The organism is Rhodococcus sp. NPDC019050 (assembly GCF_055664235.1).
Genome location: NZ_JBVOON010000016.1, coordinates 56,994 through 112,341 on the forward strand (window position 1 = coordinate 56,994; position 55,348 = coordinate 112,341).

The following is a 55,348-nucleotide window of genomic DNA, read 5'->3' on the forward strand; positions in this document are numbered from 1 at the left end:
GGTGCGCGCCCACCATCGGAGTCCGTAACCCGCGCACCCGCGCCGGACCAGGCAACCCGGTGTGTCAGTCCTTCGGGTCCTCTGCTATTTCGGGCGCGTTCTCCCTGGTCGCCATGCCGCCGCTGCGCCCTTCGTCGGCGGGTCCGGGGCGACCGCCCTTCGGCTCACGCGCGTGCGATCCGCCGTCGTCGTTCGTCTCGCCGGAGTTGTCCGGGCGACTCTTCTTCTCTGCCATCACTTCGTCTCCTTCTCGGCCGGGACGCCCCCGGCAAATCTGTGCCGCCTCGTTCGCCGACCTCACGCGTCGAGGGAGGATCCACGGCCTGCCCGGCTGCCGCGATACGCGTCCCTGCGCACCTCGGCGACGACCGCGGGCCACATGCGCAACGTCGGGGGGCAGTGCACCACGGGATCGAACGAGGTCATCGCGGAGTCGTCCATGTCGAGTCGCGTCGTGAGGGTGACGTCACCGAAGTGCAGCGAGGGCCCGCGCGGGGGTGCCCAGCCGAGCGAGAAATGCAACGGCAGCACGTCGGGACGGAAGTCGTCCGTCGACGTCGTGTCCGGTTGTCGCCCGACGGGGGTCGCGAGCACCCAGCGCACGCGCTCGTCGCCGTATCGGCGGTAGGCGGTGAGGCTGCTGTAGCGGGCGCTCCCCCAGCCCCGCGCGGGGATGAGGACCGCCCGGGCCGGTGTCCAGGCGGTTGCGAGCAGCAGATCCCACGGGCCCGCTTGCAGCGAGACGCGCAGTGCGACGCCGAGGACGTCGGGAACCCCGATGGGCAGGCCGATACCGCGCGAGAGCCTGGCGGTGACCGCGTATCGCCCCGGCGGAACGGGTCCGCCTTCCTCGCGCGCCTCCAGGGCGCCGCGGAACAGGGCACCTTCGGGGTGGAACGCCCGTGCCCCCCGGAACGCGGAGGCGGCCCGGAACGCTCCGGACACTGCCGACCGCAGGGGCGCTGCGGGGCGGGGCAAGGTCGCGAGGTCGAGTGGCGGCACGGTGCGCGGATACCCGTTGCCACGTCGTTCAATCGGAGCGACAGTGTCGCCGCGGGCGGAGTGGAGCACCGGCCGCGGCGACATGAGCCTTACGGACGGAGCGGTCGCCCTTGCGGATCGCGAGTCTTGCTCCCGGTGAGCATCAGGATGCCGTCGACGAGGGGCCAGATTCCGCCGATACCGCAGGTCAGCCAGGTGACGGCGATCTGGGCGACCGCGGTGCCGGGATCACCGACGTAGAAGCGTCCGGCGCCGAATGCGCCGAGCACGATCTGGAGAACACCCGCGGTGACTTTCGACTTGTCCGAGTACGCCTCCCCGGTATAGGGGTTGCGTCCGAACGGCGCCGAGAGGTCGGTTCCGTAACCCTGCGGGCCATATCCCGGAGGCGGGCCGTACGACGACGGCGACGCCCCGTACGGGGCCGGCGAGGTGTCGGGGGTGGGAGTTCCCGGCACGGAGGTGGGATACCGGGGATCAGGAGTGCCGTAGACGGGACCCGACGTCCCGGTGCCACTTGCGGAGTTCGCGTCGGGATACGGATAGCCGCCCGGCGGCGGGTAGTCGGACTGGTGCTCGGCCGGCGGTGGATAACTCGGCGTGGTGCCCCAGCCCGGGCCGTTGCCGACTCCCGAGTAGGTGTCCCATCCCGGGCCCGGGGTGCCGGTATGGCCACCGAAGGATTCCGAGGGGGACTGTTGCTCGGACAACGAGGCGTGTGCCGTGGCGTCGTAGTCGAAGGTACGACCGAAGTCGCGGCGCGGTTCTCCGGTCTGCGGGGCGTCCCGGCCGGGGTCCTTGGGGTCGGAATGTTTGCGCAAATCCGGCTTGGCGGGCTCGGAGTCGTTCGAGTCGGACGCGCCCGGGTCCGGTGTGGTCACGAGTTGTCCCCCTTGCTCTCGCCCGGCGGTGCAGTATCGAGCCTAGCGGCGGTGTCGACACCGGCCTCGCTCTTGGCGGCATCGGCTCCTGCCGGCTGCTCCGCGACTGCGGGCTGCTCGATCGGCGCTGCTGCGCCCTCCGGCGCGGGAGCGTGCGGGTCGGCCCGCGTCCCGCCGAGCGTCGCCGGGTCTTCCCGCCCCTTGCGAGCGAAGATCACGTAGGCGACGGCGAGGAGGAACACGATGCCGGAGGTGAAGGTGTTGATCCGGATTCCGGCGATCTCGGTGGCCGGATCCGTGCGCATCAGTTCGATCCAGAAGCGCCCGGCGCAGTACCCGGCGACGTACAACGCGAAGAGACGCCCGTGCCCGATGGCGAATCGGCGGTCGATCAGGACCAGCAGCACGACCACGGCGACGTTCCACAGCAACTCGTACAGGAACGTCGGGTGGACGACAGCGGCCACTTCACCGGTGGAGACACCGTCGATCAGCGAGGGCGACACGCGACCGGCGTCGTCGGCGCGCTGGTAGATCTCGAGGCCCCACGGAACGGTGGTTTCCCGGCCGTAGAGCTCCTGGTTGAACCAGTTACCGAGGCGTCCGATCGCCTGGGCGAGCAGGATGGCCGGGGCCAGCGCGTCACCGAACGCGGGCAGTGGGATGCCGCGACGGCGGCAGCCGATCCAGGCACCCACCGCACCGAGTGCGACGGCTCCCCAGATTCCGAGTCCGCCCTCCCAGATCTTGAGGGCGTCGGCGGGGTTCGCGCCCTCTCCGAAGTACTTCTGCCAGTCGGTGGCGACGTGGTAGAGCCGGCCGCCGACGAGGCCGAACGGGACGGCCCACACGGCGATGTCGAGGACCGTGCCGGGCTTGCCGCCGCGGGCTACCCAGCGGCGATCGCCCCACCAGATCGCGACGACGATGCCGACGATGATGCACAGGGCGTAGGCGCGCAGGGCCAGGGGGCCGACGTACCAGACGCCCTGCGACGGACTGGGCAGATAAGCCAGAACAGACGCTGTGGTTGTCACGACGCCACGCTAGCCGAGCGGACGCCCCGCGCGAGATCTTGTGTCAGGGCGAGCAGAGCGTCGCGGCCCTGGGCCGCCGCCGTCACGAGCGCCGAGCCGACGATCACACCGTCCGCGTAACCGGCGATCTCTGCGGCCTGCTCGCCGTTGCGGACGCCGAGACCGACGCCGACCGGGATGTCGCTGTGGGTGCGCACGCGGGCCACGATCTCGGGTGCGCGGTTGTCGACCTGGTCGCGGGCGCCGGTGACACCCATCGTCGAGGTCGCGTAGACGAAACCGACGCACTGCTCGAGCGTCTTGGCCAGCCGCTCATTGGTGGACGACGGCGCGACGAGGAACGTCCGGCCGAGGCCGTACTTCTCCGCCGCGGCGATCCACTCTCCGGCCTCGTCCGGGATGAGGTCCGGGGTGATCATCCCGAGGCCGCCGGCTGCCGCGAGGTCGCGGGCGAAGTTGTCGACGCCGTAGCGCATCACCAGGTTCCAGTAGGTCATCACCACTGCGGCTCCGCCCGCGGCGTTCACCGCTTCGACCGCCCGGAACACGTCGCGCACCTTCACGCCGTTGGCGATGGCCTCGAACGCGGCTTCCTGGATGGTGGTGCCGTCCATCACCGGATCGCTGTAGGGGATGCCGACCTCGATGAGATCGCACCCACCTTCGACGAGGGTGGCCATGGCGTCGAGCGATCCATCGACGGTGGGATAGCCGACGGGGAGATACCCGATCAGCGCGGCTCGGTTCTCCGCGCGGCAGGTGGCGAAGATCTGGGTGAGGCGTTCGTGCGGGGCGCTCACTGCGCGGCTCCTTGGGTGCTGTCGCTGTCGTTTGCCGGAAGGTAGCCGAACCACCGGGCGGCGGTGTCGACGTCCTTGTCGCCCCGGCCGGACAGGCTCACGAGGATGATCGCGCCCTCCCCCAGCTCGGATCCGAGTTGGAGCGCACCGGCAACGGCGTGGGCCGATTCGATCGCGGGAATGATGCCTTCGGTGCGGCACAGCAACCCGAAGGCGTCCATGGCCTCGGTGTCGGTGACCGCGCGGTACTGCGCACGGCCGATGTCGGCGAGCCAGGAGTGCTCGGGCCCGACGCCCGGGTAGTCGAGACCTGCCGAGATGGAATGCGATTCGATGGTCTGGCCGTCTTCGTCCTGGAGCAGGTACGAGAACGCGCCGTGCAGCGCGCCGTGGGTGCCACCGCCGATGGTCGCGGCGTGCCGGCCCGTCTCCACGCCGTCACCGCCGGCTTCGCAGCCGATCAGCTTGACCGCCGGGTCGTCGATGAAGGGGTGGAAGATGCCGATGGCATTCGATCCGCCGCCGACGCACGCGACCACGGCGTCGGGCAGGCGGCCGGTCATCGCCCGCACCTGTGCCCGTGCCTCGAGCCCGATGATGCGCTGGAAGTCGCGCACCATCGCCGGGAAGGGATGCGGTCCGGCCGCGGTGCCGAAGCAGTAGTACGTGTCGTCGGCGTTGGTCACCCAGTCGCGCATGGCTTCGTTGATCGCGTCCTTGAGAGTGCGCGACCCGGTCTTGGCGGCGATGACCTCGCCTCCGAGCAGTCGCATGCGCGCCACGTTCAGGGCCTGGCGTTCGGTGTCGACCTCGCCCATGTAGACGCGGCACTCGAGGCCGAGCAGGGCACACGCGGTGGCGGTCGCGACGCCGTGCTGGCCGGCGCCGGTCTCGGCGATGATCCGGGTCTTGCCCATGCGCTTGGCGAGCAGCACCTGGCCCAGCACGTTGTTGATCTTGTGCGAGCCGGTGTGGTTGAGATCTTCGCGCTTGAGGAGGATGCGCGCCCCGCCGGCGTGTTCGCTCAGCCGGGTCGCTTCGAACACCGGGGACGGACGGCCGGTGTAGTCACGCTGCAACCGGTCGAGTTCGGCGAGGAACCCGGGGTCGGTCCGCTCCTTCTCGTACGCGGCGGTGACCTCTTCGATGACCGCCATGAGCGCCTCGGGAACGTAGCGTCCACCGAAGACCCCGTAGTGGCCGCGTGCATCCGGTTCGTGGGCGGTGGGAGTGGACACGGCGTCACTCATCGAGGGAAGACCGTGTCCCTTGGCGAAAAGTGCGGAATCGTCTGCAGTCACGTGTCCAGTCTGCCCCACGTGACGGTGTCGATCATGCCCGGGTCCGACCCCGGGGTACCGCTCAGCGCGCAGGCTTGGGGCACGACGGATGCGTACCGACCGTCACGAGTTCCGCGACGGCCTGCCGCGGGTCGCCGCTGGTCACCAGACCCTCGCCCACCAGGACCGCGTCGGCTCCGGCGCCGGCGTAGGCGAGCAGGTCGGCCGGTCCCCGGACGCCCGACTCCGCGATCTTGATGACGTGGCTGGGCAGTCCGGGCGCGATCCGCCCGAAGGTGTTCTTGTCGACTTCGAGAGTCTTGAGGTTGCGCGCGTTGATGCCGATCACCGTCGCGCCGGCTTCCAGCGCGCGGTCGGCCTCTTCTTCGGTGTGCGCTTCCACCAGCGCGGTCATTCCGAGCGATTCGGTCCGATCGATCAGCGCCGTCAGGACGGTCTGCTCCAGGGCGGCCACGATGAGCAATACGATGTCTGCCCCGTGCGCACGCGCCTCGTGGATCTGGTACGGACCGACGACGAAATCCTTGCGGAGTACCGGGATACGAACTGCGCGCCGCACCGCGTCGAGATCGGCGAGGCTGCCGTGGAAGCGGCGTTCCTCGGTGAGAACACTGATCGCGCGCGCCCCACCGGCCTCGTAGGCCTTGGCCAGTTCGGCGGGATCGGCGATGTCGGCGAGCGCACCCTTGGACGGGCTGGCGCGCTTGACCTCCGCGATCACTGCGATGCCGGGCTCACGGAGAGCGGCCTTCGCATCGATGGGCGCGGGCGCGGCAGCACCGGCGGCCTTGACGGAAGCGAAGTCGACAACCGCCTCACGGGCGGCGACGTCGGCTCGCACACCTTCGAGAATCGAGTCGAGAACAGTCATCGTGGCTCGAGTCCTTTCCCACCCTTGTCAATCCCGATGTGATTAAGCTCATCGGATTTCCTCAGAGCCTAGTGGGCGCGCCCGGGGCACTCATCGCCGGGTACCCGAATCGGATACGTCCCCGTCGTCGGGCCCGTCGTCACCCCGGTCGACGGTGGGATCCTCGCCCGCATCCATTGCGTCCCACAGGGTCCGTTCGGTCATCGGCTCGTCGCTCTCGGCACGTCGCACGGCCGCGTCGCGGCGCGCTGCCGGGCTGTCGTACTTCGACGACAACCCCGCCTGTTCGCGCGGAGTCCGCCACAGCGCGACCGCGGCGGCGAGCGCCAGGCCCGCGCCCAGGAGTGCCAGAACCGCCGGCAGCGGGGACACGGTCACGGCCGTGACGGTGGCACGACCGGGGAGTTCGGCGATGCGGGCCGCGGTATCCGCGTCGCCCCCACCGACGAGCAACTGCACCGCCGGGATCGCCGCTGCTACCGCGACCAGTCCCACCGCGATCGACACGACGCGCAGCGCCCGTCCCCGGACCGCGAACGCCGCGGCGATCGCGGCGAGCAGCGCGAGCGCGAGAGGCGTGGTGGCGGCAGCCCACTTCGCGCCCTCGAGATCGATGACGCGGTCGGCGCCGAGTCCGTCGGACGACTCGGCACTCACCCACGTCATCCTGCTCGACCCCCACAGCGCCGCGGCGCCGAGCGCGAGCAGACCGGCCGCCACGACGGTCGGTCGACGGCCGACGCCGGTGCGGGGAGCGTCCGCGGGATCGGGCACCGGCGCGCTCACAGTGCGCCTCCGCCGTAGTTGGTAACCGTCGCCGCCGCAGCGACCGCTGCGAGAGCGGACATCGCCTTGTTGCGGGCTTCGGTGTCCTCGGCCTCGGGAACGGAGTCGGCGACGATGCCGGCGCCCGCCTGGACGTACGCGACCCCGTCCTTGATCAGCGCGGAGCGGATGGCGATCGCGGTGTCCGCATCGCCGGTGAAGTCGAGGTAGCCGACGATGCCGCCGTAGATGCCGCGCCGGGTGGGTTCGAGTTCTTCGATCAGTTCCATCGCCCGTACCTTCGGCGCCCCCGAGAGCGTTCCGGCCGGGAAACAGGCGGTGACGGCGTCGAGCGCGCGATTGCCGTCGGCGAGCCGTCCGGTGACCGTGGACACGAGATGCATCACGTGGCTGTAGCGCTCGATGTGGCGGTAGTCGTGCACCTTCACGGTGCCCGGCTCGCAGACCCGGCCGAGATCGTTGCGCCCGAGGTCGACGAGCATGAGGTGCTCGGCGTTCTCTTTCTCGTCGTGCAGCAGATCCTTCTCGAGCAGCGTGTCCTCCTCCTCGTCGGCGCCACGCCACCGGGTCCCCGCGATCGGGTGCGTGGTGGCGGTGCCGTCGGCGACGGTGACGAGCGCTTCCGGGCTCGAGCCGACGATGGAGAACGCGGTGTCGCCGTCCGGCCCGGGGATGTGCAACAGGAACATGTACGGGCTCGGGTTCGACGCCCGGAGCATGCGGTAGACGTCGATGGGCGCAGCGTCACAGTCGATTTCGAAGCGCTGCGAGAGCACGACCTGAAACGCTTCACCGGCTTCGACGTCTCCGATGAGTTTGCGGACGTCGCTGCTGAACGCCTCGGTGGTGCGCTGACGCCGGTACTGCGGTTCGGGCCGTGAGAAAGTCGCGACGGTGGCCGGTGCCGGTGCGGCGAGGGCGGCGGTCATCCGGTCCAGCCGGGCGACCGAGTCGTCGTACGCCTCGTCGACGCGCTGGTCGGAACCGTCCCAGTTGACCGCGTTGGCGATGAGCCAGATGGTGCCTTCGTGGTGGTCCACGGCGGCGAGATCGGTCGCGAGCATCATCACCAGTTCGGGGATCTGCAGATCGTCGTCGGCGATTTGCGGCAGCTTCTCGAGATACCGGACGGTGTCGTACCCGAGGTAGCCGACCATGCCGCTGGTGAGGGGCGGCAGGCCGTGGATGCGGTCGGTGTGGAGCAGTTCGAGGGTCTCGCGCAGTACGTCGAGGGGATTACCGCCGGTGGGCGTACCGGCGGGGACGTGCCCGTACCACGCGGCTTCGCCGTCGACGACGGTCAGCGCAGCGGGACTTCCCGCACCGATGAACGACCACCGCGACCACGACCGGCCGTTCTCCGCGGATTCGAGCAGGAACGTGCCGGGACGGTCGTCCGCGAGCTTGCGGTACGCCGAGAGCGGCGTCTCCGCGTCCGCGAGCACCTTGCGGGTCACGGGGACCACGCGATGCTCTCGCGCCAGTTCCCGGAACTGCTCGCGCGTCGTGGTCGAATCGGACCAGCCACCGGCGGGAACATCGGTGGTGGCTGCGGGAATGGTGGTGGGCTCGCCGGACATGTCGCCCATCATCCCAGGGATCATCCCGGGCGGCGCAGGCGCGGTCACCGCCGACGGCACCGGCGCCGCGCCGGGAGCGCCGCGGGTCTCAGGCGACCTGGATCGAACGCTTGGCCAGGCCCATCCAGAACCCGTCGACGACCTGTTCTGGCGGCCGGGCCGGATCCCGGGCCAGGCCCAGGGTGACGAACAGCGGCGCGAAGTGCTCGATGGTCGGGTGCGCGTACGGCATGCCGGGGGCGCGGTTGCGGAAATCCAGCAGCGCGTCGACGTCGCCGCGTGCGAGTTGCTCTCCTGCCCAGTGATCGAACTCGGCGGACCATCCCGGCGCGGGAGCCTCGGGTCGCGGGTCGCGCAGAAACGGGAGTCCGTGCGTCGTGAAACCGGAGCCGATGATGAGCACTCCTTCGTCCCGCAGCGGCCGCAGTCGCTCGCCGAGGTGCAGGAGACGCTGCGGATCCAGGGTCGGCAGCGATATCTGCAGGACCGGGATGTCGGCGTCCGGGTACATCACGGTCAGCGGCACGTAGGCACCGTGGTCGAGGCCTCGGTGCGGTTGCTGCACGACGGGTTCCCCGTCGGGCATCAGCATCGCCACCCGCCGGGCGAGATCCGGGGCTCCGGGCGAGGCGTAGGTGACCTCGTAGAAGCGGCGCGGGAAACCGCCGAAGTCGTAGACGAGCGGTGTCCCCGTGGTGGTGGACCCGATCGTGAGGGGCGCCGATTCCCAGTGCGCAGAGACGACGAGGATCGCGGTCGGCCGGGGCAGGTCGGCGGCCCACGTGCGGAGTTGGTTCACCCACAGTTCGCTATCGACCAGGGGCGGCGCCCCGTGACTGAGGTAGAGGGCGGGCATCTCGCTCATGAAACTCCTTAACTTGAAGCTTCAACTATCATAGCGCGAGACGGTAGTGTCGCCGAATCGCTCCCCCGGCGCCTGCGCCGCGGCCCGGTGCGACAGGCTGGACGCAGGACTACGGAAACGAGGACGCCCCGATGAACAGCGAGAACCCCCGGTGGCTCGACGCCGAGCAACAGGCGGCGTGGCGAGCCCTGGTTTCGGTGATCACACGGCTGCCCGCAGCGCTCGACACCCAGATGCAGCGCGACTCCGACATGACGCATTTCGAGTACTTCGTGCTCGCCGTGCTCTCGGAAGAACCCGAGCATCGCCTCCGGCTGAGCACCCTCGCAACCGAAGCCAATGCGTCGCTCTCGCGCCTCTCCCACGTCGTCACCCGACTCTCCAAGCGAGGGTGGGTGCGCCGCGAACCGATCCCCGGCAGCCGCGGGTCCTACGCCGTACTCACCGACGCCGGGCACGCGAAAGTCGTCGAGTCCGCCCCCGCGCACGTGGACACCGTCCAGCGCTTGGTGTTCGACGGACTCGACGAATCACAGGTGCGTGAACTCACGCGCCTCGGCACGGTGCTCGTCGAGCAGATCGACAAGGGAATCGCCGCCGGCACCGGAAAGGCCTGATCCCGCTATCCCGCGCCGCGGCCCTTCGGCACGTCGCGGAACGCGAGGTTGGGGTCGTGGCTGCGTTCGCGGGGCATGCCCAGCACTCGTTCACTGATGGCGTTGCGGGCCATCTCCGTGGTGCCGCCGGCGATACACCACACCTGCCGCATCAGATAGTCGACTCCCCGCTCGGCGACCGCGCCGTCGTCTTCGTCCCACGCGGCACCGTCCGCACCGGTGAACTCGTACCCGATGGTGACCAAACGGGATTCGATCACGCCGGACATCAGCCGGGCGATGCTCGCCGACTGATCGGAGATCGTCCGGCTCGCCATCCCCTGCGCGACGCGGCGACTCAGTGCCTGCTTGACCAGTTCGAGACCCCGAGCCTCGCCGAGCAGGTCGCGGGCGACCGGATCGTCGAGCCGTCCGGCGTCGCGGGCGACGTCGAAGAGTTCGGATATGCGGGATCCGCCACGGACCGAGCCCGACGGGATGGTGGTGTACGGCGAGTTCAGGTACATCCGCTCGTGGAACATCCACCGGGTCCCGACCGTCCAGCCGTCGTCGACCTCACCGATTCGGTCACTGTCGGGCACCCGCACGTCGGTCAGATACTCCTGACAGAATTCGCTGGACCCGCTGAGCATTTCGATCCGGTGTACCTCGATCGACGGCTGCTTCAGCGGCACCATGAAGACGGTCAGTCCGTGGTTCTTCGGCACGTCCCAGTTGGTGCGGACCAGGCACAGCGCCCAGTCCGACCACCAGGCGCCGGTGGTCCAGATCTTCGACCCGTTGAGGATCCAATCGTCGCCGTCGCGGATCGCGGTGGTCACCGCCCCCGCGACGTCCGATCCGCCGCTCGGCTCGGACAGCATCTGCATCCACAGTTCCTCGCCCTTGAGCATCGCGGGAATATGACGGCGTTTCTGCTCCTCGGTGCCGAATTCGAGCAGGACCGCTGTGCACGGCACGAAGGTGGGCACCTGTAGCCGCGACGGGTATTCGTAACCGCGGAGTTCCTCGTTGAGTACCTGCTGGTACGGCCGCGTGAGCCCCTGCCCGCCGTATTCGCGGGGCACGCAGATTCCTGCGAGACCGGCGTCGAAGAGTGCGCGCTGAAGGTCGCGTTCCCGTTGGACCGCGGCGAGTTCTTCCTCGTCGGAGCTTTCCTCGCGCAGCACCCCGATGTGGGACGCGAAGTCGGACCGTTGCAGATTGGCGCTGATCCATGGGCGGGCGCGGGCACGGAAATCGTCGAGCGATTCCACGTCCCGGTCGGTCGCCGAACTCTCGACGGTCATCGGTTGGCCTCCTGGTATTCGACGATGTCGGCGATGCGGGCGCGATGCTCGGCGGGCGTCCCGTAGTTCGACCGGTTGGCGGCGCCGCGCCGCGCGAACAGATGCAGATCGTGCTCGAACGTGATGCCGATACCGCCGTGGATCTGCATGCAGTCCTGGAACAGTTCTCCGCCGTAGTGACCGATGTACGCCTTTGCGGCCGAGACCAGTTCCGGCGCGTCCGCTGCCTGCGTCGCCACGGCGAACGCGGCGCTGTCGCTGATGCCGTGGCTGGCCTCGAGCCACATCTTCATGTCGGCGAACCGGTGCTTGAGTTCCTGGTAGGAGGCCAGGGGGCGACCGAACGAGTACCTGTCGAACGCCCATTCCACCGTGAGGTCGAAGGCGGCCTGAAGCGCGCCGACGGATTCTGCGCAGCCCAGCACGGCGCCGACGCGCAGCGCACGTTCGGTGTCGGCTGCGGCGCCGCCCGCGGCACCGACGAGCGCGGTGGCGGGTAGGCGTACCTCGGTGAACTCGACGGCGGCGTAGCGGCGGGTGATGTCGATGGACTTCAGGGGAACGATCCGCACACCGGGGGCCTCACGCGGCACGAGTACGTGTGAGAGGCCGTCACCGGTACGTCCGGTCACGAGCAGGAAGTCGGCCGAGACCGCCGCCTCGACGGGACGCTTCGTTCCGCGCACGACGACCTCGTCGCCGTCCACAGTGATCTCGACGCCGTCGGAGGCTACCTTGCCGCCCGCACGAGGCTCCTCGAAACACCATGCAGCGGTGGCAGTTCCTTCCACGAGTGAAGCCAGAACATCTCCGTGCGCCTCGGCGTGCCGGCTCAGGAGGTCGGCGACGACGTTGGTGGGGACCAGCGGGCCCGGAGCCGCATGCGTACCGAACTCGTATGCGACCAAGGTCAGATCGACGAGGCCGTGGTCGCCGATCGACCCACCACCTGTGGCGTCCCCCGCGAGCAGGCTGGTCCAGCCGAGCTCGGCACCGCTTCGCCAGTATTCCGCGCCGAACCCCGCCGGGTCGTGGCGGAGGCGACGGATCTCGGCCACGGGCACCCGGTCGGTGAGGAACCGAGATGTGGTGTCCCGGAAGAACTCTTGATCCGGACTCGGATCCAGCAACATGCACTCCCCTATCCACTTTCAGTTTACGTATATATGACTCTCAATACAGAGAACACTATTCTCTATCAATGCGAAAGGTCCGGGGTGACATTCGTCGGGACGCCGAGCAGCCCGGGCCGGGCGAGCACCGGCGGACCGGGTGCCGGGTATGGCAGAGTCGCCGCTGTGCCCTTGATTCAGATCAGCCAGACACCAGGTCTCACGCCGGAGCAGAAGCGCGCAGTAATCGCAGCGGTGACCTCGGCGTACGCCGAAGCAGCCGGAAAGAATCCGGACAAGGTGTGGGTGACGATCACCGAGGTTCCCGGCGAGAACTGGGGCGTGGGCGGCGTTCCGCTGAGCTGACACCTTCGGCGTCCCAGCGCTCCGCGGGCACCCGGGCATACACCACACCGAGCGGACCTCGGAATTGTGATCGGCCCACCGATGAGCCCCGAGTCTGTTTTTATTCGAAGGTATGTGCGAATATTGCGGACATGGGGTCGTGTGAGCGTACGCGTGGGCCGCCGCCGGCATCGATGTTCAGGCGGCCGCCACACCCCGCCGCTGCGCGCGCCGCCCAGGACGCCGGTGCGCGGCAGCCCCTCCCCCGTGGCGGACGGTTCTTCGGGTTTTCCACCCGTGAGCCCTTCGATTTCGGCCACGGACGCCGCGCAGCGGACCATTGCCCTTGGCGTTTCCAGCCGAGTTCGCATCGCATTCGCTCTTCGATCGAATCTCCAGGAGCCCTCATGCCGAGCGAAAACCGTTCGACCGCCTCAGGTCGAGGCGGCAATGTCATCCGCGCGGGCGCCGACGCCCTGCCGTGCGACGGTCAGGACCCCGACCTGTGGTTTGCCGAGGACCCGTCAGACGTGGAACTGGCCAAATCCCTGTGCACCGGATGTCCCGTGCGTGCGCGCTGCCTCGAGACAGCGCTCGCCCGCCGAGAGCCGTGGGGAGTGTGGGGTGGCGAAATCATCAACCAGGGTGCGATCGTCGCTCGCAAACGCCCCCGTGGACGTCCCGCACGAGGTCCGATCAGCCAGCCGCGAAAAGACTTGGTGTGCGCCTGATCGTGCCGTGGTATTCGGCGCTGCCGTCGCTGGACGCACTCCTGGGTCCTGCACCCCATGACCGAGTCGGTTGATCCTTCGGCAGATGTCCCGCCTCGTTCGTGCGCCCTTAACTGCGGGACATAGTTTTTTCACGTACCGGGTATTCGCTCCTGTGCGCCTCGACCCGGACGATCGCCGCCGTCCCGACCGTGGGATCCAGATCCGCGACGTTGCTGAACACCTCCGTGTTGTTCTGTCTGCCGGACCTGCCGATGGGCGCGACCGCACAGTTACCGGCATCAGCGACGATTCCCGAACGGTGCAGCCCGGCGATCTGTACGTGGCTCTTCCCGGACACCGATTCCACGGCCTCGACTTCGATGCCGATGCCGCGGCCCGCGGCGCCGTCGCCGTGCTCAGCGACCGGCCTTCTCGACTCCTGCCCACCTTGATCGTCGACCGGCCACGCGACCGGGTCGGCGGGCTGGCGTCCTGGATCTACGGCCATCCCTCGCACGAACTGCAGGTCCACGGCGTCACCGGCACCAACGGCAAGACGAGCGCGACCTATCTCCTCGACGCCGCCCTCGCTGCCACCGGTGTCGTCACAGGCTTGATCGGTGGTGTCGTCGTCCGGGGACCGGAGAGCACCCGGCCCGCCACACACACCACGCCGGAAGCCGCGGTGATCCAGCGGACCCTCGCGGAGTTCCGGGACCAGGCCGCGAGGGCGGTGACACTGGAAGTGTCGTCGCACGCCGTCAGCCACGGCCGCGTCGACGGCGTGCGGTTCCGTACGGTCGCCTTCACCAATCTCGGACCGGACCATCTCGACTTCCACCACACGATGGAGGAGTATTTCGCCGCCAAGGCAGCGCTGTTCACCTCCGACCGCGCGCAAGCGGCCGCGGTGAACATCGACGACGAGTACGGCAGACGGTTGGCCGCCACAACGGACGTACCGGTGTGGACGCATTCGACGCGCGACCCGGGCGCCGACGTGTACGCAGACTCGATCCGGTGCGACGTTCACGGCAGTACCTTCACCGTGCACACTCCGACCGGTCACGCCGGAGTCCGTCTGGCCCTTCTCGGCCCCCACCAGGTGGCCAATGCACTGACAGCGCTCACCTCGATAGCCGCAGCAGGGCACGACGTCCTGCAGGCCGCCGCGGGCTTGGAAACTCTCGCCTGCGTGCCCGGCCGACTCGAGCGCGTCGAGGCCGACCACGGCATCCTCGGCCTGGTCGATTTCATGCACAACACCTCCGGACAGCAGGAACTACTGCCGTTCCTGCGGTCGCTGGCAGCCGAGCGCCGACTGATTCTCGTGATCAGCGCGACCGGAGAGCGCGATCCCGGAAAGCGCTTTCCGATCGGCCACACCGCGGCGACCTACGCCGACATCGTGGTCGTCACCGACGACAGTCCGTACAACGACGACCCCAGGCTCCTCAGGGAAGCGGTCGCCGAAGGCGCGCATGCGGCGCAGAGCGCCCACGTGGTCGTCGAAGGCGACCGTCACCGCGCTTTCGAGATCGCTGCCTCCCACGCGAGGCCCGGGGATGTTCTCGTCGTGGCGGGACGGGGCAGTGAGCAGCGCCTGGTCTCGGGCGACTCGGTGCGGATGTTCGACGACAGGGAAGAACTGGAACGCGCGCTGCAGCGGATGCAGCGCAGTGTTCGAAGGACCCGAACCGGTCGTGAGACCCGCGGACGCTGATCGGGAGACACGGGCGACCGACCCTCCCCACTTTGGGTTCGTGCGCGTCGACACGGCCTCCGGCCGGATGCTTCCCGTGTATGTTCCGGTTATGCCCGACGACGTCACCGGGATCAGCACACTCGCCGAAGCCCAGCAGACGCTCGCGTCTCAACCGTTCAGTGTTCTGATCGGAGCACAACTCGTCGTGTACACGAGGGGCCGCGCCGAACTGGAGATTCCGCTCAGACCGGACCTGTTGCAACAGTTCGGTTTCGCACACGGCGGGGTCCTGGCCTACGCAGCCGACAACGCACTCACCTTCGCCGCCGGTACGGTCCTCGGTCCGTCGATCGTGACGACGGGGATGACGCTCGATTACCTACGTCCGGCGAAGGGCCCACTGGTGCGCGCGGTCGCTACCGTCGTCAACGGCGGCCGTACTCAGGCGCTGTGCCGATGTGAGATCTACTCCGTCGACGACGACGGCCAGCAGAAACTTTGCGCGGCTGCCCAGGGTGGTGCGCGCTTCATCGACCTGAATCGCTGACCGTCGAGGTGCGCCCCCGAAGCACATTTCGGCCGGATAGTCACTGGTTCTGTTCGGCCCGACCGTAAGCCGTGACGTTTTGCGCCGACGTTGCTTGGCTGCCTTCATGACAGACGAACCTCAGCGTGTGGATGCCGCGCGCGCCACGTTGCTCAACGAGGACTGGGCCGCAGTCGTCGCGGGCCTGATCCTCATCGCTGCCGTGTTGCTCGGCGTGATTCCCTCGGGACTGGTCCCGTGACGACGCGCGATACCGACGGGCAGAACGGTGCCGTCGAGACCGAGAGCGCACCCCAGAAAGACGGTGCGAGGCAGACCGACGGCGCGACGAAGGCCGAGGCGGCACCCGCACGGCGACCCTCCGCTCCTGCATTGGCCGCGGCGGGCGTAGCCGTCGTCATCGTGCTCGGCGCCCTCACCAGATTCCTCGAGCAGAACGTCCCGGACTGGGCGGAGGGAGGCCCCTTCGAACGGGTGGCGGGAGCGATCGAGTTCCCCGTCTACGCGATCGCGATCGGCCTGCTCGGGAATCTCGTCCTGACCCGCACGGGTGTGCGCGACAAGCTTTCCGGTGGTTTCCGCACCGAGTTCTTCATCAAGACCGGGCTGGTTCTGCTCGGCGCATCCATCAACCTGACCGTGCTCGCGACGGCAGCCGGGCCGGCGATCCTGCAAGGTCTGCTGCTGATCACCGCCGTGTTCTCGTTCAGCTGGTGGTTCGGCGGGAAACTCGGACTGGACGAGAAGCTGCGGGCGCTGCTGTCCGCCGCGGTATCGATCTGTGGGGTCAGCGCCGCCATCGCCGCGGCCGGGGCTGTGCAGGCCAAGCGGGAACAGCTCGCGTACGCCGCGTCGTTGGTGATCGTGTTCGCATTGCCCTCGATCTTCCTGCTGCCCTGGCTCGCCGGCGTCTTCGGACTGTCCGATGTCGTCGCCGGCGCCTGGATCGGCGGCAACATCGACACCACCGCCGCCGTCGCGGCGTCCGGCGCGATCCTCGGCGACGACGCCCTGCAGATCGCCACGATCGTCAAGACGACCCAGAACGCCCTCATCGGTTTCGTCGCGGTGGGGTTGACCGCCTACTTCGCGCTGAAGGTGGAGCGTCGTCCCGGCTCGGCACGGCCGAGCATCGGTGACTTCTGGGAGCGCTTCCCGAAATTCGTGCTCGGTTTCATCGCCGCGTCGATCATCGGCACGCTGTGGGTGAAATTCGTCGACGACGGCAAGGCCGATATCTCCACCATCAACGACCTGCGGACGTGGTTCCTGATCTTCGCGTTCGTCTCTATCGGCCTGGAGTTCTCCGCGAAGGGACTGCGCGACGCGGGATGGCGCCCGGTAGTGGTGTTCGGATCGGCGACGGTGGTCAACATCGTCGTAGCGCTCGGTCTCGCAACGGTGTTGTTCGGCAACTTCGAACTGCCGCAGTGAGCGATCGCCCCGCACCTCGGTGCGGGGCGATCTCGTGTTCACCGTGTCGTGATCAGCCGGGCTGTTCCGCCCCCAGCAGTACGTCGGTGTCGAAGCAGGTGTGGGTGCCGGTGTGGCACGCCGCCCCGACCTGGTCCACGACGAGCAGCACGGTGTCGCCGTCGCAGTCCAGCCGCACCTCGTGCACGTACTGCGTGTGCCCGGAGGTCTCTCCCTTTACCCAGTACTGCTGCCGTGACCGCGAGTAGTACGTGGCCTTGCGGGTCGCGAGTGTTCGGGCCAGTGCCTCGTCGTCCATCCAGGCCATCATGAGCACGTCGCCGGTCGACTTCTCCTGGACGACCGCGGCGAAGAGTCCGTCGTCGTTGCGCTTGAGTCGTGCGGCGATCTCCGGGTTCAGGATGTCGCTCATCGGACGATGATCCCTTCCGCGCGCATCGCGTCCTTGACCTGGCCGATGGTGAGCTCACGGAAGTGGAAGACGCTGGCGGCGAGCACCGCGTCGGCGCCGGCGTGGACGGCAGGCGCGAAGTGTTCGACGGCTCCGGCACCGCCCGAGGCGATCACCGGAACGTCGACGGTCTCGCGGACCGACGCAATCATCTTCAGATCGAATCCGGCCTTCGTGCCGTCGGCGTCCATCGAGTTGAGGAGGATCTCCCCGACACCCAGTTCGGCGCCGCGGCGCGCCCACTCCACCGCGTCGATCCCGGTGCCCCGGCGACCTCCGTGGGTCGTGACTTCCCAACCCGACGGTGTGGGCTGCTGATCGGCGGGGACGGTGCGGGCGTCGACCGACAGCACGATGCACTGCGACCCGAAGCGCTCGGACATCTCCCTCAGCACCTCGGGACGCGCGATCGCCGCAGTGTTCACCGAGACCTTGTCGGCACCGGCGCGCAGTAGGCGGTCGACGTCCTCGACGGTGCGCACGCCGCCACCCACCGTGAGGGGAATGAATACCTGCTCCGCGGTGCGTGTGACCACGTCGAGCATCGTGCCGCGGTCTCCGCTCGAGGCGGTGACGTCGAGGAACGTGAGCTCGTCGGCGCCTTGAGCGTCGTAGAGCGCGGCGAGTTCGACAGGGTCGCCCGCGTCGCGCAGGTTCTCGAAATTGACACCCTTGACGACGCGTCCGGCGTCGACGTCGAGGCACGGGATGACCCGCACGGCCAGTGTCATGATCGATCTCCTTCGAAACGCGGATTCGTCGCGGATTGCACTATGTCCAGTATTTCACCGTGGATTCCGGGTGCGGCGGCGAGCACCGACCCCGAGCCGATGCGCCACGGCTTCCCGTGGAAATCGGTGGCGATCCCACCTGCCGCGCGCACGAGCGCGACACCGGCGGCGTTGTCCCAGGGATGGTGGCCGAAGACCACGGCACCGCCCAGCGAGCCCGCCGCGGTGTAGGCGAGGTCGACGCCGGTCGATCCGTGCATCCGCAGGCGCGAGACGCGCCGGCTCAACTCGGTGATCACCGCGAGCCGTTGCGTGCCCGGGACGCGGCCACGACTGTCGATGTCGAAACTGCCGACCCCGACCATCACGTCCTCGAGACGGCGCGGCTTCAATTTCTCGGCGATCTTCCCGTTGAACCACAGCGGGCCTTCGGCTACCGCAGAGAACCGCTGATCGGTCAGGGGTAGCCAGGTCAGTCCGATGACGGGAACCCCGTCCTGGACCAGAGCGAGCAGGATGCCCGCCATCGGCAGGCCCGCCGAATAGTTGACGGTGCCGTCGATCGGGTCGAGCAACCAGACGGTGCCCTCGCCGGCCGCCGGACCACCGAATTCCTCGCCGTGCACCGCGATTCCGGTGCGGTCGACGAGCTCGGCCGAAATCCGCCGTTCGAGTTCGAGATCGAGGTCGGTGGCGAAGTCGTTGGGTCCTTTGTCCACCGAACGCGGCGCGCCGTGCCCGGCGACGAAGCGCTCCGACACCTCGTCGAGCACATCACCCGCTATCGAGCGCAGACGGTCGAGATCGACGGATGCGGTCATGGGATCAACGGGACACGGCGTCGAGCGCCTCGGTCAGCGTGAACCGTCCTGCGTAGAGCGCCTTGCCGATGATCGCGCCTTCGACGCCCTCATCGACGAGCGTCGCGATGGCACGCAGATCGTCGACCGTCGACACACCGCCCGACGCGACGACCGGTGCATCGGTCGCTGCGCACACCTCACGCAGCAGGTCGAGATTCGGCCCGGTCAGGGTGCCGTCCTTCGTCACGTCGGTGACGACGTAACGGGAGCAGCCGTCGCGGTTGAGGCGCTCGAGCACCTCCCACATGTCTCCGCCGTCGGACACCCAGCCGCGTCCGCGCAGCCGCCACTCGCCGTCGATCAGCTTGACGTCGAGGCCGACGGCGATCCGGTCGCCGTACTCACCGATGGCGCGGGCACACCACTCGGGGTTCTCGATGGCGGCGGTACCGAGATTGACGCGTGCGCACCCGGTGGCGAGCGCCGCGGCCAACGTGGCGTCGTCGCGGATGCCACCGGAGAGTTCGACCTTCACATCGAGTTCGCCGACCACACCGGCGAGTAGTTCACGGTTGTCACCACGGCCGAAGGCGGCGTCGAGGTCGACGAGATGCACCCATTCGGCTCCGGCGTTCTGCCATTCGAGGGCGGCGTCGCGGGGAGATCCGTAACCGGTTTCGCTGCCTGCCTCTCCCTGGACGAGGCGAACTGCTTCACCGTTGGCAACATCGACTGCAGGCAAAAGGACCAGGCTCACTGTCCCTACATTAGTGCCTGCTCGAAGGAGACCACCACGCGCCATGGGCGGGAGGTCGCCCGCTGCGGTCAACGCAGTTTGATGGTGCCACCGTCGACCATGAGGGTCTGCCCTGTCACGTAGGCGGCGTCCCTGCTCGCGAGGAAAACTGCCACGCCGCCGATGTCGGTCTCCGGGTCGCCGAAACGGCCCAGCGGTGTCCTGGCCAGCAACGCCTTCTCGATGCCCGGATTCGCCTTCATGTAGGCCTCGACGCCCTCTGTCAATGCGAGCGGCGAGATGATGTTGACGTTGATGTCGTCGGCGGCCCACTCGTTGGCGGCGACGCGGCTGATCGCGCGGATCGCTTCTTTCGCCGCCGCGTACGACCCTTGCGTCACCAGACCGTCGATTCCGGCCCCGGAAGCGAAGTTGATCACCGATCCGCGATGCTCAGCGAGTTGCGGATGCGCCGCCTTCATCAACCAGAACGTCGGATAGAAGCCCGTTCCGAAGGACAGGTCGAGCATCTCCTGGGTGGTCTCGAGCAGCGGCGCCTGCCGAGAGGCGTGTGCGTTGTTGACGAGAATGTCGAGTCGACCGAACGCGTCCACCGCAGCCGTCACGATCGCGGCGGCGTTCTCCTCGACGGAGATGTCCGCCTTCATGAACTTTCCCGCGCCGCCGAGTTCTTCCTCGAGCGCCCTGCCGGCGTCGTCGTCGATGTCGACGAACAACACGCGGGCACCTTCCTTGGTGAACGCCCGGACGATCCCCCGCCCGATTCCGCCTGCACCACCGGTCACCACGGCGACCTTGTCCGTCAGCCTCATGCGGTACTCCTCTGCATCGAGTCGATCCGGGCCCGTCGCCGAGCGCGTGCTGCCGCGGCAGGCTCCAACTTTTTTGACCCTACTCATCTACACCCATCGACGACGGAAGTCTTCTGCTCTCCGAGACTGATGCCAGGTCCTCCCCCGAGCCCCGGCCAGGACCCCGTTGGGGCGACGGCCCATCCCCGACGGGGTCAGTCCTTACCCCGCCCGCGCCGCTCCGCTCAGGGCAACGCCGTCAGCGCTCCGATCGCCGCGGCGGTGGCATCCGAGATCGGCGCGTTGTCGTTCGGGACGTCGGCCCGACCGAGCACCGAATCCGACATGATCGTGAGCACCAGCGGCACCCCGTCCGGCGCCCACACCACCCCCGCGTCGACGACCGTGCCGTACCTCCCGGCACCCGTCTTGTCCGCCGCGGTCCATCCAGCCGGGAGCCCAGCACGGATCCGGGCGTCGGACGTGACGCTCGCCCGCATCCACCCGGTCAGCGTGCGCTGATGGTGTGCCGGCAGCACCGTGCCCAGCAGCAGTGCCCGGTAACCGGTCGCGAGCCCCACCACCGTCGACGTATCGCGCATGTCCCCGGGATCGGCGTTGTTGAGTTCAGGCTCCCAGCGGTCGAGGATCGTCGTGGTGTCCCCGATCGTGCGCGCGAAAGCGGTAACGGCCGCAGGTCCGCCCAGGCGCCGCAGCAAGAGATTTCCGGCAGTGTTGTCACTGCGGATCAATGCCGCCTCGCACAGCTGCGTATAGGTCACGGGCCGGCCCACCAACTCGGAGGTGACCGGCGAATTCTCCACGATGTCCCCGGGTTCGACCACGATGATGTCGTCGAGCCGCACCTGCCCCTGTGACTCGAGGCGGAGCAGCTCCGCCACGGCGTACGTCTTGAACGTCGAGCACATCGCAAATCGCTCGTCTCCGCGATACGCATAGGTCTTGCCCGAAGCCGGCAGCTGGGCGAGCACACCCAGCCGCACCGCGTGCCGTGCTTCGATTCCGGAGAGGGTGTCGTCGAGTGTCGACAGTTCCACCCTGGTTTCGGGTGGAGCGGCGGTCCCCACCGCTGCCGCCGCGTCGCCGGTCGCCGTATCGACGGAGCTGCATGCGACCATCGGCACGGCCGAGGCCGCCACCGCTGCGAGGAAAGTCCTGCGAGAGAGGGCTGTTCGAAATTTGTTCATGGCCGGTACAGAAGCATCGGAACACCATGCGATTCCAATACCGAACCCTCCCGAGCGCGAGACGGAAAATGTATCGACGCAGGTTGAAGCTACTATCGTCGGTCGCGCGTTCACGCCTGCACTCCGCAAGCCTCGGGACACGGCTTACCCCGCTGGTTCAATTGCGCCATGGATCTGATCCGACACCTCCGGTTCTTCGTCGCAGTCGCCGAGGAAGGCCATTTCAGTCGAGCCGCCGCAACCCTCGACATGACGCAACCGCCGCTGTCCCAAGGACTTCGCAAGCTCGAGGACCACGTCGGTCTCCCGCTGGTGCGCCGCACTCCGCGCGGCGCCGTACTCACCACCGCCGGCGCCGCGCTCCTACCCCGAGCGCGGCTGCTCGTGGACGATGCCGAACGCTTCTTCGCCGAGGCCAACCGCATCGCAGGTGCCCGTGGGCGGGTGCACTGGGGAGCGACCGCCGCATTGTCCGACCGAACCCTCATGTTGTGCGTCACCGCGCTCCGGACACCGGTGTCCGGGGTCGAAAGCACCGTGTCCACCGAGATCGCATCGACAGTCGACCTCGTCGAAAGCGTGCGGTCGGGGCTGTGCGATGTAGCGATCGTGGAACATCCTGCGCTGGTGGACGGCATACACGCCGGACCCGTCGTGAAGCTCCCACGCTGGATTGTGGTGCCCGCGAGCCACCGCAGCGCGACAGCCGGCCGGCCCACCTTCCCGATGCTGAGCGACCTCACGTTTGCCAGGACCGCCCGTTCCGCCAACCCTCCCGCATTCGACGCCGTCCGCGACCTGCTTCGTGAGCGCGGCGCCGACTCGTCGACCGTGACGGTGCGCGACGACCGGACAGTGCTGAGTTCGGTTGTCGCCGGTGGGTGTTTCGGTCTCACCACGACACCACCCGGCGCGGTGCCTGGCGCCGCGTGGCTGCGGCTGGCACCGGACGCGGTCGCATTACGAGTGCGAGTCGTGCGGCGGATGAATACCATCGACAACGCCTCCGCCGACGCCCTCGACCGCGTTCTGTTCCGGGAGCGCGTCAAGTGAGCGCCGAAACTCCCGTGCAGGCAAGAATCCGTGCGGTGTTCGCGGACGCCGGGTGCACCGGATGGTTGCACGCCCGGCGATGTGGCGGGGATCGGCCGGGTAGCGATTCGGATTCGACCATTTCCGTCGGCGGAGACGACCGCGTCGTCCTCGCTTCGGTGTACAAACTTCCGCTGCTCCTCGCGTTCTGCACTCTCGTCGACGAGGGCGTGCTCGATCCTCTCGCCGAAGTGCGTGTGGATCCATCGCACTGCACACCGGGCCCCACAGGGTTGTCGGTCATGCACGACCCGGTCACCCTCTCGCGGCGTGATCTGGCGACATCGATGATGACCGTGTCGGACAACGCCGCAGCCGACGTGCTGCTCGGCGAGATCGGGCGCAAACCGGTGGACGACGTGCTCTCACGGCTGGGTCTGACCCGCACCCGAATAGTCGGCGGCACAGCAGACCTGCAACGCAGTCTCGTGGAGGACACCGACAGTCACACCACCGCGGAAGCGTTCGCCGCCCTCGCGAACAACGACGAGGCGTGGACGGTATCGGCCTACGACCCCGCCTACACGAGTGCGACCGTCCCGGAGGAGATGACGCGACTGCTGTGCGCGGTCTGGTCCGGAAAGGTGCTGTCCGCCGAACAGACGCTGTTCGTGCAGCGTGTGATGCGCACCCAGATCTGGCCGCACCGCATCGCATCGGCTTTTCCATACCGGGGGGTGACGGTCGCAGGGAAGACCGGCACGATCGGCGTCATCCGCAACGAGGTCGCGGTGGTCGAGTTCCCCGGTGAACACGCCGTGGCCGTTGCGGTGTTCACACGGGCTGCGCGGTCCGATCCGGCCCTGCCGGCGGTCGACGTCGCGATCGGAGAGGCGGCCCGCGTGGCGGTCACTGCGCTGCGGCGTCCACTCGTGCTGGAATGACAGTGCTCCCGCCGGGCAGCGACTCCACTCGCACCCCGATCGCGACTATGAGGATGCCTTCCCCGGCGAGGACGACTCCCGCAGCGCGCGGTGTTGGCTGTCTGATTCATCGCAGCAGGTAGGGCCTGCAGCCGGGAATCGCGTTCGGTGCTGTGGGGTGGCCTGGCTGGTTCTCGGGCTGGTTCCGGACGTCGGCGAAGCTCAGGTTGATCGCTCTCGCCTTCGGGTCCTGTAGGTGTGGCAAGAGGTTTGGATTTCCACCTACATCCCATTCGAAGTCGACCGCATCAGGTCAGGGGCGGGAGCGTGCGGAGAGGTCGCGGATGAAGCGTGCGATGTCGGCGGGCTTCTCTTCGGCCATGAAGTGCCCGGCCTCGATGGGCTCATAGGTCAGATCAGGTGCCCACGCCCGCCAGAGCGACGCGGCGTCGAACCCCAGCTGGGACCCCCAATCCTGAGAGATGACTCCGACGGGCATGGTGAGCTGCTTGCCCGCCTCGCGGTCCTCTCGGTCCATGTCCAGGTCGATGCTCGCTGTGGCGCGGTAGTCGGCGACGATGGAGTCCACGGCAGCGACCGAGCTGTCGATGTAGTGCCGGCGGACCTCGGGCGGGAATGTCGAAGCATCGGTCTCCCAGGCGTCCAGGAACGAACTGAAGAACTCGGGTCCGACGGCGCGGATCATCTTCTCGGGGAGACCCACGGGCTGCGCCATGAGATAGAGGTGCCAAGCGACCTTGGCGTCTACGCCCCGCAGGACGTCCCAGGTGTCCAAGGTGGGCAGTACATCGAGGATCCCGAGAAACTGCACCGCGTCCGGGTGATCGAGGCCTGCGCGGACACCGACGAGGGCGCCTCGGTCATGGCCGACCAGGCCGAAACGGTCGTGGCCGAGCGCTTCGGCGATCCGCACGATGTCTCGGGCCATGGTCCTCTTCGAGTACGTTTCCGGGCTCTGCTCTGTCGGCTTGGCGCTCTCGCCGTACCCCCGCAGGTCAGGAACGATGACCGTGTATTGCATGGCGAGTTCTTGTGCGACGTGGCGCCACATGTAGTGCGTCTGAGGAAATCCGTGGAGGAGGACGATCGCCGGCCCATCGCCGCCGACGGCGACGTTGAGGTCGACTCCTTCGGCGCCGGGCAGTGTCTTGTACTGGAATCCGTCGATAGTCAAGCGGCTCACGATGTTTCCTTCTCAATGGTGTCGGTCGATTGGGCAGCAGGATGGCCCGAGAAGATTCCTGCGGGTAATGAATGTCTCGCGGACGGTGTGGCACGGAGTGCGGGGATCAGAACGGTGTCGACGAGGGACTCGAGATAGCGGTCGTCGATCTCGAGTCCGTTGAGTCGACGAAGCAGGATGACAGCGCCGGCGACTTCCTCGAACGGGAACGGATCGATGCCCGGAGGCAGTTCCCCACGATCGACCGCAGCCTGGACGACGGTCTGCGGTAGCCGCGACCCGGTCGGTCCCACCGATCGTTCGATTTGCTCGCAGAGTTCCGGATCCTCGAGACCTGCTTGGAGCAGCAGCATTGCGGTCTGCCCGTCTGCAGATCGCATGGACTGCACGAGGCGGCGACACAAGGCGAGAAGGTCACCGCGCAGGCTTCCGGTGTCGACCTCGTCCGGCCCGTCGCGGCGTGCGGGACCTGCTTTCAGGGCGGCAACGACCATGTCTCTCTTGGACTTCCACCGTCGGTAGAGAGTGGCCTTGGACGCACCCACCCGGCGGGCGACCTCTTCGAAGGTGACGCCTTCGTACCCGACCTCGGAGAGCAGCGAGTTCACGGCCGTGAGGATCTCGGTCTCTCGTTGATCATCACGAGGGCGTCCACGACGAGCGCTTGGTTGGCGCTCGTGGAGCTCGTCCTGATTTATATACGGCACGTATCGTATCGTAACACTACCCAAGGGGAGTCGATTCGTGACCGCGGCGACCGGACGCCTCCCTCTTTGGTACGAACGAAGTTTCCAGCCGATCTTCGCCGCAGAGCCGCTTGAGTTGTAGCGATTCGCATTCGAGCAAGCTCCCGACCCCTTCCCACCGGCGCCCCGGGTGAGGTAGACAGAACTACGTTCCGGTCGCATGAGAACGTCGTTTTACCCTCCCGATAGGATGATTCTTTCCGGCGGAAGCCTTGAGCGGACGCTGCAACTTCCGGCCCACGATTCGATACGAGGCACCGATGCTCCGACGAAGACGTTCCATCAATTCGACACTCGCGGCGATGTGTGTCGCGGCCCTCGCGCTCACCGCATGCAGCAGCGGCGATCCCTCGGCTGCGTCCACTCCCGGGACGCCCGCCGGCGACCCGGTCTCCGGCGGCACCTTGCAGTCCATCCAGATCCGCGAACCGGTCAGCCTCGACCCCGTTGCACTGCCGAACGTGTGGACCAATTCCGGACTGCTCGGCAACGCGCTGTACGGCACCTTGATGACCAACGACGTCGACACCCTGGAGATCGAGTACTCGATGGCCACGGACTTCTCTACCGACGACGGGGGCCGCACGTTCGTCCTGAAACTCCGGCCCGGGCTGACCTTTACGGACGGCACCGCCCTGGACGCGGCCGCCGTCGCGTACAACTGGGATCGCCTGCGCGACCCGGCCAACGGATCGGAGTCGATCCGGCAAGCCGCGCAGATCGCGGGCACCGAGGTCGTCGACGCCGAAACACTGAAGGTCACGATGGTCGCCCCCAGCCCGGTGTTCGCCTCGTCGCTGGTGCTGTCCGGACTCAACTGGATCGCCTCCCCCACCGCACTGGCGAAGGGCCGGCAGGCGTTCGACGAGAATCCGGTCGGCGCCGGGCCGTTCACCCTCACCAAGTGGGCTCGGCAGGACGTGCTCGAACTGACCCGTAACCCGGGCTACTGGGACGCGCCGCGACCGTACCTGGACGGCATCACGCTGCGCCCGGTGCCCGACGCGAACCAGCGTCTCAACGCGCTCACCTCCGGCAGCGCCCAACTGGCGTCGGAAAGCAGTTGGTCGAACCTGAGCAAGGCGGAAAGCGCGGGACTGTCCACCTCGGTGGTGCCGCTCGGTGGCGGTCAGTACCTCGCGATGAACACCCGTCGGAGCCCGTTCGACGACGCCCGTGCCCGACGCGCGGTCTCCCTCGCGCTCGACCTGGAGGCGATCAACACCGCGGTGTTCGAGGGCACCGGCACCGTCCCCCGGACCCTCTTCCCCGAGACCTCGCCGTTCTTCGAAGACATCACACTGTCGAATTCCGACGACGCCGAAGCACAACGCCTGTTCGACGAACTGGCAGCCGACGGCACTCCGGTGAAGTTCACGTTCCTCGCGTACTCCCTCGTCGAGATCAAATCGGTCGCGGAAGTCGTCCAGGCACAGCTCGCAGCGTTCGACAACGTCGAGATCGCCGTCGAGATCATGGATTTCACCGCAGCGCAGGCCAGGGTCGCCGCCCGCGACTTCGACATGACGATCGCTGCCGCCGTCGTCCAGGACCCGGACTCGTCACTGTGGACGTCGTTTCACGCTCGCTCCCAGGGCAACCCCACCGGTATCGACGATCCGCAGCTCAACGACGCACTGGATGCCGGGCGCGTCGGCACGACCATCGAAGAGCGCAAGGCCGCATACGACGTCGCGCAGCAACGCCTGGTCGATCTGGCACCGGGAGTCTTCTACGTCCAGTCGGCACCGTCGGTGATCTCCGGTCCCGACGTGCACGGGGTGCGGATGTACGGGATGGGATCAGCGATGCTCGACGGAGTCTGGATGAGCGAGTAGCGGACTACCGGTTCCGCCCGTCGCGCCCGAAGGCGCGGCGGGTGGCGCGGACCGACACGAATCCCATCGCTGCGATAGCTCCCACGACACCGAGCAGCGCGACCGTCAGCCCCACGGCGGGCGCGGGCTTCAGGACCACGATGACGACGGTGACGGTGGCGAGCACCGCTGCTGCAGCGCCGAGCGAGGACAGGGCGAGCCGGCCCAAGGAAAAGTTCTCATCCGGCTCGTCGTCCCCGCCGCGTGTCACAACGAGTTCACCCAATTCTTCAGCAACTGCGCTCCCACGTCGCCGGACTTTTCCGGGTGGAACTGGGTCGCGGACAACGGGCCGTTCTCGACGGCCGCGAGGAAGCGGGTGCCGTGTTCGGCCCACGTCAGCTTCGGCGGGGCGAGCCGCTCCGGGTCGGGCAGTTCCCACTTCTGCGCCGCGTACGAGTGCACGAAGTAGAAGCGGGTGTCGGGGTCCATGCCGGCGAACAACACCGAATCCGCGGGGGACTCGACGGTGTTCCATCCCATGTGCGGCAGCACCGGCGCGTCGAGACGCTCGACAGTGCCCGGCCACTCGCCGCAGCCTTCGGTCTCGATGCCGTGCTCGATACCGTGCTCGAACAGGATCTGCATACCGACGCAGATGCCGAGCACCGGCCGGCCACCGGCGAGCCGGGTGCCGATCATCTTCTCACCACCGACACTGCGCAGGCCTCGCATGCACGCGTCGAATGCCCCGACGCCGGGGACGACGAGTCCGTCGGCGGCGAGCGCAACCTTGGGGTCGGAGGTGACCTCCACGTCCACGCCGATACGGGCGATCGCCCGCGTCACGGAGTGCAGATTGCCGGAGCCGTAGTCGAGGACGGCGACCTTGGTTGTGCTCATGGCCTCGATTCTATGCGGCGGCACGAACAGCCCCGTGCGGTGGCAGGGTCCTGCCTAGTCCGTGCCGGGCCGCTCGGTGACCTGTTGCACACCGGGACGCTCCGAGGGACCGGCGAGCCGAGCCAGCAGCGGAAGAACGGGGACGAGCACCGCAGCGATGGTGAACGCCGTCGGATACCCGGCGGACGCGGCAATCGCACCGAGCGCGAAGGAGCCTGCCCCGGTACCGGCGTCGAAGCCGATGTTCCAGGCGGCACTGGCCGAACCGATGTGTTCGGAGCCCGCACGACGGAACGCGATGAGCAGCGCCTCGTTCTGCACGACGCCGAACCCGAGCCCGAAGCACACGGCTGCCCCGATGAGTACGACGGCGCCGGCCCGGCCGTCTGCCACGAGCGCGAACGGCACCATGGCGAGCGCGGCGAGCGCGAGCCCGACGGGAAGCATCCGTCCCGCGCCGAGTCGGTCGGCGATCGCCCCGGCGCCGAAGCGGCCGATCAGCGTCGAACCGCTGAGCACCGCCAGTGCTGCCGCGACCGGAAGGTCGGCCACCGCGATGGCGAGCAGCGATGTCAGACCGCCGTATGCGATCGCGCCGGCACCCACTGCCACGGTCGGCAGGAGCAGCAAAACGAACGGCATCCGCGCCGGAGGTGGACCGGTGCGGGCCTCGAGGCGAGGAAGGCGCGCGGCCGCGATCAATCCTGCCGACGACAGGACCGCGCCCAGCACGAACACCGGCGTGGTCGAGAACCGTTCAGCGATCGCGAGTCCGGTGGGCAGTCCGATCATCTGTGACGCGGCGATCGCGATGCCGAGCATTCCGGTGGCACGCCCGAGCAGTCGCGCGGGCGCGAGTTCGCCCACCAGCGCGGCGGAAGCCACGGTAATCATCCCGAAGCCGATTCCCCGGATCGCCGAGATTCCCAGGACGGCTGCGGGATCCATGGACAGGAGGAACAGCAGGGAGGGCGGACCGAGGAACAGGCACCCGGCGACGAGGGTGGCGCGATGGCCGAATCTGCGGAGCAGCTTGGGCATCGCGATCTGGGTGAGCACCGTGGTGAACATGAACACCGCGGTGACCGACCCGGCGACGGTGTCGCTTCCGCCTTCTTCCGCGATCGCCCACGGCACGACCGGGAGCAGCAGCGAGAAACCGGCGAACGCTGCCGCCGACGTCGACCACGCCGCAACGAGTCCCCGGACACCGAACAGTGTGGGGTTGTCCGTCACTTCTGAATCGGCCACGTCATATCAGCCGGAGAATGCCGGCGATGGCCGCCAGCAGTCCCAGTGCGAGGAGGATGCCCGCGAACAACGTGTTGCGGGCCTTCCACATCGACCACGTGCCGCCGGCCAGAATCCCCGCAGCGATGAAACACAGATAGGTCAGTACGACATCCATATGTCAGAGCGTTCCCTTGGTGGAGGGCACGCCCGTGACGCGGGGGTCGGGCTCGACCGCTTCGCGCAGCGCCCGCGCGACAGCTTTGAACTCTGCCTCGGTGATGTGGTGCGGGTCGCGGCCGTAGAGCACCCGCACGTGCAGTGCGATCCGCGCGTGGAACGCGAAGGATTCGAACACGTGCTTGTTGATCACCGTCGCGTACGGCACGCCGGGGTATCCGCCGATGACCGAGTGCACCAGGTAGTCCGGCTCGCCGGTGTGGACGAAGTACGGGCGTCCCGACACGTCGACCGACGCGTGGGCGAGCGTTTCGTCCATCGGGATGAACGAGTCGCCGAAGCGCCGGATGCCGCGCTTGTCGCCGATGGCCTGGTTGAACGCCTGTCCGAGAACGATCGCGGTGTCTTCGACGGTGTGGTGCGCGTCGATCTCGACGTCGCCCTTCGCATGCACGGTGAGGTCGAAGCTGCCGTGCTGGCCGAGTGCGGTGAGCATGTGGTCGTAGAAGGGGACACCGGTGGCGATGTCGGTGCGGCCGGTGCCGTCGAGGTTCAGCTCGACGGTGATGGACGACTCCCTGGTGGTGCGTTCGACCTTTGCGATGCGGTCGCTCATCGGGTTGCCTCGATTTCCGTAGCGGCGAGTTTTTCACTGACCCGCAGCAACTCGTCGTTCTCGTGTGCCAGGCCGATCGTGGTGCGCAGGTATCCGGGAATGCCGACGTCCCGAATCAGGACGCCTTCGTCGAGGTAGCGCTTCCAGGTGGCGGGCGCATCGGCGAAGCGCCCGAACAGGATGAAGTTGGCGTCGGACGGGATCACGTCGTAGCCGAATCCGGCAAGTTCGGCGGCGACCCGGTCGCGCTGTGCGGCCAGTTCCGCCACCGAGCCGAGGGTCTCGTCGGCGTGCCGCAGCGCAGCACGCGCCGCGGCCTGCGTCACCACGGACAGGTGGTACGGCAACCGGACGAGCAGCAGCGCGTCGATCACCGCGGGTGCGGCAGCGAGGTAACCGAGACGGCCACCGGCGAACGCGAAAGCCTTGCTCATCGTGCGCGAGACGACGACCTTCGCCGGGTACTCGTCGATCAGCGCGAGAGCGCTGGGAGCACCGGAGAACTCGGCGTACGCCTCGTCGACGATCACGATGCCGGGAGCGGCGTCGAGGATCTTGCGCAGGTCGTCGAGCGGGACGCTGTGCCCGGTCGGGTTGTTGGGGCTGGTGACGAACACCACGTCGGGACGGCGGTCGCGGATCGCGGCCACCGAAGCGTCCACGTCGAGGGTGAAGTCGGAGCGGCGGTACGCGGCGACCCATTCGGTCTGCGTGCCGTCGGCGATGATCGGGTGCATCGAGTACGACGGCACGAATCCCATCGCGCTCCGGCCCGGTCCTCCGAAGGCCTGCGACAGCTGTTGCAGAATCTCGTTGGAACCGTTGGCGGCCCATACGTTTTCGACACCGACGGCAACCCCGGTCTGCCGGGTGAGATACGCGGCGAGGTCCGCACGCAGCGCCACGGCGTCGCGGTCGGGGTACCGGTGCAACTGTGTCGCGGCCTCGCGCACCGACTCGGCGACGTCGTCGACGAGTGCCTGCGACGGCGGGTGCGGATTCTCGTTGGTGTTGAGCTGCACAGGTACCGACAGTTGCGGTGCGCCGTACGGCGACTTGCCGCGCAGGTTCTCCCGCAGCGGCAGGTCGTCGAGCGTGATGCGGGCGCCCGGAATCGACGGGCCGGTCACCGGAGTGCCTCGAATCGCAGCCGCACGGCTTCACCGTGTGCGGGCAGGTCCTCGGCGTTCGCGAGGGTGATCACGTGCCCGGCGACGTCCTTCAGTGCGGACTCGGAGTACTCGACGACGTGGATGCCGCGCAGGAACGTTTGCACGCTCAGCCCGGACTGGTGCCGCGCGCAGCCCGCCGTGGGCAGCACGTGGTTCGAGCCGGCGCAGTAGTCGCCCAGCGAGACGGGCGCCCACGGGCCGACGAAGATCGCCCCGGCGGCGCGAACGCGGGCCGCGACCGCGGACGCGTTCTCCGTCTGGATCTCGAGGTGCTCGGCTGCGTAGGCGTTGACCACGTCGAGGCCCTGGTCGATGTCGTCGACGAGCACGATCCCCGACTGACTGCCGGACAGCGCGGTGGTGACTCGCTCCCGGTGCTTGGTCAGTTCGAGTTGCGCGGCGAGCGCGGTGTCGACCGCGTCGGCGAGTTCGGGGCTGGTGGTCACCAGGACGGAGGCGGCCATCACGTCGTGCTCGGCCTGGCTGACGAGGTCGGCGGCGACGTGCACCGGGTCGGCCGTGTGGTCGGCGAGGATCGCGATCTCGGTCGGTCCGGCCTCGGCATCGATACCGACCACTGATCGGCACAGCCGCTTGGCGGCGGTGACGTAGATGTTTCCGGGCCCGGTGATCATGTCGACCGGGGCGAGTTCGGCACCGTCGGTGTCGGTTCCGCCGTACGACAGCAACGCGACACCCTGAGCGCCTCCGACCGCCCACACCTCGTCCACGCCGAGCAGTGCGGCTGCGGCGAGGATCGTCGGGTGCGGAAGACCACCGAAGTTCTTCTGCGGCGGCGACGCGATGACGAGGGACTGGACCTCGGCGGCCTGCGCAGGCACGACGTTCATCACGACCGACGACGGGTAGACGGCGTTGCCGCCCGGCACGTACAGGCCGACGCGGTCGACCGGAACCCAGCGCTCGGTGACGGTGCCGCCGGGGACGACCTCGGTGACGGTGTCGGTGCGGCGCTGCTCGGCGTGGACCTTGCGGGTCCGTTCGATGGCGACTTCGAGAGCGGCGCGCACGGCCGGGTCGAGTTCGGCGAGTGCGCGGTCGACCTCTGCCTGGGGAACACGGACGGACGCGGGGCGCACTCCGTCGAACTTCTCGCAGTAGTCGAGGGCGGCGTCGGCGCCGCGGTCGCGGATGTCGTCGACGACGGGACGGACCTGATGGAGCACCGCGTCCACGTCCACTCCGCCTCGGGGCAGCGCGCCCCTCAGCTCCGCGGTGGTGGGTGTACGACCACGCAGGTCGGTGCGGGCAAGCATGAGGTGTCCTCTCTCGCAGAACAGGGATCGACCCCCATTATCCGCGATGAACCGGAGTGGTCTGTCATCCACTCCCCGTTGCGGGCGTGTTGCGCCCCCGTCGACCATAGACCGGCGGCACGCCCGGCGAATCGGTGTGGAAGCGCCACGGCGGTGCGGCGGGCGCTCTACCGTGCGATACATGGTTGCTGGGGGGCGTGGCAAGGCAGTCGTCGCACTCCGTCGTACCGGGCTGCACGTGGTGGTCGTCACCGTCCTGGCGCTCACGACTGCCGTGGCAGGGGTACCCGCGCACGCCGACACCGGCGGCTTCCTGTGGGGCGTGTCGAGTTCGGGATTCCAGTCCGAGGGATCGGGTCCGGACAGCAACTGGTCGCGCTACGCCGCGAGCGGGCGGCACGAACCGGTGGGCACCGCGGTGGACTTCCGGCACCGCTACCGGGACGACATCGCGCGCGCCGCCGACCTGGGAGTCGGCGTGTACCGCATTTCGGTGGAGTGGGCGCGCATCCAGCCCCGGCCCGGGCAGTGGGACGAGACCGAACTCCGCTACTACGACGACGTGATCGCGACGATCCGTGAGTTCGGCATGACTCCGATGATCACGCTCGACCATTGGGTGTACCCGGGCTGGATCGCCGACCGGGGCGGCTGGTCGTACCCCGGCATCGTGGACGCATGGCTTGCACACGCGGATGCCGTCGCCGCGCGGTATGCCGGCAACGGCACGCTGTGGGTGACGGTGAACGAGCCGAGCATCTACGTATGGCACGAGGTGTCCAACGGTGGTCTGGCCGCCGGCGACGCGCCGATGATGTTCGACCGGCTCGTCGAGGCGCACCGCGCGGCGTACGAGACGATCCACCGGTACGACCCGCGTGCGCAGGTCACGTCGAACGCGGCCTATATCCCCGGTGCGGCGCCCTACCTGGACACCTGGTTTCTCGACCGCGTCCGCGACCGCCTCGACTTCGTGGGTGTCGACTACTACTACGGTGTGGCCCCGGACAATCTCACCGCGGTGAACGGTGCGACCGGCCGGCCGTACGCGGTGACACCGCACCCGCCCGGTCTGTACGACGCGCTCATGGACTACGCCCGCCGCTTTCCCGGAATGCCGTTGTACGTGGTGGAAAACGGGATGGCGACAGCCGACGGTGCGCCCCGCGCGGACGGCTGGACCAGATCGCGGCATCTGCAGGAGCATGTGGCGCAGATGGTGCGCGCGATCGCCGACGGCGCCCCGGTGTTCGGATACAACTACTGGTCGATCACCGACAACTACGAATGGGGTTCGTACGAACCGCGTTTCGGGTTGTACACGGTCGACGTCCGGGAAGACCCCACCCTCACCCGACGTCCCACGGACGGCGTGGACACCTACCGGAGGATCATCGCGGAGACCCGCGTCCGGTGAACCTTCCGGTGCGGTGGTCTGTCAGGTGCGGTGGTCTGTCAGTGCTCGGCGGGATCGACGCCGAGCCGCACGCACGCCGCCCGATACAGGTCGACCACCGCGGTGCGCAGGCCGGTGCGGTCCGCGACCGGTTCGATCCACGGGATCCGTACGGTTCGTTCCTGCCCGTCGATCTCGATCGTCCACTCCCCCGACTCGGTGTTCACCCCGGTCATGCGGGTACGCGTCGTCCGCGGCTCGGCGAAGGCGCGCACGATGAGCAGGTTGTCGTCGGCGTGGTCGTCGTTCATATGAGTGGTCACAGCGGCCACCACATCAGGTCCGAATTCGGTCACAGGCGTCGAGCCTAGCGAACGCGACGCGACCACGGGTCTCACCTGCCCGCGTCGACCTCGTCGATCTCATCGACCGCGTCCACCGTGAGAACGCTTTCGAGTGCGGCGAGTTCGGCGTCGAGATGATCGAGCAGGCAGGCCAGGTCCGGCACCGTGCGCCCGCACGCGGTGAGGCCGAAGGCGATCTCGTCGTCGGTGCTCGTGCAGGTGATGTTGAGGGCCTGCCCGTCGACCGGCACCGACAGCGGATACAACGCGTCGACGCGGGCGCCGTTCCAGTACAACGGTTCCTCGGGTCCGGGAACGTTGGAGACGATCACGTTGAACGGCGTCCACGGCACCACCCGATTGCCGGTCACGACACCGACCGCGACGGGCGCGACCCCGACCGCGCTCGCGGCGAGACGGCCGATCTTGGTCATTCCCCGCATCGCGCGTTTACCCTCGAGCATCGAGGCCCGCACCCGATCGAGCCTTTGCTCCGGGTCCGCGTGCCGGGTCCCGAGGTCGCACATCAGAACCGCGATGTCGTTGCCGGACTTGTTGCTGCGCAAAGACACCGGGACCATCGCGACGAGCGACCGTTCGGGCAGCGCGTCGCGCTCGAGAAGATAGGTGCGCAGGGCACCCGCGGAGAGGGCGAGCACCACGTCGTTGATCGTGCTGTCGGTGAGTTTGGCGACCAGGCGGAGACGCTCGAGCGACCAGGATCGGGCCGCGAACCGCCGTGACCCCGAGATCTGCTCGTTGAGGATGGTGTGGGGAGCACCGAGGGAGAGCGGACCCCCGCGGTCGTGCAGCGCGAGGTCGACGGTGCCGACCAGCGCCGGAACGAGCGAGACCGCGCCGGAGGCGACCGTCACCGCTTCGGAGACCACTCCCCGGACGGCGCGCACGGCGTGCCCCGGGAAACCGATCGCCGTCGCCACTGTGGAGCGTGCGGGTGGTCTCGCGTCGGTCGCCGCCCACGGCGCGGGCATGCCGGTGTCGTTCGGATCGGTGCCGAGCGCGCGTCGCAGCAACCGCATGGCGCCGATGCCGTCGGCCATCGAGTGGTGGATCTTCACGTAGAGGGCGAAGCGTCCGTCTGCCAGTCCTTCGATGAGGTGCATCTCCCACAGCGGCCGGGTGCGGTCGAGAAGCGCGGCGTGCAACCGGGAGACGAGGTCCCACAGTTCCTTGGTCGAGCCCGGTTCGGGCAGGGCGTTGAACCGCACGTGGTACTCGAGGTCGAACCGGGGATCTTCCTCCCACGCCCACTGCCCCAGTGTCGTCACCGATCGGACGGGACGCTTGCGCCACAGTGGTGCCGCAGGATCTTCGCGGCGCAGCGCGTCGTCGAACCTGGCTCTCAGCGCGGTGGCGTCGGAATCTTCGGGAGGCTGGAACAGCAACAGTCCACCCACGTGCATCGGGTGGTCGGGAGACTCTCCCAGCAGGAACATCGAATCGGTCGGTGCCATCGGTAACCGCATCGTCAATCTTTCCGCCCCCGTTGACGAGAACTGTGCTCCGCGCGAGGCCGCCCCACCCCGCGATCCGACATCGCTGAACTCAGATCCATATTTGTACCGCAGATCGTTCGGCGCAGGTTCGGAACGCCACAGTTCCGGGACCCGCCGCGACGTGCCGGGATTTGCCGGGAGGCAATACCGCTGCATCGAAGGTGCCGGTACCGGACAATGGGCGCCATCCGCGACGAACGGAGGGCCGATGAGTCTTCGAACCTGGGAAGGTCCGTTGCACGGCGGCATCGCGATCCTCGGCGGTGGATTGAGCGGGCTCTCGCTCGCCGCGCATCTCGCCGCTACGACTCCCCGGCCGGGACCGGTCGTGGTCGTCGACGACCCCGCACACGACATCACCGCCGCCTCCTGGGCCTCGTGGACGAGACGCACCGCGCTGCTCGATTCCGCGGATACCGAGGTGTTCGATCGGATGCGTGTCCATGCGGGTGGCCACGATCGCACACTCGCCCTCGGGGAATACCGCTACCGCGTGGTGCACGGTGCCGCGCTGGTGGCGGCGGTTCGCCGGTACACCGATCCGGTGCCGGATGTGGGGGCGGTACCCGGTCGTGTCGTCGATGTCGACAACGTCGAACGGCCACTGGTGACACTCGACGACGGGCGAGAACTGCGCCCCGACTGGGTGTTCGACGCACGCGGTCCGATCGCAGTCGATTCGCACGCCGATGCCGCCCTGGACTTTCTCGGGGTGCGTGTCCGGGCGGAGGCTCCGCTGTTCGACCCCCACGTGCCGATGCTGTTCGACTTCCGGACGGATCAAACCGATAGGGCGTCCTTCGTGTACGTACTCCCGAGCGATGCCCACCACGCGCTCGTCGAGCACACCTGTTTTCTCGATCCTGCGAACCCCGGTGTGCCCACCGAGGTGCATCTCGCGGCGCTGCGCGTCTATTTCTCCGAGGTCCTCGGAGTTGCGGAGAGCGCCTACGAGTTCGGGGCGTCGGAACAGGCGCGGCTGCCGCTGGTGGCGCAGCCTGCGGAGCGCAGCGACGGGCACATCGTGAGGATCGGAGCCGCCGCGGGGTTGCTCAAAGCGAGCAGCGGCTATGCGTACGAGCGGATCCAACGCGACTGCGAAGCGATCGCGGAGTCGTTCGCACAGCACGGACACCCGTTCGATCTCCCCAAGCGCCACAACCGATTCGTACGCTACGACCGCGCATTGCTTTCGGCGGTGGTCGACCGTCCGAGTCTCCTCGAGGACACGTTCGCGGCGTTGTTCTCACGGACGTCGGCAGAGCCCGTGCTCCGTTTCCTCGACGAGGACACCTCCCTGGTCGACGAAGCACGGTTGTTCGCGTCACTTCCCGCAGGACCGCTGATCCGGGCGATGACCGGGCGCTGACACCTACATGTCGAGCCCGAGGTCGAGCACGGTCACCGAATGGGTGAGCGCACCGACCGCGAGGAAATCGACTCCGGTGCGGGCGTACTCCGCGGCGGCTTCGAGGGACAGACCGCCCGACGACTCGAGCCGCGTCTGCGGAGCGTTGGTGTTGCGCCGCTGCACCGCGATCTGGGTCTGCCACAGCGGGAAGTTGTCGAGCAGGATCAGTTCGACGTTCTCGGCGAGAACCTCGTCGAACTGTTCGAGTGTGTCGACCTCCACCTCGCAGGGGACGCCGGGGGCGTGCGCTCGGACCGCGCGCAGGGCGGCCACTACCGAACCCGCGGCCGCGACGTGGTTGTCCTTGATGAGCGCTTCGTCGCCGAGACCCATCCGGTGGTTCACGCCGCCGCCGACGCGTACCGCGTACTTCTGCAGTGACCGAAGGCCTGGCAGGGTCTTACGGCTGTCGCGGATCTTCGCTTCGGTGCCGCGCACCGCGTCGACCCAGTGCGACGTGGTGGTCGCAATGCCCGACAGGTGACACAGCAGGTTGAGCATCGTGCGTTCGGCGGTGAGCAATCCGCGGGTGGGCGCTTCGACGGTGAGCACGGATTCGCCGGGCACCACGCGGTGGCCGTCTTCGGCACGGTCGACCACCCGGTAGTGGTTCGGGCCGATCACCTGGTCGAGGACGAGAAGACCGACGTCGAGTCCGGCCACCGTGCCGGCCTGCCGGGCCACGACCGACGCGGTGGTGGTCGCGTCTGCGGGCACGGTCGCATCCGAGGTGATGTCGGGCCCGTAGCGCAGGTCCTCGTCGAGGGCCCGCACCACCAGTGCGCGGGTCTCGTCGAGGTCGAGGCCGTCGGGCAGGGCGGTGGCCATGTCAGTTCGCTCCTGTCAGTTGCGGGATCGTGACGGTCGTGTCGCCGTCGCTGTCGAGACGTTGTTCGAGACTGTGGGCCCATGCCGGGTCCGGCACAGGGTGGTCGCTGCGGGTGTGGCACCCGCGTGATTCGGTGCGCCGCTGCGCCGCGCGGACGAGTATCCGCGCGCTCACGGTGAGGGCCGCGTCCTCGAGGGCCGCCGTGTCGGTGCATTCGGAGGCCGGTGCGGAGTCGAGCATCGCCGCGGCGGCCGCGAGGCCGTCTGCGTCGCGGACGACCGAGGCGTTCCGGGTCATCAGGTGCTGGAGCGCGGTGCGGTCGAGGCGCGGAAGAGTCGGCGGCGCTGCGTCGCTGACCTCGACGCGGAGGCCACCGCGCTCGACTGCGGCGGCGATTCCGGCGCGTTCGCCGAGCACCAATCCCTCCAGCAGGCTGTTGGAGGCGAGTCGGTTGGCTCCGTGTAGTCCGGTGCGAGCGACTTCTCCGGCCGCGTAGAGCCCGGGAACCCGGGTGCGCCCGTGGACGTCGGTGACGACTCCCCCACACGAATAGTGCGCCGCCGGGGCGACGGGCAGCAGGTCCCGGGAGGGATCGAGGCCCGCCTCGGCACACATCGCAGTGATGGTCGGGAAACGGCTGCCGAACCCGTCGAGGTGGCGCGCGTCGAGGAAGACGTGATCCTCACCGAGATCGGCGAGGCGACCCGCGATCGCCCGCGACACCACGTCGCGCGGTGCCAGATCGCCGAGCGGATGGACACCCTCGGTCACCGAAGTGCCGCGCGAATCTACCAGGCGGGCACCTTCTCCACGCACCGCCTCGCTGATGAGCGGTCGCCGCCCCACCCCGCCGGCCGCGAACAGCACGGTGGGGTGGAACTGGACGAACTCGAGATCCGCGATCCCGGCGCCCGCCCCGAAGGCGAGGGCGATGCCGTCGGCTGTCGCGCCGGGCGGGTTGGTGCTGCAGGCATACAACTGCCCGAGCCCCCCGGTGGCGAGCAGCACCGCCGGAGTGTGGACGACGCCCGCGCCGCGGTCGTCGAGCACCAGCACCCCGGTGACCCCCTGAGGACCGGTGAGTATCCGTGCCGCAGAGGCGCCGAAGAGCACGGGCAGACCTGCGGAGTTGAGCGCCCGCTGGATCTCGGCGCCGGTCGCGTCGCCGCCGGCGTGGATGATGCGACGGATACTGTGCCCGCCCTCGCGGGTGCGGGCGACGGTGCCGTCCCGGCCGATGTCGAACACCGCACCGAGATCGCTCAGCGCCGCGACCGCGTCGGGACCCGCCGAGACGATCGATCGCACAGCATCCTCGTCGCACAGCCCGCCGCCTGCCGCGAGCGTGTCGGCGACGTGCGAGTCGACCGTGTCACCGACAGGCGCGACGACGGCGATCCCACCCTGCGCGTACTGGGTGGAGGTGTCGGTGGGGCCGCCCTTGCTGACCGTGAGCACCCGCATCCCGCGCCGGGATGCGGCACGTGCGGCGGTGAGGCCGGCCACCCCACCGCCGACCACGACGAGGTCGGCGTGGTCCTCCCACGCCACCCCGCTCGTGCCGGTGGTCACTCGCCGCTGCCCGGATTTCCGATGGAGATCATGCGCTGAACCGACAGGCGGGCGCGCTCGGCGACGTCGGGCGCGACGTGCACCTCGTCCTTGCCTTCCTGGAGGCACCGCAGCAGAGCCGCGGGGGTGATCATCTTCATGTACGGGCAGGATGCACGGTCGTTGACCGCCTGGAAGTCGATGCCCGGCGCTGCCTTGCGGAGTTGGTGCAGCATGCCCACCTCGGTGGCGACGAGAACCTGCTTCGCGTTGGTGGCGCGGGCCGCGTCGATCATGCCGCCGGTCGAGAGGATCTTGACCTTGTCGTCGGGGACGAAGCCTTCCCCGGCGAGGTAGAGCGCCGACGTCGCGCAGCCGCACTCGGGGTGGACGAACAGGTCGGCGTCGGGGTGCGCCTTGGCCTTGGCGGTGAGTTCGTCACCGTTGATGCCCGCGTGTACGTGGCATTCCCCTGCCCAGATGTGGATGTTGTCGCGTCCGGTGACGCGCTTGACGTGCGCGCCGAGGAACTGGTCGGGCAGGAACAGCACTTCGCGGTCCGGGTCGATCGACGCGACCACATCTACCGCGTTGGACGAGGTGCAGCAGATGTCGGTCAGGCCTTTGACCTCGGCCGTCGTGTTGACGTAGGAGACGACCACTGCGTCCGGGTGTTCGGCCTTCCACTCGCGGAGTTGGTCGGCGTTGATGGAGTCGGCCAGTGAGCAGCCCGCGCGTTCGTCGGGGATCAGGACCGTCTTGTCCGGGCTGAGGATCTTCGCGGTCTCCGCCATGAAGTGGACACCGCAGAAGATGATGGTGCCTTCCTCGGCCTCCGCGGCGATGCGCGAGAGGGCGAGCGAGTCGCCGACGTGGTCTGCGACGTCCTGGATGGCCGGCAGCTGATAGTTGTGCGCCAGCACCGTCGCGTTGCGCGCTCGGGCCAGCCGGCGGACCTCGTCGGCCCATTCCGGCGTCGCCTCGATGCCCGTGTAACCACCGGGGCCGTCGATGATGGCGGCGGCTCCCGCCCACTCGGTCGTGGTCATGGCCTTGCTCCTTCGGGAAGGGGACTCCGGGCGGGCTGCGCCCGGATTTCCGCTTTCAGGGGTTTTCGACTTAGAATCGAAAACATGCCACATAGTAACACTCGTCACGAAGTGCTCATCGTGGTGTTCCAGGTTCGCACCTTCCCACCCTCGCCCCGGAACCCCGGCGGTGACCCCGAACTCGGGGTCCTGCTCTGGCAACGCGCGCTCGATCCCGAAGCCGGAACATGGTCGCTACCGGGAGGCACGCTGCGGGACGACGAGGACCTCACGTCCTCCGCCCGGCGCCAACTGGCCGAGAAAGTGGACGTACGCGAGGTCGCCCACCTCGAGCAGTTGTCGGTGTACTCCGACCCCCGCCGAGTCCCCGGAGAACGCACCGTCGCGTCGACCTACCTGGGACTGGTCCCGATCACGTCCGACCCCCGGTTGCCCTCGGACACCTCGTGGCATCCCGTCTCCCACCTGCCCGAGATGTCGTTCGACCACGGCCGGATGGTGGAGAACGCACGTACCCGACTCGCCGCGAAACTCTCCTACACCAACATTGCCTACGGGCTCGCACCCGCAGAGTTCTCCATGTCGACATTGCGTGACATCTACTGTGCCGCACTGGGATACCAAGTGGATGCGACGAATTTGCAGCGCGTGCTGACTCGCCGCCGCGTGCTGACAGCGACCGGGAACACCGCACCACCCGGCCCCGCCGGCGGCCGTCCGCCCGCGCTGTACCGGTTCACCGAATCGAGGCTGCGCGTGACCGACGAATTCGCCGCGCTGCGTCCACCGACCTGACCACAGGCCGAGGACCGCTCTCACCTGCACCGACACCCGGCTACCGGAAAGTCCGGCTAGGGTGCCCACGTACTCGACATCGGCTACCGCAGGAGCATCGTGACGACGATCGGCAATTCCCGCCTCGACATCTTCCCATTTGCCCTCGGCGGCAACACTTTCGGCTGGACGGCCGACGAACGCGCGTCCTTCGAGATCCTCGACGCCTTCCGGGCGTCCGGCGGCAACCTCGTCGACACCGCGGACTCGTACTCTGCCTTCGCACCCGGCAACTCCGGCGGCGAATCCGAAACGATCCTGGGCAACTGGGCGGCCTCGCGCGGCAACCGCGACGAGGTGATGATCGCGACGAAGGTCGGCCATCATCCCGAATTCCCCGGTCTTGCCCCGGCGAATATTCGGGCCGCGGTGGACACCTCCTTGAAGCGGTTGCAGTCCGACCACATCGATCTGTACTACGCGCATTCCGACGACCCCGAGACCCCGCTCGCCGAAATCGTCGCCACATTCGACGAACTCGTCCGCGACGGCAAGGTGCGCTACGTCGGCCTGTCCAACTTCTCCCCCGCCCGCGTCACGGAATGGCTCGAGATCGCGGAGGAGCACGGGTTCGACGCTCCCGTGTCGCTGCAACCGCACTACAACCTCGTCCACCGAGCAGAGTACGAAAACGGTTATGCCCCCATCGCTCTCGAACACGACCTGGGTGTGCTGCCCTACTACTCTCTTGCTGCGGGATTCCTGACCGGAAAGTACCGGTCGCAGGACGACTTCACCGACCGGATCCGCGAGCGGATGGCCACGCGCTACTTCACCGACGCCGGCCTCGCCGTGGTCGATGCGCTCGCCGAGATCGCGACTGCACATGCAGTCGAGATCTCCACGGTCGCGCTGGCCTGGTTGCTGACCCGGCCCGGCGTCGTCGCCCCCTTGGCGAGTGTCAGCCGGATCGAGCAGTTGCCGGCGCTGCTCGACGCGACGCGCCTAACCCTTACTGACCTCGAACGCGACCGCCTCACCGCACTGTCGGACGCCGTCGGCGCGTAGCAAGCCGTCTGCTGGCGTCTGGCTCTGTCGAGCCCTGCACAGCCGCCGATACCCCCCGGGCCGGTCGGCTCGGGGGGTATCGGGTTGCTCCCGGTATTCACGCAAACGCGCTCCCGCCAAGGGAAAGCGCACGGAAAGCCGCAGGCCGTAGCCCGAGGCCAGGACTAGGACATGTCTGAGAATTGCTGACAGAGCGTTGATCCGCTGATCAGGCGGATCCCCCGATGGCGTTCACGATGCCTCACGGGCGATGTGACGACAGACCAGCATGTCGTGGGCACCGCGCTGAAAGCGATACCCGACCTCGACAACGTCACCCGCGATCCCCCAGTTCCGAAGTTCGGTGAGCAGTGTGTCCAGATGCGGATAGAGGGCCGCGGACGCGGAGTCCACCAGGGGGAAGATCCGCAACTCACTGCGGGTGACGCGCATCAGTTCGGTGATCGCATCGAGGTGGAAGGTCGGGTCGAGACGATCGGAATAGCTGAACAGCAGATGGGAGCTGAGTACCAGATCGAAGCTGGCATCAGGGAACGGCAGGGCAGGCAGCCGTCCCGGGACGTAGCGGTGGCGGTTCCGGCTGAGGTCCGCGGCAAAATCCGCGGCCGCGTGCTGTCGTAGGCGAAGATGCTCGTCGGGGTCCGCGAAGAAGGTCCAGTCGTAGTGCTCCGCGTGGGCACGGATGTACCGGTTCCCGCGATCGGTTTCGGCCGCCACTATGCCGGCGAGTTGCTCAGCATCGCCGTCGAAATACGCCATGTCACACGCGGTCACGTCACCGCCGAGACCGTTCACGGCACTGGTGAAACCTGCCGCACCACCTGGGCAGTCCAGAATCCTCCGAGACAAGTCGCTCTCGGTGAGATTGAACATGGCCTTGTACTCGGCGAGTGAGCGGGAACTGATCAGCATCTCGCCGATCCCAACCACAGGAGGCTTGTCTCTGTCACGGGTCATCTGGGGTTCCTCTCGAAATCGAGGCCACCCCATCGCACCAGCCGGTATCACCGCAGGAAGCGAGAGTAATCGGCCACCGGAGAGGCGGCCGAAGACACAGTGGATCAGGCCGCTACGGAGCGCGGCCACCAGAGCTGTGCGTGGGTAATCACGACCCCATTAAACATGACCGAGAAGCACAACCGTGACGACTCACCATGCCAGTGTCATGAAGATGCTGTTCGGATCCATCTCGTAGCGCCCGAAGGGGCCGCACGGAACGAATCCGGAGGAGGAGTAGAGGCGGCGGGCAGGCTCGAAGAAGTCCATCGAACCGGTTTCGAGTGAAATCCTCGACACTCCTCGCATTTTGGCATCGTGCAACAGATGCTCCAGGAGGAGCCGTGCGATCCCGCGTCCGCGCGACTCGGGAGCTGTTCGCATGCTCTTGAGCTCTTCGTGGCCTGGTTCGAGCATGACGAGGGCCCCGGTCGCGACGACGTCACCGCGGTGCCTGACAACCCAGAGTCGAACCGACGGATGCATGAGCCCCGCCATATCCAGTGCGTGGCGGCTGGTTGCCGGTGCTGTCGGGGCGATGTCACCGAGGTGGGCCTGGAGAAAGGCGGCGAGACCGGCGTCGCCGAAGTCCGCCCGTTCGATCACGTTATCGGCACCCATGGCTATCCCCCTTGGTCCACACCGAAGCTATATGACGGTGGCTTCATTTCCGGGCGCACGCAGCGCCAGCCGACCGGTTGGTGTGAAGCTGTTGGGATGACACGGCTTCGAGTGTTGTCGGATGATCAGTGGGAGCTGGTCGCGGACCTGCTTCCAGTGAGAACGGGTCGGCGTGGCCGCCCGTTCTCCGACGCTCGGTCGATGGTCGAAGGCATCGTCTACCGCTACCGCTGCGGGCTCGCGTGGCGGGACGTGCCCGAGGTGTTCGGGCCGTGGCAGACCATCTGGACCTGGCACCGCCGTCTCGCCGGCGACGGAACCTGGGACCGGATCCTGGAACGGCTGCTCACTCACGCCGACGCGGCCGGGGTCGTCGACTGGGCAATATCGGTGGACTCAACCATCGTGCGCGCTCACCAGCACGCCACGAACACCACCCGCCACACAGGGGGGTGCGTCGAATTACACGAATCCTTCGATCGAGCCGCCTGACCACGCGATCGGCCGGTCCCGTGGCGGCCTGTCGACGAAGATCCATCACCTCGTCGACGGACACGGCATGCCCCTCGTCGTGCTCGTCTCACCCGGCCAATCTGGTGACAGCCCCGCATTCGCGCACCTCCTCGGCCATCTGCGCGTTCCGAGGCTCGGAGGTGGCCGGCCGCGGACCCGACCCGATCGGGTCCGTGGCGACAAGGCCTACTCCTCCCGCGCGAACCGGGAATTGCTGCGCCGCCGCGGGATCGGTGCGGTCATCGCTGAACCGTCCGATCAGGCCGGGCATCGGCGCCGACGTGGATCGCGCGGCGGCCGCCCGCCTGTGTTTGACGAGGTCGACTACCGCGGCCGCAACGTCGTCGAGCGGCGGTTCTGTCACCTGAAGCAGTGGCGCGGTCTGGCGACTCGGTATGACAAGCTCGCGATCGTCTACCGCGCAGCTGCCGTCCTCAACGCGGTCATCGCCTGGGCCCGAAGATTGTCAGACATGCCCTAGTCGCCGAGCCGCTCGTCCGCGTAGTCAACCATCGCGTCTCGCTGATACTCGGCCAGACCCTCGGCGATCTTCTCGTAGCTCGCCTTGAATCGTTCGTCGTCCACGTACATCTGCCCGACGCACTTGTACGCGTCCCGGTTCGGGGTCCACATGCGGCACATGCCCTGGTATTGCGTGTCGATCTCCGCTTGCACCGCCTCGTCCGCGACCGGGGTTCCAGCCGCCATGAACTCCGCCATCCGGATCATCGCGGCAGTGGCCTCACGCTGCATACTCTCGACGTCGTCCGGCGTCATCGTCGCGGTCCTCCGTCGCGACTGCTCGAATTCCTCCGGCCAGCGGTCACGTGCCTCGTCGTCGTACTGCTTGTAATCGAAACCCTCGAACAAGTTCTCGGGGCGGTGGATCTTTCCGGTCATTGCCGTCGTCCCTTCGATTTCGGCGATGGTGCGTGCCACCGTGTCGGCCATCTTCGCCAGCCGGTTTCGCTCCGCCAGCAGACGATCGTGCTGCCGTTTGAGGGCGGCGAGCGTGTCCGGCTCGGAGTCGACCGCTCGCCCGATCTCGGCCAGGCTCAGGCCGAGTTCGCGCAGCACGAGAATCTGCTGCAGGCGCAGCAGTTGCTCCTGCTCGTAGTAGCGGTAGCCGTTGGCGCCCACGTAGGCGGGCTCGAGCAGTCCGATGTCGTCGTAGTGCCGCAGAGTGCGGGCGGTAACTCCCGACATCTTCGCGACCTCCGCGATCGACCAGCTCATAGCAGTTCCCATCGTTTTGGAGACCGGTCGATCCGGTCTCGGCTCCGACCGTAGAAGTTGCCGTAGCGAGAAGGTCAAACGGAAATGCGTGCCACGCGCCGAAACTCAGCCGAGCCGTCGCGCCCGCAGCACCGAGTCGCGAACGGTGATCTCCTCCCCGGAGTGCGGGTGAACGGCCGTGCGGGACCTCGCCTCGCAGACTTCGATCTCCCACTTGCCGTCCTCGAGCGCCGGGATCAGCGACTGGGGCGTGAAGAGGAACGAGTGGTGGCCGTGCCGGAGACCGGTCGCCATGTCGTCGGGGTGGTGACCCACCACGAGCAGGGTGCCGCCCGGAGCCACCGCGGAACCGAGGCGCCGGGTGATGTCGACCATCCCACCGTCGGGCAGGTGCATGAACTGCGACGAGACCAGGTCCCACCGTTCATCTCCGGGCTCCCACGTGCGGATGTCGGCCTGGAGCGTCGTGACACGCTCGCCGACTCCGGACTCGGCCGCGTGCGCGGTGGTCTTCTCGAGGGCCGCTCTCGCGAAGTCCAAGGCGGTCACCGTCCAGCCGCGGCCGGCCAGCCAGATCGCATCGGCGCCTTCGCCGCAGCCCACGTCGAGTGCGCGTCCCGGAGCGAGGGAGGATGCCTCGGCTTCGAGTTGCGGGTTGACGTTTCCGCTCCAGACGCGATCCCCGGAGTAGCGGTCCTCCCACGCGGGTTGCTCGAACATCTCGGCCCTGCGCTCGGCGACCGCACGATCGGCGTCCTCCGCAGCCAGGTCGGCATTGATGAAGGCGCCCACACGATTACCGTGTGCGGCCGAGCCGATCAGGGTCAGGCTGATGTCGGTCGCGTTGCCGGCTGCGTAGAGACCGGGAACAGTGGTTGCTCCCATCGCGTCGACCGGGATCACGGTGCCCATCGGCGCCCCACCGAACTCGACCTCTTGCGGCTCGAGCCCCAGAGACCCGAGGAACTCGAGTCGCACCTGCGGCCGCGCGCCGACGACGATCGCATCCCGCTCGAGGACCGAGCCGTCGGCCAGCCGCAACCCCACCAGTCGATCACCGTCGGTGACGACCTCTTGCGGAGTGCCGTGCTCGATCCGCACGCCGATGGCAGCCATCCGTTCCACATCGTCAGGCGGCAGTTGCACCCCGTCGGCGACGACGATGACGACGTCGTCGGTCAGTTGACGGAAGAGCAGGCCCTGATGTCCTGCCATGGGGCTGGTCGCCAGCACCGCAATCGCTCGGTCGCGCACCTCCCAGCCGTGGCAATAAGGGCAGTGGAGGACGTCGCGTCCCCATCGTGCGGCCAGTCCGGGAACGTCGGGCAACTCGTCCACCGCGCCGGTCGCGAGGAGGACGCGTCGAGCCGTGACCCGGCGTCCGTTTCCGGTGTCCACGGCGAAGCCGTGCTCGGTACGGCTCACGGCCTCCACTCGATCGCCCGTCACCTCCACGCCGTAGGCTTCCACCTCGGATTTGCCGTCGGCAAGCAGATCGAACGGAGCGACACCTTCGCGGCCGAGGTAGTTATGGGCGTGCTCGGCGGCGGCGTTGCGGGGTTCTCCGGCGTCGATCACCAACACCCGGCGACGGGACCGGCCGAGCGCCATCGCGCCACTCAGGCCGGCAGCGCCGCCGCCGATGATCACCACATCGAAGTTCTCGTTATCGGTCATATCCCGAGGGTGCAACGCGGATCCGGGAATGGCAAACAATCTTGCCGATGCAGCAAACAATTCGGGCATACTGGGTGCCATGGCAGACGAGGACGTTCTGAAGGGCGTGGGCCCGAGACTTCGACAACTCAGACTCGAGCGGGAAGCCACCCTCGGTGACCTCGCGGCGGAGACCGGCATTTCCGTCAGCACCCTCTCCCGACTGGAAGCGGGACAGCGCAAGCCGACCCTCGAGCTTCTGCTGCCACTGGCCCGCGCCTACCGCGTCGCCCTCGACGAACTCGTCGACGCCCCGGAAACCGGCGACCCCAGGATCCGGCCGAAGGCGGTGACCCGGCACGGCCGGACCTTCCTCTCGTTGACCCGGCGTCCCGGTGGCCTTCAGTCCTTCAAGATGGTGCTGCCGACGGTCGACGACGTGGCCCAACCGACGTTGCAGACCCACGAGGGCTACGAGTGGCTCTACGTGCTCAGTGGGCGCTTGCGCCTGATCCTCGGTAACCGCGACATGGTGCTCTCACCGGGAGAGGTCGTCGAATTCGATACCCGCACGCCGCACTGGATCGGCAATCCCGGCCCCGACGCGTGCGAGGTGTTGGCGATCTTCGGTCCCCAAGGCGAACGGATGCACGTGCGTTCGTGAACAGACGCGGCGCCGGTGCCTGCGGCTGGTCGGAAGATCTGCGGACTCGGCTCGAAACAGCCACTGTTCGACCGCTTTCCGTTTCCGCGGCCGCATGCCGTTCCATCCCAACTGTCGCGAAGAAACTTCTCCTGCCGTCATGTGCTCACGTACACCGCAGACCAACCTGAGCGGGCGCAACAAGAGCCAGACAACGGTGTCGGCCGCGATGCAGGCACCGACATGTCGCGGTAACAGCGCACCTCGACAGGGTCAACGCTCAGGTGAAGCGATGGCGTCGAGGATCGCGGTGTCGATGCCGGCCGTGGTCGCTCCGTCCGATGGTGAGGCTGCGAGACGTTCGAACCGGCCTCGCGCCCGGTCGAGCATCGTCTGACTCTCGGCGAGGTAACCGGGGCCGGTCGATGCCTCCGGCGAGGCTGCGGAGAAGTGCATCAGCAGCGACGATGTTCTCGTTCACCAGGGCGGCGACGAACTCGCGGTCTTTGGGCCGGCCTGCGAGTGTCTTGGAGACGCACAGGTAGATAGGCTGAGGCCGCCCCTTCACGGCGGCGACGAAGCGAACATCCCCCGGATCGGTGCGGAGCTTCGACGTGATCACGGCGAAACCCGAAGACCATCCCGCCGCGACCGCGGCGAACCCCGGCGCCGGCCGCGCACGACCTGCGCCGGGTTCGAGCTGATCACCCCGCCGATGAAGGCGTCGACCAGCAGTGCCGCGAAGAGAACGGCCGCTCCGCTCAGCCCGCTACACCCGCGGTCACAGGCGCTGGCCGCCGGAGGCCTCGATCCGCTGACCGGTGACCCACGCCATCCGCGGATCGAGGATCGCGGCGACGGCCGCCCCGATGTCGTCGGGCTCGCCGATGCGGCCCATCGCGACCGTCGGCAGCAGCACGGCGCGATATTGGTCGTCGTCGCGCACTGCGCCCCCGCCGAAGTCGGTGGCGGTCGCTCCCGGCGCGATGACGTTCACGGCGATGCCGCGGGCGCCCAGGTCTTGCGCGAGATACACCGTGAAAGTCTCCACCGCGCTCTTGACCGCCGCGTACATCGCCATGCCGGGCGCGGCGAAGCGGGTCAGCCCCGTGGACACGTTGAGGATGCGGCCGCCGTCCGCGAGCGCGGGCAACAGCTGCTGGGTCAGCAGCACGACACCCGTGAAGTGCACGGAGACGAGGCGGTCGATGCCGTCGCGGTCGAAGGCTCCCACGGGTGCCGCACCGCCATAACCGGCGTTGTTCACCAGAACGTCGAACGTGTCGCGGGCCCACTGGGTGTCGAGAGTCTCGCGCAACCGCTCCGCGAACTCCGCGAAGGTCTCGGGGGCGGTGGTGTCCAGCGCGAGGGCCACCGCCCGCCGTCCTCGCGCGCGGACTTCGGCGACCACGGCGGCTGCTGCCTCCGCATCGCTACGGTAGGTGAGCACGATGTCGTCGCCGCCGTCGGCGAGGGTGAGGGCGGCGGCGCGGCCCAGCCCACGCGAGCCGCCGGTGATGAGGATGATTCGTTCGTCGGTCATGTCCTCAGGCTCCGCCGCATCCGTCCGCCCTTCCAGGCCCCAGCGATCGAGGGACCGCGGATACCTGGCTCGGCGCCGCGCACACGAGGAGGATGAGAGCATGCATCAGCTGGCCGAGTTCCTGCGCAAGCACCGCGAAGCACTGCAGCCCGAAGACGTCGGACTGCCGCGCGGTCCCCGACGGCGCACGCCCGGGCTGCGGCGGGAAGAGGTCGCCGTGCTGGCGGGCATGTCTACGGACTACCTCAACCGGCTCGAGCAGTCGCGGGGACCGCAGCCCTCCGTGCAGATCCTCGCTGCCCTGGCCCGTGCCCTGCACCTCGACCGCGCCGAGCGCGACCATCTGTTCCGGCTGAGCGGGCACGCCGCTCCCGAGCGTGTCACGGCAGATCTGCACGTCTCACCCGGAATACAGCGGATCCTCGAGCGTCTCACCGACACCCCCGCGCAGGTCGTGACCGAGCTGGGGGAAACCCTCGCCCAGACCGAGCCCGCCCGTGCGCTTCTCGGCGACGCGCGGGAGCTGAGCGGACTGCGCCGCGCCACCGTCTACCGGTGGTTCACCGAGCCGGAATCGCGCGACGTGTACGCGCGCGCCGACCACGACCTGCGGGGGCGCACGTTCGTCGCCGAGCTGCGGGCCGTGTACGCGCGGACCGGCGACCGCTCGCGCGCGGGCGCGATCGTCGCCGAACTCAAGCGGGTGAGCCCGGAGTTCGCGGCCGTGTGGGCCGACCACGAGGTCGCCGAAAAGCATCCGATGACCAAGCGCTTCGCGCATCCCGACGTGGGCGAGCTGACGCTGCACTGCCAGACGTTGCTCGACACCGAGACCGGCCATCGCCTCCTCGTCTTCACCGCCGCCCCCGGCACCGACGACGCCGCCAAACTCGACCTGCTGCGCGTCATCGGCACGCAGCTGTCCGTCCGCTGACGCGGTCACCGACGGCGCAGCGCAACCCAGGGCGTTAGCGATCGACTTGCCGCCGAGTACCTCGACTTCGTCTCGCAATGGGCGCAGGGCGCACCATCGCGCAGGTCACCACCGCTGGTAGCCAGCTCACCGCTGACAACCACGTACTGAACGAGTCTCCCCGGTCGGATAGCCCACAGAACCCGAGTCCAACCGTCGACGACGAGGGCCGAAGCGTATCGAACGATAACCAGCAGCGTCCTGTCCGGCGACGGGTCCTCCGGGAAGGCACCGTTCCTGCGGGGCATCGTTCACCAGGTCAGATTGACGTTCATCGGGTGGTCGAGGATGACCTCGCGCGGACGAGCGGATTTCACCCACGCCAGGCATACCTCGGGCGGATCGATGGTGCTCAGACCGGTCGGTGCCATCGCCCGATCCTGCCCGACCACCGCGACGAAAGGTGGGATCGGCATGCCGGTGTCCCCTGCCTGGACTACAGGAGCGAGCGGACGTGCGGGTGTCGTTCAAGCCCTGCGCCGACGCGCCGTACTCGGCGACCAGGTCGGAACGAGTCGCATTGTCTAGGCTCCCCCCATGAGCAGACCCAGCGTGTTCGTCACCGGCGCCGCATCCGGAATCGGACGGGCCGCCGCACTGCAGTTCGCGAATCACGGCTACCGCGTCGGCGCTTTCGACGTCGACGCATCGGGGCTGCACAGCCTCGCCGATGCGCAGCCCGACATCGTCACCGGTATTCTCGACGTCACCGACGCCGACGCCTGGGCTCGTGCCCTGTCGGAGTTCTGCCCGGACGGTCGGCTCGACATCCTCGTCAACAACGCCGGCATCCTGTCGTCCGGGCCGTTCGAGGACACCCCCGCCGAACGGCACCGCCGGATCGTCGACGTGAACGTCACGGGCACAATCCTCGGCTGCCACACTGCGTTCGAATACTTGCGCCGCACGCCGGGCGCGCAGGTGGTCAACCTCTGTTCGGCGTCGGCGATCTACGGGCAACGTGACCTCGCCACGTACAGCGCGACGAAGTTCGCGGTACGCGGCCTGACGGAAGCTCTCGAACTCGAATGGAGCCGGTACGACATCCGGGTGTTCGCGTTGTGGCCGCTGTTCGTCGACACCGCGATGACGCACGACATGAACGTCGGTGCCGTCCGCACGCTGGGCATCCGCCTGACTCCCGACGATGTCGCCGCCGAGATCTACGAGGCAACCCGCCCGGGACGTACTTGGGGGCGGGTGCACCGGGCGGTGGGATGGCAGGCGCGAGTGCTCGCGGCGGTCGCGCAGTGCTCACCGGCGAGGCTCAATCGGTTGGTCAACAAGTGGGTGACACGCCGCTGACAACCGGTCGAGAGCAGGATCGGCATCTCGTCGCGGTAGATCTCGGCGATTGGCAATGATCAGCTGAAATGATCCTTGTAGATCTGCCCGTGAACGCCCACGGTCCGGTCGACCACCTGCGACACCGTGAAGTCGGCCGCTGCCGAGAGATATGCGTACGCGGTCGCGCGGTCCATGCCCTGGTCCTTTTCGAGGAAGTCCAGAGCATTGACGACAGCCCTCCGCATCGCAACATTGAGGTCACTGCCCTGACCGTCGATCGCGCCGTCGGGGTCGGACAGCCCGATGGGGATCCAAGACTCGGTTGTTTCCGCGAACGGGTAGCCGTAGGCGACACTCGGTGCATCTCCCGATCCTGGTTTGCAGACGGTCAGTCGGAAGGTCCCGCGCAGTGAACCTTCCATTGCGGTGAGCGCCACTTCACCGTCCCCCATTGCCATGTGCGGGTCGCCGACGTAGAAGAGTGCGCCGGGGGCGAAGACGGGCAGGTAGAAGGAGGAACCTTCGCCCAGCAACCGGATATCGATGTTGCCACCACCCAGTGTCGGCGGAATCGAGTTCGAGTTGGGTGAGGTCGGATCGGCGTCGGTGGAAAATGCGACGCCCATCATGCCCATGAACGGGCGGAGCGGAAACTGGACGCGGGAGTTCTGCCCGAAGGGCATGACGCCCAGCCCGTTTTCGATGGTCGTGAAGACCGATACGTTGCCGTGCGATGTGGGATCGGCACCGGCTCGCCCGTCTGTGGACACCGGTGGCATCACCTCGGCGATGTCGATACCCGCGGGTGCGCCACCGTCACCGGTCCTCGCAAGCGCACCCTTGCCGTGCCGACTGGAGACGACACCGTACGGGACTCGGGGGATGATCTCCAATGTCTCGATCTTGAGGACATCGCCGGGTTCGGCACCTTCGACGAAGACCGGTCCGGTGACTACGTGGGGTCCATCCTTGCCGAAATCACGTGGTGTGCGGTCGTATTCGGCGGCGATCGCCGCAGCGTCCTGGAGCACGTCGCCGGCGGCGACACCTTTCGTACCGAAGTAGTCGATGGGGTTGCGGCCCTGGTCTTCGAGTATTCCCTCGTGTGAGACGGTGTCGATGGTGATTGTCTGCCCCGACCTCAACCGGACCACCGGACTGGTGTGCACATTCGGCACGTAACCCCAGAGCACTTCGTCGGGGAGCGATCCGAGGTATATGTCGCCGGACCGGTCACCTTGGCCCGGCTGCAGGATCGGAATCCCGCCGGCATACGGCAGAGCAGGTGAGGAGACTGTCGGTCCCGCTGATGCGTCCGAACACGCCGCGGCGGCCCCGGCCACACCCACACCGGCGCCGACCGCTACCACGCTCTGAATGAAACGGCGACGGCCGAGACCCCTCGTGAGAAGTTCTACCGCATTTCGTGAGAACTGTTCGGGCACAATGAGCCTCCGGTCGGTGTTGGACCGCCCAAGCTACCGAGGCGATGTTTCGTCCCCATTGCAGCCCGGTTCACAGAACACGCGGGGTTGTTCACGGGCCAACAGGTTTGAAACAAAGAGAACAGCTACAGACCCGCAGCTGGATGCGAGGTTGTCGTGCCGGGCGACTCCTCGAAAGCGCCGGTGTGGGCAGGGGAACCCTTGACCTTGACCTTGCGTCATAGTTGAGACTTGATTCATGCGAATAAGCAAGCTCGCCGAATTTGCCGGCACAACGACGCGAACCGTGCGGCACTACCACCGACTCGGCCTGCTGAACGAGCCGCGGCGTCGATCCAACGGCTACCGTGAATACACCCTCACCGACGCTGTCCGCTTGATGCGAATCCGCTGGCTGGCGACCAGTGGAGTTCCTCTCGGGTCGGTCGCCGCCATCCTCTCCGACGAAAGATCGAGTGAAGACGAACGCGACGTCGCCGCGGACCTTCGGGCTTTGATCGCCGGCATCGAGAAGGAACAGAACATCCTCGCACGCAAGAAGATGCAGCTCACCGCGATGCTCGCCGAGGTTGATCGCGGCAATCCGATCTCAGCGCTGCCCGCGGGACTGGCCACGGCCTTGTCCGACGCCATCGACGGCGCTCCGTCCGTCGAGGTCGGTTCGGCTCTTCGGCTGGACCGGGACCTCGTCGAAGTCCTCTCGATGTCAGGGAGCGCGCCCGAGTTCCTGCTCACGGGCTACGAGGCAACGATGATCGACGACCTCCGGCGCGAGCGGTACCTGAAGCTACTTGCGCACTGGTCACAACTCGAAGGGCGCAGCCCGGACTCGGTCGAGTCGGAGATCGATGCACTCGCAACCCGACTTCTCGAGTTCTTCGATCAACAACAGATGGGGATCATCGAGCCCTCCGACGGTGCCGACGAGGAGGGTGGCGGGGCTGCCGAGACTTTGGCGCTCGACGAACTGATTCCCGACCCCGCACAACGTGAGGTCATTCTCCGGGTGCAGCGAGAACTGTTCACCCGGTCCTCCAATCCTGAGGACATCTGATGGTGATCGACCGGATACGACGATTCGAACGAGTGACGCAAGTGGTGACGGCGGTCGTTCTGAACCGTCTCGGGTTTGATGCCGCCTCCTTTCTTGAGGAGGATGCTTTACTGCACCAACTCACACCCTGATCGCAGATGCCACCACACGCGGCTGAGACCGCGAGGTCGAACGACACCAACGCACCGTGGACGGGATGACTCAGGTCGAGATTGCCGAGATCCTCGACGTCGGGCGGACGACGCTGTACCGGCACCTGATGCGGGCTGCTGATCAGTCGGCTGTCTACGCAGGTACCAAGTAGGCGACTCCCCTTCCCCGTGAATCAGCCGATTACACCGACCCTGGGGGCGTGGACGCCTCGACCCAAGATCAAAGCGATTCACCCTCACCTCAAGATGTTCAGCCACTAGCCGAGGGTGACCCTGGAGAGACTGACCCGGACGGCGACCCTCTACCCGAGACGGGTTGCAGGATTATCGTTGCCAATCCCCACGATTCAAGGGCTCGTGCTAACGGTGCCCTACTGTATCCGAGGGAAATTCACACTCAGGTCAAATCTACTTGTCCTTCTGTCTCGGTTCCCGCCAGAAACCTTGCCAAAGCTGCCAGCTACCGACTTAGCCTCGGGATTTCATGCTGATTGAGTGGAAACCCGTGTCAAACACGAAGAATGGTGCCCTGAACTGGGATAATTCGACTTGCGAAGGTTGAAT

60 protein-coding genes are annotated in these 55,348 nt (G+C 67.7%); 20 read left to right on the forward strand and 40 right to left on the reverse strand.

Annotated elements, in window-relative coordinates:
• Window positions 1–64: 64 nt before the first annotated feature.
• From AC0B44_RS16590 to AC0B44_RS16635, 10 genes are all read right to left on the reverse strand, one after another.
• Window positions 65–235, reverse strand: a complete 171-nt coding sequence (locus AC0B44_RS16590) for a hypothetical protein (protein WP_471903928.1) — start codon at window positions 233–235, stop codon at window positions 65–67.
• A 62-nt stretch (window positions 236–297) separates the two neighbouring features.
• Complete coding sequence (locus AC0B44_RS16595; protein ID WP_471903929.1) at window positions 298–1,002, reverse strand: phosphodiesterase; 705 nt, start codon at window positions 1,000–1,002, stop codon at window positions 298–300.
• Between the two features lie 89 nt (window positions 1,003–1,091).
• A complete protein-coding gene (locus tag AC0B44_RS16600) occupies window positions 1,092–1,883 on the reverse strand; it encodes a TM2 domain-containing protein (RefSeq protein WP_471903930.1) in 792 nt (263 codons plus the stop codon).
• Window positions 1,880–2,920 (reverse strand): prolipoprotein diacylglyceryl transferase, encoded by a 1,041-nt coding sequence (gene lgt / locus AC0B44_RS16605; protein WP_471903931.1) that lies wholly within the window; start codon window positions 2,918–2,920, stop codon window positions 1,880–1,882. The genes AC0B44_RS16600 and lgt overlap by 4 nt, the downstream gene beginning before the upstream one ends.
• On the reverse strand, window positions 2,917–3,720 hold the full coding sequence (gene trpA, locus AC0B44_RS16610) for a tryptophan synthase subunit alpha (RefSeq protein ID WP_471903932.1): 804 nt from the start codon (window positions 3,718–3,720) through the stop codon (window positions 2,917–2,919). The genes lgt and trpA overlap by 4 nt, the downstream gene beginning before the upstream one ends.
• A complete protein-coding gene (trpB, locus tag AC0B44_RS16615; RefSeq protein ID WP_471903979.1) occupies window positions 3,717–4,970 on the reverse strand; it encodes a tryptophan synthase subunit beta in 1,254 nt (417 codons plus the stop codon). The genes trpA and trpB overlap by 4 nt, the downstream gene beginning before the upstream one ends.
• 112 nt (window positions 4,971–5,082) lie before the next feature.
• On the reverse strand, window positions 5,083–5,892 hold the full coding sequence (trpC, locus tag AC0B44_RS16620) for an indole-3-glycerol phosphate synthase TrpC (protein ID WP_169652927.1): 810 nt from the start codon (window positions 5,890–5,892) through the stop codon (window positions 5,083–5,085).
• Window positions 5,893–5,982: 90 nt separating this feature from the next.
• Window positions 5,983–6,678 (reverse strand): TIGR02234 family membrane protein, encoded by a 696-nt coding sequence (locus tag AC0B44_RS16625; protein WP_471903933.1) that lies wholly within the window; start codon window positions 6,676–6,678, stop codon window positions 5,983–5,985.
• Complete coding sequence (locus tag AC0B44_RS16630) at window positions 6,675–8,258, reverse strand: anthranilate synthase component I (protein WP_471903934.1); 1,584 nt, start codon at window positions 8,256–8,258, stop codon at window positions 6,675–6,677. Before AC0B44_RS16630 ends, AC0B44_RS16625 begins: the two co-directional genes overlap by 4 nt.
• An 88-nt stretch (window positions 8,259–8,346) precedes the next feature.
• Window positions 8,347–9,114, reverse strand: a complete 768-nt coding sequence (locus AC0B44_RS16635) for a dioxygenase family protein (protein ID WP_471903980.1) — start codon at window positions 9,112–9,114, stop codon at window positions 8,347–8,349.
• A gap of 140 nt (window positions 9,115–9,254) precedes the next feature.
• On the opposite strand from AC0B44_RS16635, the gene AC0B44_RS16640 reads away from it, so the two are divergent.
• Window positions 9,255–9,740, forward strand: a complete 486-nt coding sequence (locus AC0B44_RS16640; RefSeq protein ID WP_471903935.1) for a MarR family winged helix-turn-helix transcriptional regulator — start codon at window positions 9,255–9,257, stop codon at window positions 9,738–9,740.
• Between the two features lie 5 nt (window positions 9,741–9,745).
• On the opposite strand, the gene AC0B44_RS16645 is transcribed toward AC0B44_RS16640, so the two are convergent.
• Together AC0B44_RS16645 and AC0B44_RS16650 are read right to left on the reverse strand one after the other, a co-directional pair.
• Window positions 9,746–11,029 carry an acyl-CoA dehydrogenase family protein gene (locus AC0B44_RS16645; RefSeq protein ID WP_471903936.1) on the reverse strand — a complete coding sequence of 428 codons (1,284 nt, stop codon included), beginning with the start codon at window positions 11,027–11,029 and terminating at the stop codon, window positions 9,746–9,748.
• Window positions 11,026–12,162, reverse strand: a complete 1,137-nt coding sequence (locus tag AC0B44_RS16650) for an acyl-CoA dehydrogenase family protein (protein WP_471903937.1) — start codon at window positions 12,160–12,162, stop codon at window positions 11,026–11,028. Before AC0B44_RS16650 ends, AC0B44_RS16645 begins: the two co-directional genes overlap by 4 nt.
• Window positions 12,163–12,195: 33 nt before the next feature.
• Between AC0B44_RS16650 and AC0B44_RS16655 the strand changes: the two genes are divergently transcribed.
• The 6 genes from AC0B44_RS16655 (at window position 12,196) to AC0B44_RS16680 (ending at window position 16,885) form a co-directional block, all read left to right on the forward strand.
• Window positions 12,196–12,507 carry a tautomerase family protein gene (locus tag AC0B44_RS16655; RefSeq protein WP_169620069.1) on the forward strand — a complete coding sequence of 104 codons (312 nt, stop codon included), beginning with the start codon at window positions 12,196–12,198 and terminating at the stop codon, window positions 12,505–12,507.
• A 386-nt stretch (window positions 12,508–12,893) separates the two neighbouring features.
• Window positions 12,894–13,217, forward strand: coding sequence for a WhiB family transcriptional regulator (locus AC0B44_RS16660; protein ID WP_169652931.1), 324 nt, complete (start codon window positions 12,894–12,896; stop codon window positions 13,215–13,217).
• Between the two features lie 301 nt (window positions 13,218–13,518).
• Complete coding sequence (locus AC0B44_RS16665) at window positions 13,519–14,922, forward strand: Mur ligase family protein (RefSeq protein ID WP_471903938.1); 1,404 nt, start codon at window positions 13,519–13,521, stop codon at window positions 14,920–14,922.
• Between the two features lie 91 nt (window positions 14,923–15,013).
• A complete protein-coding gene (locus AC0B44_RS16670) occupies window positions 15,014–15,451 on the forward strand; it encodes a PaaI family thioesterase (RefSeq protein ID WP_471903939.1) in 438 nt (145 codons plus the stop codon).
• A gap of 106 nt (window positions 15,452–15,557) precedes the next feature.
• Entirely contained in the window at window positions 15,558–15,692 is a 135-nt protein-coding gene (locus AC0B44_RS16675; protein WP_277350445.1) for a hypothetical protein, read from the forward strand.
• Between the two features lie 131 nt (window positions 15,693–15,823).
• The gene (locus AC0B44_RS16680; protein WP_471903981.1) at window positions 15,824–16,885 is read left to right on the forward strand and encodes a YeiH family protein; all 1,062 of its coding nucleotides are present in this window, start codon (window positions 15,824–15,826) and stop codon (window positions 16,883–16,885) included.
• A gap of 52 nt (window positions 16,886–16,937) precedes the next feature.
• Here AC0B44_RS16680 and hisI read toward each other — a convergent pair whose 3' ends face one another.
• The 6 genes from hisI to bla all read right to left on the reverse strand — a co-directional run bounded on the left by hisI (window position 16,938) and on the right by bla (window position 21,578).
• Window positions 16,938–17,297 (reverse strand): phosphoribosyl-AMP cyclohydrolase, encoded by a 360-nt coding sequence (hisI, locus tag AC0B44_RS16685; protein WP_169620074.1) that lies wholly within the window; start codon window positions 17,295–17,297, stop codon window positions 16,938–16,940.
• Window positions 17,294–18,067 (reverse strand): imidazole glycerol phosphate synthase subunit HisF, encoded by a 774-nt coding sequence (gene hisF, locus AC0B44_RS16690; protein ID WP_169620075.1) that lies wholly within the window; start codon window positions 18,065–18,067, stop codon window positions 17,294–17,296. The genes hisI and hisF overlap by 4 nt, the downstream gene beginning before the upstream one ends.
• Window positions 18,064–18,888: an inositol monophosphatase family protein gene (locus AC0B44_RS16695; protein WP_169620076.1), complete on the reverse strand. Its 825-nt coding sequence runs from the start codon at window positions 18,886–18,888 to the stop codon at window positions 18,064–18,066. The genes hisF and AC0B44_RS16695 overlap by 4 nt, the downstream gene beginning before the upstream one ends.
• 4 nt (window positions 18,889–18,892) lie before the next feature.
• Complete coding sequence (gene priA, locus AC0B44_RS16700) at window positions 18,893–19,627, reverse strand: bifunctional 1-(5-phosphoribosyl)-5-((5-phosphoribosylamino)methylideneamino)imidazole-4-carboxamide isomerase/phosphoribosylanthranilate isomerase PriA (protein WP_169620077.1); 735 nt, start codon at window positions 19,625–19,627, stop codon at window positions 18,893–18,895.
• Window positions 19,628–19,695: 68 nt separating this feature from the next.
• Window positions 19,696–20,439: an SDR family NAD(P)-dependent oxidoreductase gene (locus AC0B44_RS16705; RefSeq protein WP_471903940.1), complete on the reverse strand. Its 744-nt coding sequence runs from the start codon at window positions 20,437–20,439 to the stop codon at window positions 19,696–19,698.
• 224 nt (window positions 20,440–20,663) lie between these two features.
• Complete coding sequence (bla, locus tag AC0B44_RS16710; protein ID WP_471903941.1) at window positions 20,664–21,578, reverse strand: class A beta-lactamase; 915 nt, start codon at window positions 21,576–21,578, stop codon at window positions 20,664–20,666.
• A 216-nt stretch (window positions 21,579–21,794) separates the two neighbouring features.
• On the opposite strand from bla, the gene AC0B44_RS16715 reads away from it, so the two are divergent.
• Entirely contained in the window at window positions 21,795–22,679 is an 885-nt protein-coding gene (locus tag AC0B44_RS16715; RefSeq protein ID WP_471903942.1) for a LysR family transcriptional regulator, read from the forward strand.
• Window positions 22,676–23,602 carry a serine hydrolase gene (locus tag AC0B44_RS16720; protein ID WP_471903943.1) on the forward strand — a complete coding sequence of 309 codons (927 nt, stop codon included), beginning with the start codon at window positions 22,676–22,678 and terminating at the stop codon, window positions 23,600–23,602. Before AC0B44_RS16715 ends, AC0B44_RS16720 begins: the two co-directional genes overlap by 4 nt.
• A gap of 292 nt (window positions 23,603–23,894) precedes the next feature.
• Here AC0B44_RS16720 and AC0B44_RS16725 read toward each other — a convergent pair whose 3' ends face one another.
• Window positions 23,895–24,785: an alpha/beta fold hydrolase gene (locus AC0B44_RS16725; protein WP_471903944.1), complete on the reverse strand. Its 891-nt coding sequence runs from the start codon at window positions 24,783–24,785 to the stop codon at window positions 23,895–23,897.
• Window positions 24,782–25,393, reverse strand: a complete 612-nt coding sequence (locus AC0B44_RS16730) for a TetR/AcrR family transcriptional regulator (RefSeq protein ID WP_471903945.1) — start codon at window positions 25,391–25,393, stop codon at window positions 24,782–24,784. Before AC0B44_RS16730 ends, AC0B44_RS16725 begins: the two co-directional genes overlap by 4 nt.
• 398 nt (window positions 25,394–25,791) lie before the next feature.
• Between AC0B44_RS16730 and AC0B44_RS16735 the strand changes: the two genes are divergently transcribed.
• Window positions 25,792–27,369 carry an ABC transporter substrate-binding protein gene (locus tag AC0B44_RS16735; RefSeq protein WP_471903946.1) on the forward strand — a complete coding sequence of 526 codons (1,578 nt, stop codon included), beginning with the start codon at window positions 25,792–25,794 and terminating at the stop codon, window positions 27,367–27,369.
• A gap of 4 nt (window positions 27,370–27,373) precedes the next feature.
• Here the strand turns inward: AC0B44_RS16735 and AC0B44_RS16740 are convergent, their stop codons facing one another.
• The 7 genes from AC0B44_RS16740 to hisD are packed head-to-tail and all read right to left on the reverse strand — an operon-like array spanning window position 27,374 to window position 32,726.
• The gene (locus AC0B44_RS16740) at window positions 27,374–27,619 is read right to left on the reverse strand and encodes a hypothetical protein (RefSeq protein ID WP_471903947.1); all 246 of its coding nucleotides are present in this window, start codon (window positions 27,617–27,619) and stop codon (window positions 27,374–27,376) included.
• Complete coding sequence (hisH, locus tag AC0B44_RS16745; RefSeq protein ID WP_471903948.1) at window positions 27,616–28,251, reverse strand: imidazole glycerol phosphate synthase subunit HisH; 636 nt, start codon at window positions 28,249–28,251, stop codon at window positions 27,616–27,618. The genes AC0B44_RS16740 and hisH overlap by 4 nt, the downstream gene beginning before the upstream one ends.
• Window positions 28,252–28,305: 54 nt before the next feature.
• A complete protein-coding gene (locus AC0B44_RS16750; RefSeq protein ID WP_471903949.1) occupies window positions 28,306–29,502 on the reverse strand; it encodes an MFS transporter in 1,197 nt (398 codons plus the stop codon).
• A 1-nt stretch (window position 29,503) separates the two neighbouring features.
• Window positions 29,504–29,659 (reverse strand): hypothetical protein, encoded by a 156-nt coding sequence (locus AC0B44_RS16755; RefSeq protein WP_471903950.1) that lies wholly within the window; start codon window positions 29,657–29,659, stop codon window positions 29,504–29,506.
• Window positions 29,660–29,662: 3 nt separating this feature from the next.
• Window positions 29,663–30,277, reverse strand: a complete 615-nt coding sequence (gene hisB, locus AC0B44_RS16760) for an imidazoleglycerol-phosphate dehydratase HisB (protein ID WP_471903951.1) — start codon at window positions 30,275–30,277, stop codon at window positions 29,663–29,665.
• Entirely contained in the window at window positions 30,274–31,407 is a 1,134-nt protein-coding gene (locus tag AC0B44_RS16765; protein ID WP_471903952.1) for a histidinol-phosphate transaminase, read from the reverse strand. Before AC0B44_RS16765 ends, hisB begins: the two co-directional genes overlap by 4 nt.
• Entirely contained in the window at window positions 31,404–32,726 is a 1,323-nt protein-coding gene (hisD, locus tag AC0B44_RS16770; RefSeq protein WP_471903953.1) for a histidinol dehydrogenase, read from the reverse strand. Before hisD ends, AC0B44_RS16765 begins: the two co-directional genes overlap by 4 nt.
• Before the next feature lie 181 nt (window positions 32,727–32,907).
• Here hisD and AC0B44_RS16775 point away from each other — a divergent pair, with 181 nt between their 5' ends.
• Entirely contained in the window at window positions 32,908–34,143 is a 1,236-nt protein-coding gene (locus tag AC0B44_RS16775) for a glycoside hydrolase family 1 protein (protein WP_471903954.1), read from the forward strand.
• A gap of 38 nt (window positions 34,144–34,181) precedes the next feature.
• Here the strand turns inward: AC0B44_RS16775 and AC0B44_RS16780 are convergent, their stop codons facing one another.
• Window positions 34,182–34,478, reverse strand: coding sequence for a DUF2470 domain-containing protein (locus AC0B44_RS16780; RefSeq protein ID WP_471903955.1), 297 nt, complete (start codon window positions 34,476–34,478; stop codon window positions 34,182–34,184).
• A gap of 38 nt (window positions 34,479–34,516) precedes the next feature.
• A complete protein-coding gene (locus tag AC0B44_RS16785) occupies window positions 34,517–35,941 on the reverse strand; it encodes a WS/DGAT/MGAT family O-acyltransferase (protein ID WP_471903956.1) in 1,425 nt (474 codons plus the stop codon).
• Window positions 35,942–36,191: 250 nt separating this feature from the next.
• Here AC0B44_RS16785 and AC0B44_RS16790 point away from each other — a divergent pair, with 250 nt between their 5' ends.
• Window positions 36,192–37,352 carry a lycopene cyclase family protein gene (locus tag AC0B44_RS16790; protein WP_471903957.1) on the forward strand — a complete coding sequence of 387 codons (1,161 nt, stop codon included), beginning with the start codon at window positions 36,192–36,194 and terminating at the stop codon, window positions 37,350–37,352.
• A 3-nt stretch (window positions 37,353–37,355) separates the two neighbouring features.
• On the opposite strand, the gene nadC is transcribed toward AC0B44_RS16790, so the two are convergent.
• From nadC to nadA, 3 genes are read right to left on the reverse strand one after another with little or no spacing between them, the layout of a single operon-like run.
• The gene (gene nadC, locus AC0B44_RS16795) at window positions 37,356–38,222 is read right to left on the reverse strand and encodes a carboxylating nicotinate-nucleotide diphosphorylase (protein ID WP_471903958.1); all 867 of its coding nucleotides are present in this window, start codon (window positions 38,220–38,222) and stop codon (window positions 37,356–37,358) included.
• 1 nt (window position 38,223) lies between these two features.
• On the reverse strand, window positions 38,224–39,795 hold the full coding sequence (locus AC0B44_RS16800; RefSeq protein ID WP_471903959.1) for an L-aspartate oxidase: 1,572 nt from the start codon (window positions 39,793–39,795) through the stop codon (window positions 38,224–38,226).
• Window positions 39,792–40,823: a quinolinate synthase NadA gene (nadA, locus tag AC0B44_RS16805; RefSeq protein ID WP_471903960.1), complete on the reverse strand. Its 1,032-nt coding sequence runs from the start codon at window positions 40,821–40,823 to the stop codon at window positions 39,792–39,794. Before nadA ends, AC0B44_RS16800 begins: the two co-directional genes overlap by 4 nt.
• Before the next feature lie 84 nt (window positions 40,824–40,907).
• Between nadA and AC0B44_RS16810 the strand changes: the two genes are divergently transcribed.
• Together AC0B44_RS16810 and AC0B44_RS16815 are read left to right on the forward strand one after the other, a co-directional pair.
• Window positions 40,908–41,618: an NUDIX hydrolase gene (locus tag AC0B44_RS16810; protein WP_471903961.1), complete on the forward strand. Its 711-nt coding sequence runs from the start codon at window positions 40,908–40,910 to the stop codon at window positions 41,616–41,618.
• Between the two features lie 99 nt (window positions 41,619–41,717).
• Window positions 41,718–42,665: an aldo/keto reductase gene (locus AC0B44_RS16815; protein ID WP_471903962.1), complete on the forward strand. Its 948-nt coding sequence runs from the start codon at window positions 41,718–41,720 to the stop codon at window positions 42,663–42,665.
• Between the two features lie 231 nt (window positions 42,666–42,896).
• Here AC0B44_RS16815 and AC0B44_RS16820 read toward each other — a convergent pair whose 3' ends face one another.
• Window positions 42,897–43,622 carry a methyltransferase domain-containing protein gene (locus tag AC0B44_RS16820; RefSeq protein ID WP_471903963.1) on the reverse strand — a complete coding sequence of 242 codons (726 nt, stop codon included), beginning with the start codon at window positions 43,620–43,622 and terminating at the stop codon, window positions 42,897–42,899.
• A gap of 192 nt (window positions 43,623–43,814) precedes the next feature.
• Window positions 43,815–44,282, reverse strand: a complete 468-nt coding sequence (locus AC0B44_RS16825; protein WP_471903964.1) for a GNAT family N-acetyltransferase — start codon at window positions 44,280–44,282, stop codon at window positions 43,815–43,817.
• 96 nt (window positions 44,283–44,378) lie between these two features.
• Here AC0B44_RS16825 and AC0B44_RS16830 point away from each other — a divergent pair.
• Window positions 44,379–45,276, forward strand: a protein-coding gene (locus AC0B44_RS16830) for an IS5 family transposase (protein WP_471903965.1) whose coding sequence is annotated in 2 segments (ribosomal slippage) — window positions 44,379–44,725 and window positions 44,724–45,276 — 900 coding nt in all. Because the reading frame shifts where the segments join, the coding sequence is not laid out codon by codon here.
• On the opposite strand, the gene AC0B44_RS16835 is transcribed toward AC0B44_RS16830, so the two are convergent.
• Together AC0B44_RS16835 and AC0B44_RS16840 are read right to left on the reverse strand one after the other, a co-directional pair.
• Window positions 45,273–46,031, reverse strand: coding sequence for a MerR family transcriptional regulator (locus tag AC0B44_RS16835; protein WP_471903966.1), 759 nt, complete (start codon window positions 46,029–46,031; stop codon window positions 45,273–45,275). The two genes, AC0B44_RS16830 and AC0B44_RS16835, sit on opposite strands and share 4 nt — an antisense overlap.
• A gap of 105 nt (window positions 46,032–46,136) precedes the next feature.
• The gene (locus AC0B44_RS16840) at window positions 46,137–47,708 is read right to left on the reverse strand and encodes an FAD-dependent oxidoreductase (RefSeq protein ID WP_471903967.1); all 1,572 of its coding nucleotides are present in this window, start codon (window positions 47,706–47,708) and stop codon (window positions 46,137–46,139) included.
• 79 nt (window positions 47,709–47,787) lie between these two features.
• Here AC0B44_RS16840 and AC0B44_RS16845 point away from each other — a divergent pair, with 79 nt between their 5' ends.
• Entirely contained in the window at window positions 47,788–48,351 is a 564-nt protein-coding gene (locus AC0B44_RS16845) for a helix-turn-helix domain-containing protein (protein WP_471903968.1), read from the forward strand.
• A 252-nt stretch (window positions 48,352–48,603) separates the two neighbouring features.
• On the opposite strand, the gene AC0B44_RS16850 is transcribed toward AC0B44_RS16845, so the two are convergent.
• Both AC0B44_RS16850 and AC0B44_RS16855 read right to left on the reverse strand, forming a co-directional pair.
• A complete protein-coding gene (locus AC0B44_RS16850) occupies window positions 48,604–48,786 on the reverse strand; it encodes a hypothetical protein (RefSeq protein WP_471903969.1) in 183 nt (60 codons plus the stop codon).
• Between the two features lie 325 nt (window positions 48,787–49,111).
• Window positions 49,112–49,873 carry an SDR family NAD(P)-dependent oxidoreductase gene (locus tag AC0B44_RS16855; RefSeq protein ID WP_471903970.1) on the reverse strand — a complete coding sequence of 254 codons (762 nt, stop codon included), beginning with the start codon at window positions 49,871–49,873 and terminating at the stop codon, window positions 49,112–49,114.
• A 100-nt stretch (window positions 49,874–49,973) separates the two neighbouring features.
• Between AC0B44_RS16855 and AC0B44_RS16860 the strand changes: the two genes are divergently transcribed.
• On the forward strand, window positions 49,974–50,807 hold the full coding sequence (locus AC0B44_RS16860) for a helix-turn-helix transcriptional regulator (RefSeq protein WP_471903971.1): 834 nt from the start codon (window positions 49,974–49,976) through the stop codon (window positions 50,805–50,807).
• 290 nt (window positions 50,808–51,097) lie between these two features.
• Here the strand turns inward: AC0B44_RS16860 and AC0B44_RS16865 are convergent, their stop codons facing one another.
• A complete protein-coding gene (locus AC0B44_RS16865; RefSeq protein ID WP_471903972.1) occupies window positions 51,098–51,262 on the reverse strand; it encodes a hypothetical protein in 165 nt (54 codons plus the stop codon).
• Between the two features lie 121 nt (window positions 51,263–51,383).
• On the opposite strand from AC0B44_RS16865, the gene AC0B44_RS16870 reads away from it, so the two are divergent.
• Complete coding sequence (locus tag AC0B44_RS16870; protein WP_471903973.1) at window positions 51,384–52,151, forward strand: SDR family oxidoreductase; 768 nt, start codon at window positions 51,384–51,386, stop codon at window positions 52,149–52,151.
• Window positions 52,152–52,210: 59 nt separating this feature from the next.
• On the opposite strand, the gene AC0B44_RS16875 is transcribed toward AC0B44_RS16870, so the two are convergent.
• On the reverse strand, window positions 52,211–53,512 hold the full coding sequence (locus AC0B44_RS16875; protein ID WP_471903982.1) for an acetamidase/formamidase family protein: 1,302 nt from the start codon (window positions 53,510–53,512) through the stop codon (window positions 52,211–52,213).
• Window positions 53,513–53,816: 304 nt separating this feature from the next.
• Here AC0B44_RS16875 and AC0B44_RS16880 point away from each other — a divergent pair, with 304 nt between their 5' ends.
• Entirely contained in the window at window positions 53,817–54,632 is an 816-nt protein-coding gene (locus tag AC0B44_RS16880; RefSeq protein WP_471903974.1) for a MerR family transcriptional regulator, read from the forward strand.
• Window positions 54,633–54,828: 196 nt separating this feature from the next.
• Window positions 54,829–54,936, forward strand: a complete 108-nt coding sequence (locus AC0B44_RS16885) for a hypothetical protein (RefSeq protein WP_471903975.1) — start codon at window positions 54,829–54,831, stop codon at window positions 54,934–54,936.
• Window positions 54,937–55,348 lie beyond the last annotated feature (412 nt).

Bases quoted from the DNA above. Each gene is read 5' to 3' on its own strand.
- AC0B44_RS16590 (WP_471903928.1), bottom strand. From the start codon at position 235: ATGGCAGAGAAGAAGAGTCGCCCGGACAACTCCGGCGAGACGAACGAC.
- trpB (WP_471903979.1), bottom strand. From the start codon at position 4,970: ATGAGTGACGCCGTGTCCACTCCCACCGCCCACGAACCGGATGCACGC.
- trpC (WP_169652927.1), bottom strand. From the start codon at position 5,892: ATGACTGTTCTCGACTCGATTCTCGAAGGTGTGCGAGCCGACGTCGCC.
- AC0B44_RS16630 (WP_471903934.1), bottom strand. From the start codon at position 8,258: ATGTCCGGCGAGCCCACCACCATTCCCGCAGCCACCACCGATGTTCCC.
- AC0B44_RS16635 (WP_471903980.1), bottom strand. From the start codon at position 9,114: ATGCCCGCCCTCTACCTCAGTCACGGGGCGCCGCCCCTGGTCGATAGC.
- AC0B44_RS16640 (WP_471903935.1), top strand. From the start codon at position 9,255: ATGAACAGCGAGAACCCCCGGTGGCTCGACGCCGAGCAACAGGCGGCG.
- AC0B44_RS16645 (WP_471903936.1), bottom strand. From the start codon at position 11,029: ATGACCGTCGAGAGTTCGGCGACCGACCGGGACGTGGAATCGCTCGAC.
- AC0B44_RS16650 (WP_471903937.1), bottom strand. From the start codon at position 12,162: ATGTTGCTGGATCCGAGTCCGGATCAAGAGTTCTTCCGGGACACCACA.
- AC0B44_RS16655 (WP_169620069.1), top strand. From the start codon at position 12,196: ATGACTCTCAATACAGAGAACACTATTCTCTATCAATGCGAAAGGTCC.
- AC0B44_RS16660 (WP_169652931.1), top strand. From the start codon at position 12,894: ATGCCGAGCGAAAACCGTTCGACCGCCTCAGGTCGAGGCGGCAATGTC.
- AC0B44_RS16670 (WP_471903939.1), top strand. From the start codon at position 15,014: ATGCCCGACGACGTCACCGGGATCAGCACACTCGCCGAAGCCCAGCAG.
- AC0B44_RS16675 (WP_277350445.1), top strand. From the start codon at position 15,558: ATGACAGACGAACCTCAGCGTGTGGATGCCGCGCGCGCCACGTTGCTC.
- hisI (WP_169620074.1), bottom strand. From the start codon at position 17,297: ATGAGCGACATCCTGAACCCGGAGATCGCCGCACGACTCAAGCGCAAC.
- hisF (WP_169620075.1), bottom strand. From the start codon at position 18,067: ATGACACTGGCCGTGCGGGTCATCCCGTGCCTCGACGTCGACGCCGGA.
- AC0B44_RS16695 (WP_169620076.1), bottom strand. From the start codon at position 18,888: ATGACCGCATCCGTCGATCTCGACCGTCTGCGCTCGATAGCGGGTGAT.
- AC0B44_RS16705 (WP_471903940.1), bottom strand. From the start codon at position 20,439: ATGAGGCTGACGGACAAGGTCGCCGTGGTGACCGGTGGTGCAGGCGGA.
- AC0B44_RS16715 (WP_471903942.1), top strand. From the start codon at position 21,795: ATGGATCTGATCCGACACCTCCGGTTCTTCGTCGCAGTCGCCGAGGAA.
- AC0B44_RS16735 (WP_471903946.1), top strand. From the start codon at position 25,792: ATGCTCCGACGAAGACGTTCCATCAATTCGACACTCGCGGCGATGTGT.
- hisH (WP_471903948.1), bottom strand. From the start codon at position 28,251: ATGAGCACAACCAAGGTCGCCGTCCTCGACTACGGCTCCGGCAATCTG.
- AC0B44_RS16755 (WP_471903950.1), bottom strand. From the start codon at position 29,659: ATGGATGTCGTACTGACCTATCTGTGTTTCATCGCTGCGGGGATTCTG.
- hisB (WP_471903951.1), bottom strand. From the start codon at position 30,277: ATGAGCGACCGCATCGCAAAGGTCGAACGCACCACCAGGGAGTCGTCC.
- hisD (WP_471903953.1), bottom strand. From the start codon at position 32,726: ATGCTTGCCCGCACCGACCTGCGTGGTCGTACACCCACCACCGCGGAG.
- AC0B44_RS16775 (WP_471903954.1), top strand. From the start codon at position 32,908: ATGGTTGCTGGGGGGCGTGGCAAGGCAGTCGTCGCACTCCGTCGTACC.
- AC0B44_RS16785 (WP_471903956.1), bottom strand. From the start codon at position 35,941: ATGGCACCGACCGATTCGATGTTCCTGCTGGGAGAGTCTCCCGACCAC.
- AC0B44_RS16790 (WP_471903957.1), top strand. From the start codon at position 36,192: ATGAGTCTTCGAACCTGGGAAGGTCCGTTGCACGGCGGCATCGCGATC.
- nadC (WP_471903958.1), bottom strand. From the start codon at position 38,222: ATGGCCACCGCCCTGCCCGACGGCCTCGACCTCGACGAGACCCGCGCA.
- nadA (WP_471903960.1), bottom strand. From the start codon at position 40,823: ATGACCACGACCGAGTGGGCGGGAGCCGCCGCCATCATCGACGGCCCC.
- AC0B44_RS16810 (WP_471903961.1), top strand. From the start codon at position 40,908: ATGCCACATAGTAACACTCGTCACGAAGTGCTCATCGTGGTGTTCCAG.
- AC0B44_RS16820 (WP_471903963.1), bottom strand. From the start codon at position 43,622: ATGACCCGTGACAGAGACAAGCCTCCTGTGGTTGGGATCGGCGAGATG.
- AC0B44_RS16825 (WP_471903964.1), bottom strand. From the start codon at position 44,282: ATGGGTGCCGATAACGTGATCGAACGGGCGGACTTCGGCGACGCCGGT.
- AC0B44_RS16835 (WP_471903966.1), bottom strand. From the start codon at position 46,031: ATGAGCTGGTCGATCGCGGAGGTCGCGAAGATGTCGGGAGTTACCGCC.
- AC0B44_RS16840 (WP_471903967.1), bottom strand. From the start codon at position 47,708: ATGACCGATAACGAGAACTTCGATGTGGTGATCATCGGCGGCGGCGCT.
- AC0B44_RS16845 (WP_471903968.1), top strand. From the start codon at position 47,788: ATGGCAGACGAGGACGTTCTGAAGGGCGTGGGCCCGAGACTTCGACAA.
- AC0B44_RS16850 (WP_471903969.1), bottom strand. From the start codon at position 48,786: ATGCACTTCTCCGCAGCCTCGCCGGAGGCATCGACCGGCCCCGGTTAC.
- AC0B44_RS16855 (WP_471903970.1), bottom strand. From the start codon at position 49,873: ATGACCGACGAACGAATCATCCTCATCACCGGCGGCTCGCGTGGGCTG.
- AC0B44_RS16860 (WP_471903971.1), top strand. From the start codon at position 49,974: ATGCATCAGCTGGCCGAGTTCCTGCGCAAGCACCGCGAAGCACTGCAG.
- AC0B44_RS16865 (WP_471903972.1), bottom strand. From the start codon at position 51,262: ATGCCGATCCCACCTTTCGTCGCGGTGGTCGGGCAGGATCGGGCGATG.
- AC0B44_RS16870 (WP_471903973.1), top strand. From the start codon at position 51,384: ATGAGCAGACCCAGCGTGTTCGTCACCGGCGCCGCATCCGGAATCGGA.
- AC0B44_RS16880 (WP_471903974.1), top strand. From the start codon at position 53,817: ATGCGAATAAGCAAGCTCGCCGAATTTGCCGGCACAACGACGCGAACC.
- AC0B44_RS16885 (WP_471903975.1), top strand. From the start codon at position 54,829: ATGACTCAGGTCGAGATTGCCGAGATCCTCGACGTCGGGCGGACGACG.